General features: G+C 67.1%; 42 protein-coding genes and 3 pseudogenes (1 of these 45 only partly in view). 29 read left to right on the top strand and 16 right to left on the bottom strand.

Annotated features, from left to right (window positions below; all coding sequences use genetic code 11):
* The 10 genes from O2L52_RS00665 to O2L52_RS00620 all read left to right on the top strand — a co-directional run.
* Positions 1-2,060: the 3' portion of an Hsp70 family protein gene (locus O2L52_RS00665; protein ID WP_270113353.1), read on the top strand. The gene continues 226 nt to the left of window position 1, outside the view; the window shows 2,060 of its 2,286 coding nt (coding positions 227-2,286); its start codon lies off the left edge, out of view; it ends in the stop codon at positions 2,058-2,060.
* A gap of 261 nt (positions 2,061-2,321) precedes the next feature.
* Positions 2,322-4,016 (top strand): type 2 periplasmic-binding domain-containing protein, encoded by a 1,695-nt coding sequence (locus O2L52_RS00660; RefSeq protein WP_270113352.1) that lies wholly within the window; start codon positions 2,322-2,324, stop codon positions 4,014-4,016.
* Between the two features lie 101 nt (positions 4,017-4,117).
* Positions 4,118-5,101, top strand: coding sequence for an ABC transporter permease (locus O2L52_RS00655; protein ID WP_270113351.1), 984 nt, complete (start codon positions 4,118-4,120; stop codon positions 5,099-5,101).
* Positions 5,098-6,039: a carbohydrate ABC transporter permease gene (locus O2L52_RS00650; RefSeq protein ID WP_270113350.1), complete on the top strand. Its 942-nt coding sequence runs from the start codon at positions 5,098-5,100 to the stop codon at positions 6,037-6,039. The genes O2L52_RS00655 and O2L52_RS00650 overlap by 4 nt, the downstream gene beginning before the upstream one ends.
* A 200-nt stretch (positions 6,040-6,239) precedes the next feature.
* Positions 6,240-8,615: a sialidase family protein gene (locus O2L52_RS00645; RefSeq protein WP_270113349.1), complete on the top strand. Its 2,376-nt coding sequence runs from the start codon at positions 6,240-6,242 to the stop codon at positions 8,613-8,615.
* Between the two features lie 118 nt (positions 8,616-8,733).
* Positions 8,734-8,871 (top strand): hypothetical protein, encoded by a 138-nt coding sequence (locus tag O2L52_RS00640; protein WP_270113348.1) that lies wholly within the window; start codon positions 8,734-8,736, stop codon positions 8,869-8,871.
* 274 nt (positions 8,872-9,145) lie between these two features.
* A complete protein-coding gene (locus O2L52_RS00635; RefSeq protein WP_270113347.1) occupies positions 9,146-10,312 on the top strand; it encodes a serine hydrolase domain-containing protein in 1,167 nt (388 codons plus the stop codon).
* Positions 10,313-10,645: 333 nt separating this feature from the next.
* Positions 10,646-12,223: a ricin-type beta-trefoil lectin domain protein gene (locus tag O2L52_RS00630; protein ID WP_270113346.1), complete on the top strand. Its 1,578-nt coding sequence runs from the start codon at positions 10,646-10,648 to the stop codon at positions 12,221-12,223.
* Positions 12,224-12,384: 161 nt separating this feature from the next.
* Positions 12,385-13,827, top strand: a complete 1,443-nt coding sequence (locus O2L52_RS00625) for a ricin-type beta-trefoil lectin domain protein (RefSeq protein ID WP_270113345.1) — start codon at positions 12,385-12,387, stop codon at positions 13,825-13,827.
* Positions 13,828-14,054: 227 nt separating this feature from the next.
* Positions 14,055-15,380, top strand: a complete 1,326-nt coding sequence (locus O2L52_RS00620) for an extracellular catalytic domain type 1 short-chain-length polyhydroxyalkanoate depolymerase (RefSeq protein WP_270113344.1) — start codon at positions 14,055-14,057, stop codon at positions 15,378-15,380.
* A gap of 248 nt (positions 15,381-15,628) precedes the next feature.
* Here the strand turns inward: O2L52_RS00620 and O2L52_RS00615 are convergent, their stop codons facing one another.
* Positions 15,629-16,849 carry a cytochrome P450 gene (locus O2L52_RS00615; RefSeq protein ID WP_270113343.1) on the bottom strand — a complete coding sequence of 407 codons (1,221 nt, stop codon included), beginning with the start codon at positions 16,847-16,849 and terminating at the stop codon, positions 15,629-15,631.
* Between the two features lie 708 nt (positions 16,850-17,557).
* Between O2L52_RS00615 and O2L52_RS00610 the strand changes: the two genes are divergently transcribed.
* The 5 genes from O2L52_RS00610 (at position 17,558) to O2L52_RS00590 (ending at position 20,451) form a co-directional block, all read left to right on the top strand.
* Positions 17,558-17,884, top strand: a complete 327-nt coding sequence (locus tag O2L52_RS00610; RefSeq protein ID WP_270113342.1) for a YbaB/EbfC family nucleoid-associated protein — start codon at positions 17,558-17,560, stop codon at positions 17,882-17,884.
* A 3-nt stretch (positions 17,885-17,887) separates the two neighbouring features.
* Positions 17,888-18,214, top strand: coding sequence for a hypothetical protein (locus O2L52_RS00605; RefSeq protein WP_270113340.1), 327 nt, complete (start codon positions 17,888-17,890; stop codon positions 18,212-18,214).
* A complete protein-coding gene (locus O2L52_RS00600) occupies positions 18,214-19,299 on the top strand; it encodes a hypothetical protein (protein ID WP_270113339.1) in 1,086 nt (361 codons plus the stop codon). Before O2L52_RS00605 ends, O2L52_RS00600 begins: the two co-directional genes overlap by 1 nt.
* Positions 19,296-19,862 (top strand): hypothetical protein, encoded by a 567-nt coding sequence (locus O2L52_RS00595; protein ID WP_270113338.1) that lies wholly within the window; start codon positions 19,296-19,298, stop codon positions 19,860-19,862. Before O2L52_RS00600 ends, O2L52_RS00595 begins: the two co-directional genes overlap by 4 nt.
* Before the next feature lie 157 nt (positions 19,863-20,019).
* Positions 20,020-20,451, top strand: coding sequence for a YbaB/EbfC family nucleoid-associated protein (locus tag O2L52_RS00590; RefSeq protein WP_270113337.1), 432 nt, complete (start codon positions 20,020-20,022; stop codon positions 20,449-20,451).
* A gap of 241 nt (positions 20,452-20,692) precedes the next feature.
* Here O2L52_RS00590 and nhaA read toward each other — a convergent pair whose 3' ends face one another.
* Positions 20,693-22,072, bottom strand: coding sequence for a Na+/H+ antiporter NhaA (nhaA, locus tag O2L52_RS00585; RefSeq protein WP_270113336.1), 1,380 nt, complete (start codon positions 22,070-22,072; stop codon positions 20,693-20,695).
* Between the two features lie 372 nt (positions 22,073-22,444).
* Here nhaA and O2L52_RS00580 point away from each other — a divergent pair, with 372 nt between their 5' ends.
* Together O2L52_RS00580 and O2L52_RS00575 are read left to right on the top strand one after the other, a co-directional pair.
* Complete coding sequence (locus tag O2L52_RS00580; protein WP_270113335.1) at positions 22,445-22,822, top strand: hypothetical protein; 378 nt, start codon at positions 22,445-22,447, stop codon at positions 22,820-22,822.
* Positions 22,819-25,620 (top strand): CHAT domain-containing protein, encoded by a 2,802-nt coding sequence (locus O2L52_RS00575; RefSeq protein ID WP_270113334.1) that lies wholly within the window; start codon positions 22,819-22,821, stop codon positions 25,618-25,620. Before O2L52_RS00580 ends, O2L52_RS00575 begins: the two co-directional genes overlap by 4 nt.
* Before the next feature lie 405 nt (positions 25,621-26,025).
* On the opposite strand, the gene O2L52_RS00570 is transcribed toward O2L52_RS00575, so the two are convergent.
* Both O2L52_RS00570 and O2L52_RS00565 read right to left on the bottom strand, forming a co-directional pair.
* A complete protein-coding gene (locus O2L52_RS00570; RefSeq protein ID WP_270113333.1) occupies positions 26,026-26,289 on the bottom strand; it encodes an ATP-binding protein in 264 nt (87 codons plus the stop codon).
* 176 nt (positions 26,290-26,465) lie between these two features.
* A complete protein-coding gene (locus O2L52_RS00565; protein ID WP_270113332.1) occupies positions 26,466-28,070 on the bottom strand; it encodes an Hsp70 family protein in 1,605 nt (534 codons plus the stop codon).
* Between the two features lie 265 nt (positions 28,071-28,335).
* On the opposite strand from O2L52_RS00565, the gene O2L52_RS00560 reads away from it, so the two are divergent.
* On the top strand, positions 28,336-29,337 hold the full coding sequence (locus O2L52_RS00560; protein ID WP_270113331.1) for a hypothetical protein: 1,002 nt from the start codon (positions 28,336-28,338) through the stop codon (positions 29,335-29,337).
* A 442-nt stretch (positions 29,338-29,779) separates the two neighbouring features.
* On the opposite strand, the gene O2L52_RS00555 is transcribed toward O2L52_RS00560, so the two are convergent.
* Positions 29,780-30,721: an SDR family NAD(P)-dependent oxidoreductase gene (locus tag O2L52_RS00555; RefSeq protein WP_270113330.1), complete on the bottom strand. Its 942-nt coding sequence runs from the start codon at positions 30,719-30,721 to the stop codon at positions 29,780-29,782.
* Between the two features lie 52 nt (positions 30,722-30,773).
* On the opposite strand from O2L52_RS00555, the gene O2L52_RS25365 reads away from it, so the two are divergent.
* Positions 30,774-31,184, top strand: coding sequence for a MerR family transcriptional regulator (locus O2L52_RS25365; protein ID WP_344474331.1), 411 nt, complete (start codon positions 30,774-30,776; stop codon positions 31,182-31,184).
* Between the two features lie 286 nt (positions 31,185-31,470).
* Here the strand turns inward: O2L52_RS25365 and O2L52_RS00545 are convergent, their stop codons facing one another.
* The 5 genes from O2L52_RS00545 to O2L52_RS00525 all read right to left on the bottom strand — a co-directional run bounded on the left by O2L52_RS00545 (position 31,471) and on the right by O2L52_RS00525 (position 38,518).
* Positions 31,471-32,736 (bottom strand): RNA polymerase sigma factor, encoded by a 1,266-nt coding sequence (locus O2L52_RS00545; protein ID WP_270113328.1) that lies wholly within the window; start codon positions 32,734-32,736, stop codon positions 31,471-31,473.
* 5 nt (positions 32,737-32,741) lie between these two features.
* Positions 32,742-33,167 carry a YciI family protein gene (locus O2L52_RS00540; protein ID WP_373897062.1) on the bottom strand — a complete coding sequence of 142 codons (426 nt, stop codon included), beginning with the start codon at positions 33,165-33,167 and terminating at the stop codon, positions 32,742-32,744.
* 16 nt (positions 33,168-33,183) lie between these two features.
* A complete protein-coding gene (locus O2L52_RS00535) occupies positions 33,184-33,531 on the bottom strand; it encodes a DUF1801 domain-containing protein (RefSeq protein ID WP_270113326.1) in 348 nt (115 codons plus the stop codon).
* A 16-nt stretch (positions 33,532-33,547) separates the two neighbouring features.
* Entirely contained in the window at positions 33,548-34,093 is a 546-nt protein-coding gene (locus O2L52_RS00530) for a dihydrofolate reductase family protein (RefSeq protein ID WP_270113325.1), read from the bottom strand.
* A 201-nt stretch (positions 34,094-34,294) separates the two neighbouring features.
* Positions 34,295-38,518 (bottom strand): nSTAND1 domain-containing NTPase, encoded by a 4,224-nt coding sequence (locus O2L52_RS00525; protein WP_270113324.1) that lies wholly within the window; start codon positions 38,516-38,518, stop codon positions 34,295-34,297.
* A 723-nt stretch (positions 38,519-39,241) separates the two neighbouring features.
* Here O2L52_RS00525 and O2L52_RS00520 point away from each other — a divergent pair.
* The gene (locus O2L52_RS00520) at positions 39,242-41,116 is read left to right on the top strand and encodes a caspase family protein (RefSeq protein ID WP_270113323.1); all 1,875 of its coding nucleotides are present in this window, start codon (positions 39,242-39,244) and stop codon (positions 41,114-41,116) included.
* 701 nt (positions 41,117-41,817) lie between these two features.
* Here O2L52_RS00520 and O2L52_RS00515 read toward each other — a convergent pair.
* Positions 41,818-42,450, bottom strand: coding sequence for a DUF7019 family protein (locus tag O2L52_RS00515; protein WP_270113322.1), 633 nt, complete (start codon positions 42,448-42,450; stop codon positions 41,818-41,820).
* Between the two features lie 183 nt (positions 42,451-42,633).
* Between O2L52_RS00515 and O2L52_RS00510 the strand changes: the two genes are divergently transcribed.
* The 7 genes and pseudogenes from O2L52_RS00510 to O2L52_RS00480 all read left to right on the top strand — a co-directional run bounded on the left by O2L52_RS00510 (position 42,634) and on the right by O2L52_RS00480 (position 51,589).
* Positions 42,634-43,830 carry a protein kinase domain-containing protein gene (locus tag O2L52_RS00510; protein WP_270113321.1) on the top strand — a complete coding sequence of 399 codons (1,197 nt, stop codon included), beginning with the start codon at positions 42,634-42,636 and terminating at the stop codon, positions 43,828-43,830.
* Positions 43,827-44,465 (top strand): hypothetical protein, encoded by a 639-nt coding sequence (locus tag O2L52_RS00505; protein ID WP_270113320.1) that lies wholly within the window; start codon positions 43,827-43,829, stop codon positions 44,463-44,465. The genes O2L52_RS00510 and O2L52_RS00505 overlap by 4 nt, the downstream gene beginning before the upstream one ends.
* A 4-nt stretch (positions 44,466-44,469) precedes the next feature.
* Positions 44,470-47,829 carry a protein kinase domain-containing protein gene (locus O2L52_RS00500; protein WP_270113319.1) on the top strand — a complete coding sequence of 1,120 codons (3,360 nt, stop codon included), beginning with the start codon at positions 44,470-44,472 and terminating at the stop codon, positions 47,827-47,829.
* A gap of 478 nt (positions 47,830-48,307) precedes the next feature.
* Positions 48,308-48,847 (top strand): hypothetical protein, encoded by a 540-nt coding sequence (locus O2L52_RS00495; RefSeq protein WP_270113318.1) that lies wholly within the window; start codon positions 48,308-48,310, stop codon positions 48,845-48,847.
* 69 nt (positions 48,848-48,916) lie between these two features.
* Positions 48,917-49,060, top strand: a pseudogene (locus O2L52_RS00490) (transposase); the annotation flags it as partial.
* A 301-nt stretch (positions 49,061-49,361) separates the two neighbouring features.
* Complete coding sequence (locus O2L52_RS00485; RefSeq protein ID WP_270113317.1) at positions 49,362-50,012, top strand: hypothetical protein; 651 nt, start codon at positions 49,362-49,364, stop codon at positions 50,010-50,012.
* A gap of 446 nt (positions 50,013-50,458) precedes the next feature.
* Positions 50,459-51,589, top strand: a complete 1,131-nt coding sequence (locus O2L52_RS00480; protein WP_270113316.1) for an AAA family ATPase — start codon at positions 50,459-50,461, stop codon at positions 51,587-51,589.
* A 102-nt stretch (positions 51,590-51,691) separates the two neighbouring features.
* Here the strand turns inward: O2L52_RS00480 and O2L52_RS00475 are convergent, their stop codons facing one another.
* The 5 genes and pseudogenes from O2L52_RS00475 to O2L52_RS00465 form a co-directional block, all read right to left on the bottom strand.
* A complete protein-coding gene (locus O2L52_RS00475) occupies positions 51,692-51,859 on the bottom strand; it encodes a hypothetical protein (RefSeq protein ID WP_270113315.1) in 168 nt (55 codons plus the stop codon).
* A gap of 3 nt (positions 51,860-51,862) precedes the next feature.
* A pseudogene (locus tag O2L52_RS25360) lies at positions 51,863-52,157 on the bottom strand (IS630 family transposase); the annotation flags it as partial.
* Entirely contained in the window at positions 52,075-52,380 is a 306-nt protein-coding gene (locus O2L52_RS00470) for a helix-turn-helix domain-containing protein (RefSeq protein ID WP_373897061.1), read from the bottom strand. The pseudogene O2L52_RS25360 and the gene O2L52_RS00470, both read right to left, overlap by 83 nt.
* A 197-nt stretch (positions 52,381-52,577) precedes the next feature.
* A pseudogene (locus O2L52_RS25355) lies at positions 52,578-52,634 on the bottom strand (hypothetical protein); the annotation flags it as partial.
* A gap of 730 nt (positions 52,635-53,364) precedes the next feature.
* On the bottom strand, positions 53,365-54,108 hold the full coding sequence (locus O2L52_RS00465) for a beta-galactosidase (RefSeq protein WP_270113313.1): 744 nt from the start codon (positions 54,106-54,108) through the stop codon (positions 53,365-53,367).
* 915 nt (positions 54,109-55,023) lie between these two features.
* On the opposite strand from O2L52_RS00465, the gene O2L52_RS00460 reads away from it, so the two are divergent.
* Both O2L52_RS00460 and O2L52_RS25350 read left to right on the top strand, forming a co-directional pair.
* Positions 55,024-57,198, top strand: coding sequence for a family 43 glycosylhydrolase (locus O2L52_RS00460; RefSeq protein ID WP_270113312.1), 2,175 nt, complete (start codon positions 55,024-55,026; stop codon positions 57,196-57,198).
* 199 nt (positions 57,199-57,397) lie between these two features.
* On the top strand, positions 57,398-57,565 hold the full coding sequence (locus O2L52_RS25350) for an RICIN domain-containing protein (RefSeq protein ID WP_373897060.1): 168 nt from the start codon (positions 57,398-57,400) through the stop codon (positions 57,563-57,565).
* Positions 57,566-57,671 lie beyond the last annotated feature (106 nt).

Below are 57,671 nucleotides of genomic sequence, written 5' to 3'. Positions count from 1 at the left end.
CCGACCGCTACGAGCCCAACCCCAAACGCCGCATCGATGACGATTCGCTCCTGTTGGGCGGCATCGAGATCCCCACAGTGAGCGTCATCGCCGCCGTCCTCTCCCGCGTCGCGCGCGAATGCGAGCAGACCCTCGGATCGCTCGGCCCCGTCACTGTCACCGTCCCGGCCTCCTGGGGGCCCGTCCGCCGCCATGTGGTCGCGGACGCCGCCACCGCCGCCGGACTCGGCGCGGTGGACCTCGTGGCCGAGCCCGTCGCCGCCGCCTCCTATTTCGCCGAGGCGTTGGGCGCCGACATCCCGCCCGGGTCCGGCGTGGTCGTCTACGACCTCGGCGGCGGCACGTTCGACGCCACCGTCCTGCAGCGCACGCCCGCCGGCTTCGAGCTGCTCGCCGTCGACGGCGCCACGGACCTCGGCGGCCTCGACTTCGACCATGCCCTCGCCGAACACCTCGCCGCCACCGTCCACCCCGGCGACGACCGCTGGAACCGGCTCCTGCACCCCGCCGAGGCCGCCGACCGGCGCGCCCGCACCGCGTTCATGGAGGAGGTGCGTCTGGCCAAGGAACGCCTCTCCCGCACCGCTGCAACCGATCTGACGCTCCCCCTCTTCGACGTCGACGCCCACCTCACCCGCGACGAGGTCGAACAGGTCTGCGCGCCCCTGGTCGCCCGCACCATCCGCGTCGTCCAAGGCGTCATCCGCGAATCCGGCCTCAACGGCGACCAGATCAGCGGCCTCTTCCTGGTCGGCGCGGCCAGCCGCATGCCCCTGGTCGCCACCCGCCTCCACCGCGAACTCGGCATCGCCCCCGCCGCCATCGAGCAGCCCGAACTCGCCGTCTCCGAAGGCGGCCTCATCACCCGGCACACCATCAACTCCCCCGCTCCCGTCCCCAGTCCCGCCCTGCCACCCCGGACCGCCCCGGTCGAACGAGCGGCGCCGGCCGCTCCCCGTCGCAAGCGCCACCGCCGACTCGCCCTCGTCGCCGTGGCCGCCGCCCTCATCCTGGCCGTGGGAGGGCTGCTGGCGTTCAAGTACCTGCCTCTGGACCGCGGGGAATTCGGGGGCGAGGACCCCGAATCGACCGAGAGCTCCACCGTCGAGGCCGTCTCGGACGACACCGAAGACCCGTTCACCGCCGCCGCTGCGGGCGACCTGGTCACCGAAATGAGCGGATCCCATCTCGGTCCGGTCCTTCATGTCCGGACCGGTCAGATCGACGGCGAACCCGTCGCAGTCACCGCCGGTGAGGACAAGGCGATCCGGATCTGGGACCCCGCCACCGGCGTGGAGCGGGCCCGGTTCAGCGGCCATGAGGGCCCGATCGAGCACCTGTCGGTGATCGAGTTCGACGGACGGTCCGTCGCGTTCTCACGCGACGCCGCCACCGAGATCGTCTGGTACCTCGACGACCCCGAGCATCCGATCGCCTCCCGCGCCCCGGACTACGGCTGGGTGTTCTGGGTCGGGGTGCTCGACGAGGTTCCCGTGTACTTCACCGAAAGCGAACTCCGGGACCTGTACACCGGCGCGCCGATCCGCGACATGAACTTCGCCTTCAGCGAGACCAGCGTCCTGACCCACATCGACGGCGAACTGCGCCAGGCGGGCACCTACGAGCAATCCGTGTTCGTGGCGGACTTCGCGACCGGAGCGCTCCTCGGCGACCCGTTCGAGCAGTACGCCGGAGACCTCGCCGCGTTCACCGCCGGCGGCGCCGGTGAACGCAGCCTCGCGGTCACCGTGGGCACGGACGGCGGCGTCCAGGCCTGGGACCTCGCCACCGCCGAACGGTACGGCACGGCAGGAATCGAGCCCGACCAGGCGGTGACCTCGGCGCAGGTGTTCAACCTCTACGGCAAGAACGTGGCACTCCTGCAAGGAGACCAGGGCCTGAGCGTGTTCGACCTCGAAGCGGGCGCCCGCGTCGGCGAGATCATCGCGCCGCATACCGGCGACGGCGCCATCCGCTCCACGGCAGTCGCCTGGATCGACGACAAGGCCCTCGCCGTCGTCGGCACCGGCGAGGGCCGGGTCGAAGTCTGGCGGCTCTAAGCCCGGAGCCTGGACATTCATCGGTCCTATGTCCGACCGTCGAGCTGCGATCAGCAGGATACTACGGCTCGAAACCGCCAAAAATCTCCGATAATCCAGCGTTAGACGCTGGGCTGGTCGCATATTCATCTGATCTTTTTCAGGGACAAGTCTTGTGCGAGGAGGGGCCCTCGGCCTACTGTTCGTTTGTAGGCATATCCAAATTTAAAGATCCCTCGCTGCCCCAACCCTTCCGGCAGCATCCTGGAAAGGACCCCTCCGATGCCCGTTCACTCCTCGAACACGCCCTTCAAACGCCGTTCCCTGTTCAAGGTCGCCGGCCTCGGCGCCGCCGGAGCCGCGGGGCTTCCGGTCATCGCGGCCTGCAGTGACATCGAGTCCGGTGAGGGCGCCGTCCAGTCGACCGAGGGGTTCGACTTCGTGCCCACGTACAAGGAATGGCCGCTGCCGGTCCAGCCCGACCTGGTGGGCGAGCTCCCGAACCACCCCTCCGGGTTCACCTCCTACCCCGAACCGGTCCAGGCCGTCACCGAACCGCCTTCGGGCAGCGGCACTTACGAACTGACCGTGCCCGTCTGGGGCGACACCGTGTCCGGAGACGACCCGTACTTCGCAGCGGTCACCGAAGCCTGGGGCGGGACCACCGTCAACCTCCGCCAGGCCGACGGCGTGACCTACGCCGACACCTCGGTGCAGTGGCTCAAGGCCAACGAGTACGGCGACGCCATCCTGATGTTCGGCTGGATGCTCGGCTCCCACTCCAACTTCCAGGAGACGGTGGTCAACAACTTCTACGACCTGACCGACATCGTGCAGGGCGACATCGCCGAGCGCTGGCCGCTCCTGGCCGGAATGCCGACCTCGTCGTGGAGCCAGTCGGTGTGGTCGAAGGACCCCGCCGACCCCGACAGCGCCCGCATCTTCGGCATTCCCGGCAACTTCTCCGGAGGCGTCGGCAACTGCGTGTTCGTTCGCACCGATTACCTCGAGGCCGCGAACCTCGCCATGCCGACCACGGTCGAGGAGCTCCTGGAGGTCTGCCGCGCCTGGTCGGACGACGCGAACGGCAAGTGGGCCTTCGCCGGCCTCGACTGGTTCATCGGCCAGTGGTTCCCCGCCGGCGACAGCGAAGGCTGGAAGTGGGTCGAGGACGAGCAGAAGATGTACCACGTCAGCGAGCTGCCCGAGTTCACCGAGCGGTTGACGTTCCGCCGCACCCTGTGGGACGAGAAGCTCATCCACCCCGACGCCCCGAGCGGGACCCTGGACGCCCACGCGATGCAGGCGGCCGGGTCCGTCCTGTTCACCCAGGACAGCCTGGGCTGGTGGAACGAGTTCGCGCGCCTGGTCGGGACCGGTGAGATCGAGGGTGCGATCGCCCCGCTCCCGGCGCTGGCCCCGGCGGGACGGACTCCTTCCGTCACCATGAACTCCTCCGTCGACGGCTGGACCTTCCTCAACAAGGACCTCTCCAGGGAGCAGGTCGAGGAGTTCCTCGACGTCGCGAACTGGTGCGCGTCCCCGTACGGCACCACCGAGTACGAGCTGCTGCAGTACGGCATCGAAGGCGAGCACTTCACCCTCGGCGAGGACGGCACCCCGGTCATGACCGAGCTCGGCAGCACGATCGTCGGGGGCCCGATGAACTACAAGGCGCTGTGCGGCCAGGTCCAGACGTTCCTCACCGGCGACCCCGACGTGGTCCAGGCCCGCTTCGACTACGACGCCTCGATTCAGCAGTACGCGAAGAAGAACCTGTTCGAGGGCATGCGGATCGAGGGCCCGGCCGACTACAAGGCCGCCGCTTCGACGCTGAACGACCAGGAGAACGACATCGCCTACGGGCGGGCCGAGCTGTCCTCCATCCCGGACATGGTGCAGACCTTCCTGGACAACGGCGGCGAGGCCGCCCGCGAGTACTACACCAAGGCGTACAAGGCCGTCAACGGCGAGTAACGCCCCGGCCGGGCGGTCCCGTTCCGGATCGAGACCTCGGAGCAGGGCCGCCCGGCCTCCCCGTCCCCAGGCAAATTCCTCGACGACTGGATCTTGAAGCGATGGCAACTCTCCAGAGCACGGCACCACCCGAAGCGGACCCGTCGCCGCCCCGCCGCATCGTCAGACGCAAGCGCACGGTCGCGCAGCGACTGCGGCACGACTGGCCGCTCCTGGTGCTGGCCCTCCCGGTACTCGCCCACCTCGCGGTGTTCCACTACTGGCCCACCGCGTGGAACATCATCGCGTTCATGGACTACAGCCCCTACCGGCCGTTCTGGGAGAACCCGTTCGTCGGCTTCGCGTGGTTCGAGCGGCTCTTCAACGACCCGTACTTCGTTCCGGCCCTGCTGAACACGCTGAAGTTCGCGGCGCTCAACCTGCTGTGCATGTTCCCGCTGTCGGTCGCCCTGGCACTGGCCATGAACAGCATCATCTCGATCAAAGTCCGGTCCACGTTCCAGTCCATCGTGTACCTCCCCCACTTCTTCTCCTGGGTCCTGGTCGTCACCGTCTTCGTCCAGGTCCTGGGCGCCGACGGCCTCATCTCGAACTGGCTCATGGGATTCGGCGGCGAACGGCTCGACTTCACCGCCAACCCCGACACCTTCACCCTCCTGGTGTGGATGCAATGGGCGTGGAAGGACGCCGGCTGGGGCATGATCATCTTCCTGGCCGCCCTCGCCTCGATCAATCCGAGCCTCTACGAGGCCGCGGCCTCCGACGGCGCGAACCGCTGGCGCCGCATGTGGCACATCACCCTGCCGGGCATCCGGCCGGTCATCATCCTGCTCCTGATCCTGCAGATCGGCGGGATCCTCTCGGTCGGCTTCGAGCAGTACCAGCTGCAGCGCCAGGCCGTCGGGTACCAGTCCACCGAAGTGCTCGACACCTACGTCTACTACCAGTCGATCATCGGCACCCAGGGCGAATCGTTCGGCACCGCCGCGGGCCTGTTCAAAGGCGTCATCGGCCTGATCCTCATCCTCGTCGCCAACAAGATCGCGCACCGCCTCGGAGAGCAAGGGATCTACCAGAAGTCATGACCGCCATCGACACCAAGCCCAAGCGCCGCAACCGCAACCGCCCCGTCTGGGACGAAGAGCCCTCGCTCGGCGGCAAGGCCGTCAAGGCCCTGTTCATGATCTGCTACGCGGCCGCCATCGCCCTGCCGCTGTGGGCCGTCCTCGCCACCAGCCTGGCCAGCGAGGAGGCGCTCTCCCGCGCCGGCGGCAACCTCCTGATCCTGCCCACCGAAGTGAGCTTCCAGGCCTACACCGAGATCTTCTCCGGCGGCGCGCTCACCGACTCGCTGGTCCTGACCACCGTCCTCACCATCGGCGGCACCGCCATCTCGATGGTCTTGACCATCTGCGGCGCCTACGCGCTCTCGCGGACCGGCTCGCTCTGGCACCGCCCGATTCTGTGGGCCATCCTGCTCACGTTCCTGTTCGGACCCGGCATGTACCCCAGCTTCCTGGTCGTGCAGAAGCTCGGCCTGTTCAACAGCTACTGGTCGCTCATCCTGCCCGGGGCCGTGGGCACCTTCAACATCATCATCCTGCGCGCGTTCTTCATGAACTCGATCCCCGGCGAGCTCATCGACGCCGCCAAGATCGACGGCGCCGGCGAGTTCCGGACCCTGCTCACGATCGTGCTGCCGATGTCGAAGGCGATCCTCGCCGTCATCGCCCTGTTCTACGCCGTCGGCTACTGGAACATCTACTTCTCGGCCGTGCTCTACACGCCCGGCCTCGACACGCAGCCGATCCAGGTGGTGCTCCAGCGGATGCTCATGTCCACACAGGGCCTGCCCGAGGGCGCGTCGGCCGCCGCCCAGTACCAGGACCAGGGTGCCGCCGCACCGACCGCCGCCCTGAAGATGGCCGTCGTGGTCTGCACGATCGTCCCGATCGTGCTCATGTACCCGTTCATCCAGAAGCACTTCACCAAAGCCGTCATCACCGGCGCCATCAAGGGATGAGCCCGCGGTCTGTGAGGGTCCGCAAGGGGAGGGCGTCCGGATCTCAGTCGGGCCCGGACGCCCGTATCCCACTCCGCCGCGACACTCCTGGACCTCCGCGATGCCCAGCGCCGGAACGGCATCCGAACCCGCGCTGGACCGCACCCGCGGTCCGGCTCGAAATGCCACAGCCTCAAGTAATCAACGCAAAGGAGCACATCATGCGACGACGCACGTTCACCGCAACCGCCTCCGTGGGCGCCGCCGCGGCGGCTGCCGCGATAGCGGGCGGGACCCTCTCCGCCTCGGCCGGAGAGCACTCCGAATCGAAAAAGCCCGACGCCTACACCTGGAAGAACGTCGTCGTCAACTGCGGCGGCTTCGTGCCCGGCATCATCTTCAACGAGACCGAGCCGAACCTGATCTACGCACGCACCGATGTCGGCGGCGGCTACCGCTGGCAGGAGGACACGCGCACCTGGAAGCCACTGCTCGACTGGGTGCCGCGCGCGAAGTGGGGCTGGCAGTACGTGCTCTCGATGGCCACCGACCCGGTCGAGCCCGACCGCGCCTACGCCGCCGTCGGCGGTTACACGAACGACTGGGACCCCAACAACGGCGCGGTCCTGTACTCCGACGACCGGGGCGAGACCTGGGGCGCCTTCGAGCTCCCGTTCAAGGTGGGCGGCAACATGCCCGGCCGCGGCATGGGCGAGCGCCTCGTCGTCAACCCCGCCGACAACGCCGAGCTCTACCTCGGGACCTCGGGCGGGAACGGGCTATGGCGCTCCAAGGACTACGGCCGCACCTGGGCCGCGGTCGAGAACTTCCCCAACCCCGGCAACTTCGTCATCGAGCCCGGCAACGTCATCCTCGGCGACAACCAGGGCGTGACCTGGATCGACTTCGACCAGATCGGCGGCAAGATCTATGTGGGCGTGGCCGACCCGGCCGACCCGCTCTACGTCTCCGAAGACGGTGGAGCGACCTGGCAGGCCGTCCCCGGCGCCGCCGAAGCGCTCGGCGAGGTCGACGGGAACCGCGCCTTCCCCAACCAGTCCGCAGTGGACGACACCAACGGATACCTGTACATCGCCACCTGCCACGACCCGGGACCCGGCAACGCTCCGCCCGCTTCGGGCAACGGCGGCAAGATCGTCCGGCTCGCCACCCAGACCGGCGAATGGACCGATGTCAGCCCGACCTACAACCCGCGCGGCGTGATCCCCGGCTTCGGCGGCATCACCGTCGACCGCCAGAACCCCGGCACGATCATGACGGTCACGCGCAACAACTGGTACCCCGACGAGATCATCTACCGCTCCACCGACTCCGGCGCCACCTGGTCGCTCAGCTGGGACTACGCCGAAGGCGAGGACCGCACCGACCGGTTCGACATGGACATCACGGGCAGCCCGTGGCTGACGTTCAACGGCACCGACCAGGGCCCGGCGTACGCGGTCAAGCACGGGTGGATGATGGACGCCCTCGCGATCGACCCGCACGACTCCGACCGCATCATGTGGGGCACCGGCGCGACCATCTGGGGCACCGAGGAACTGACCAAGTGGGACTCGCAGGGCGAGCTGATCGGCGAGAACGAGGCCGGCGAACGCGTCGCTCTGCCGGTGGAGAAGTTCACCGTGGGCGTCCGCGCCGAAGGCGTGGAGGAGACGGCGATCATCGACCTCGCGGCGCTCGGCGGGACACTCGTCTCCGCCGTCGGCGACGTCTGCGGCTTCGTCCACACCGACCTCGACCGGGCCGAGCCGTCGATCCCCACCAGCTGGTCCATGGCCACCAGTGTGGACTTCGCCCAGGCGAAGCCGGACGTCATCGTCGCCACCGGCCAGGGGTACTACGGCAACGAGAAGGGCCACGTCGCCATCTCCACCGACCGGGGCAAGACCTGGCGCAAGACCGGCATCGAAGGCCTCGCCGGCGACCGCCACCCCGGCATCGCCGTGCTCACCGCGGACGGGTCCAGGATCGTCTGGTCGCCGAGCGACACCGAGGTCACTCCGGTGTACAGCACCGACCTGGGCGAGACGTGGACCCCGGTCGAGGGGCTCCCGGCAGGACCGGAGATCCATTCCGACCGCGTCGACGCGTCGGTGCTGTACGCGTTCTCGGGCGGCACGTTCTACCGGAGCACCGACGGGGGCGCGACGTTCACCGACACCGGCGCGACCGGCCTGCCCGCCGCAGGCGTCGAAGACTTCCGCGTCACGCCTGGCAAGAAGGGCCACATCTGGCTCTGCGGCCGCAGCGACAAAGCCGAGGTCGCGACCGGCCTGTGGCACTCCAAGGACGGCGGCACCACCTGGAAGAAGATGCCGGGCGTCGACCTGGCGATCGCCGTCGGCTTCGGCAAGGCCGCCAAGCGGAAGGGCTACCCGGCGATCTACACGACGGCGACCCTCGGCGGTCAGGACGGCTTCTTCCGCTCGATCGACGGCGGCGCCACCTGGCAGCGCATCAACGACGACGCCCACCAATGGGGCTTCGCCGGGGCTGTGATCACCGGCGACCCCGAGATCTACGGCCGCGTCTACCTCTCCGCCCGCGGCCTCATGTACGGCGACATCGTCGACTGACGGAAGAAGGCCGCGGGGCGAGGTGTTGCCTCGGCCCGTGGGACGTGAAGATCCGCATCGGACGCGCCTGACGCGTCGAAGGCCCTCCCGGCGCAATCCTGCACCGGGAGGGCCTTCGTTGCGCGATCCCCTCGCGTTCTGGGCGCTGGTCGGCTTCGCCGGGGTGCTGCTGCAGAACCTGAACGTGACCACCGTCAGCGCGGTTCGCCTCGCCTTGGCGCACACCGAGACTGCAGACACAGCCCACGTGCTCTAGGCCCTTCGGCGGCCAGCCCGCCGGTTTCGGCTCCCGACCGACTTGCCTTGGTCCTGTCGCCATAGCTCCCGGCGGCCGGCGCTCGATCTTCCCGCTTGATGGCGCGGATCACTGCAGGCTGCAGGTCGTCAGTGGTCACCTCCGCGACGTCGGATCCGTCATGCGGGTGAATCAGAACGACCACCCCGGAGAAGGACCGACATGAGCAGCACACCGCGTTTTCTCTGACGCCCTGTACGCGGAAGTTGCCGAGCATTACGACGAAAGGAAACCCATGAACACCACCCGCATCGAAGGAACCGTCGCCCCCGGCTTCGAGTTCGTCCGCGACGAGTTCGCCGCGTTCGCCCAGGAGACCGACGGCCAGACCGGTTCGCAGCTCGCCGCCTACGACCGCGGCCGCCTGGTCGTCGACCTGTGGACCGGCGACGGCACCGAGGGCGACACTCTCACCGGCGTCCACTCGGTCACCAAGGGCGCCACCAGCCTCGTCATGGCCCTGCTCGTCCAAGACGGACTGATCGACCTCGACCTGCCCGTCGCCCGCTACTGGCCGGAGTTCGGCCAGGCCGGCAAGGCCGCCATCACCGTCCGCGAGGTCATGACCCACCACAGCGGTGTCATCGGCATTCCGGGCGGCTTCACGGTCGAAGAACTCGTCGACGAGCGCCTGGTCGCCGACCGCCTCGCCGCCGAAGCGCCGCTGTGGCGGCCGGGCACCGCCCACGGCTATGCCGCCTTCACCGTCGGCGCCCTGCTGAACGCGGTCGTCAGCCGCGCCACTGGACAGACCGTTCAGGAGGTCTACAGCGAGCGCGTCCGGGAGCCGTACGGCCTCGACTTCCACCTCGGCCTGCCCGAAGCGCTCGAACCCCGCTACCGGCCGATCCGGCCGTGGACGGCGACACCGGAGCAGGAGGCCGCGTTCGCCGCCCACTCGCCCAACCCTGACGGCATCGCCGGCATGGGCTACAACCTCGGGCGGCGCGGCTTCACCCCGCAGACGGTGATGACCTTCCCCAACGCGCGCAACGTCAGAGCGGCCGGACCGGCCTCCGCCGGCGGCGTCGCCTCGGCCCGCGGCATCGCCAAGCTGTACGCCGCGATGATCGGCGAGATCGACGGCCGCGCCCCGCTGCTCACGAGCGAGACGCTCGCCGAGTTCACCTCGGTCCACGCCACCGGCACCAACCTCGTCACCGGCGACGGGTCCCCGTTCGCACTCGGCTTCGAGGCCAAGGGCCTCATCCACCCGTTCCTGAGCGCCCGGGCCTTCGGGCACACCGGCTCGGCCGGATCGGACGGCATCGCCGACCCCTTGCACGGCATCGCGATCGGCTACACCCGCAGTCTCGCCGCGTTCGCCTTCGACGCCCCCGAACGCGCCCGCTTCGCCGCCGCCATCGCCAGTGCCGCCGGGCCCGAGGGAAAGGAGTCCTGACATGACTGCCCTAGACCGACCACTGTCAACTGAGCAGACCCGGCACCGGCCGGCGACGAGCGGCTAGGGAATGCCGGGGCCGCGGGTCGGATCGAGTCCGCCCCCGCGGCCCACTGGATCAATTCCGAACACCCTGCCGCTCCGTCCCCTCCCGCATGGACGCCGCTCCGTCGGTCGACGCGGAAAACTTGCGCAGGTTAAGAAAGTCATGCCGAAGTACTTGACGCGGGTAATTAAATAGAAGAATATCGATATAATCTGGGAGTGCTCCGCGGACGGCGATCCGATGCCGGGCCCGCGTGCTCCTTCGCATCGAAATCAGGAGTGCGTGTCATGCGCAGAACCCTCGCCCTGTTGCTTTCAGGACTGATCACGGCGGTCACCCTCCCCTTTCTGCTCGTCAGCGCGTCCCCGGCACAAGCGCTCGACAACGGCCTGGCCCTCACACCGCAGATGGGCTGGAACAACTGGAACACCTTCGGCTGCGACATCAACGAGACACTGGTCCGCCAGACCGCAGACCTCCTCGTCTCCAGCGGCATGGCCGCCGCCGGGTACGAGTACGTCAACATCGACGACTGCTGGTCGGAACGGCAGCGCGACGCGGGCGGCAACCTCGTGGCCGACCGCGGCAAGTTCCCCAGCGGCATGAAGGCGCTCGCGGACTACGTGCACGGCAAGGGACTCAAACTCGGCATCTACTCGTCCGCAGGGACGACCACGTGCGCCGGATACCCCGCCAGCCTCGGCTACGAGCGACGCGACGCGGCCCTCTGGGCCTCCTGGGGCATCGACTACCTGAAGTACGACAACTGCGGTGACCATCAAGGACAGTCCGCGCAGGCCCGGTACACCGCGATGCGGGAAGCGCTCGCCGCCACCGGGCGGCCGATCCTCTACAGCCTGTGCAACTGGGGGCAGGAGAACGTCTGGGCCTGGGGCGAGGACGTCGGCAACTCCTGGCGCACCACCGGCGACATCACCGACAGCTGGGGTTCGGTGATGAGCATCCTCGACCAGCAGGTCGGCAAGGACGCGTACGCCGGGCCCGGCGGCTGGAACGACCCCGACATGCTGGAAGTCGGCAACCCCGGGCTGTCCGACACCGAGGCCCGCGCCCACTTCAGTCTGTGGTCGCTGCTCAATGCGCCGCTGCTGGCGGGCAACGACCTTCGGTCGATGTCCGCGGCCACCCGCACCATCCTGACGAACGCCGAGGTCATCGGCGTCAACCAGGACTGGGGCGGTCGGCAGGGACACAAGATCAGCGACAACGGCAACCTCGAAGTCTGGCGCAAGCCCATGTCCGACGGTTCGGTCGCCACCGTGCTCCTCAACCGCGGCGGCAGTACCGCGACCGTGTCCACTACGGCCGACGCGCTCGGCCTCGGCAGCGCCGCCTCGTATCGAGTGCGGGATCTCTGGGCCCACACCACCGGCACCTCGACCGGCGCCATCAGCGCTTCGATTCCAGCCCATGGAGCCGCGATGTACATCGTGAGCGGCGGCGGCATCGTCGAGCCCCCGGACGGCACCCTCCGCGGCGGGGCTTCGGGCCGGTGCCTCGACGTGGAAGGCGCGTCCCAGGCCAGCGGTACGGCGGTGGTCATCTGGGACTGCAACGGCGGGGCGAACCAGAACTGGACCGGCACTGCGGTCCAGGAGCTGCGCGTCTACGGGAACAAGTGCCTGGACGTCTCCGGAGGCGCGACAGCCGACGGCAGTCCCGTGATCGTCTGGGATTGCAACGGCCGGTCCAATCAGCAATGGCGGTTCAACGCCGACGGCACCATCACGGCCGTCGGCTCGGGCAAATGCCTCGCCACCGCCGGCGGGGCCACTGCCAACGGCACCCGCGCGGTCATCGCGAACTGCAACGGCCAACCCGGCCAACGCTGGAGCCGCGCCTGACCCCAGGCGCTCGGCTGCCGCCGGTCCTCCGTTGCAGATCCGGACCAGAGGACCGGCGGCAGCCATATCTCCTGAGGCTTTTCCAGAGCTCGCCATGCAACCGATGCGGTCCTGCTGTCTCGGCGACGGCGACCTGACTGAATCCTGATGAAAGGTTTGGCATGTCCGTATACGACGCCGCGATCCGCGGCTCCTCACCGCGCCGACACCGGCGGTACTTGATCGCCGCCGCAACCGCGGCATTGACGCTGCTCGCCTCCATGTTCATGTTCCTGACGCCGGCGGACGCCCAGCAGAACGGCTTCCACGTCGTGGGCCGCAACCTGGTGGACGGCAACGGCAACACGTTCGTGATGCGCGGCAGCACCCATCCGCACACGTGGTTCCAGAACCAGAACAACGCCATCCGCGATATGGCGGCCCTGGGCGCCAACACGGTTCGAGTCGTCCTCAGCAGCGGGCACCGCGGCGGAAGCGTCACCACTGCGCAGCAGATCACCGGCATCATCAACCAGTGCAAGCAGAACAAGGTCGTGTGCGTACTCGAGGTGCACGACACCACCGGTTACGGTGAAGAAGCCGGAGCCGCGACCCTCGCCCAGGCCGTGGCCTATTGGAACAGCGTCAAGAGCGCCCTCGTCGGCCAGGAGCGCTACGTGCTGATCAACATCGGCAACGAGCCGGTCGGCAACAGCAACCCGGGCCAGTGGACCCAGGCGACCATCAACGCCGTCCAGGGCATGCGCAGCAACGGCTTCAAGCACACCCTGGTGGTCGACGCCCCGAACTGGGGTCAGGACTGGACGAACACCATGCGCAGCAACGCGCCGCAGATCTTCAACGCCGACTCGCAGCGCAACACGGTGTTCTCGATCCACATGTACGAGGTCTACTCCTCCAGCTCGGCCGTCACGAGCTACTTCAATGCGTTCCAGCAGATGAACCTCCCCCTCATCGTCGGCGAGTACGGCAACTTCCACAATGGCCAGTCGGTCGCGTGGCAGACCATCCAGTCCGAGGCGCAGTCCCGCGGGATCGGCTGGATCGCGTGGTCCTGGAGCGGCGACGGCGTCGGCCTGAGCCAGGTCACCGACTTCAACCCGAGCCAGATGACCACCTGGGGGCAGCAGGTCTTCAACAGCCAGTACGGCATCCGCAACACCTCTAGGCCCGCCTCGATCTTCAGCGGCGGCGGCGACCCCACCACCACGCCCCCGCCGCAGGGCTCCGGGCAGATCGTGGGCGCGGCGTCGAACCGGTGCCTCGACCTGCCGAACTCGACGAGCGGGACGCAGGCGCAGCTGTGGGACTGCTCCGCCCAGCGGACCGGTCAAGCGTGGACCCGCACCGCGGCCGGTGAGCTTCGTGTCAACGGCAAGTGCCTGGACGCCGAGGGGGCCGGCAGCGCCGACGGCACCCGAGCCGTCCTCTGGGACTGCCACGGCGGCAGCAACCAGAAATGGACCGTCAATGCGAACGGCACCATCGCCAGCAACGCGACCGGCAAGTGCCTCGACGCCGACAGCCGCGGCACCGCCAACGGCACCCGCATCATCCTCTGGAGCTGCAATGGAGGCACGAACCAACGCTGGACCCTCAACTAGGGGGTGTTTGCGAAACCCCGCCGGCAGCTATCCGGCCCATTCGCCCGCTCGCTGCGTTGTCAGGACCCCTGCATACAACACCGGTATGCAGTGGCCCCTCCGCGGTCTCGGCGAAGCTTGCGAGCCGTCAATCGGCATTGCGAGCGAACGAATGGACTCGGATACCGACTCGCCGGGACTTCTCAAACACCCCCTAGACCCGCCCCCTCAAACCGCAAGGAGACCCGATGGCAACGACCATCCGATTGCGCCGCAGCGCGATCACGGCCCTGGCATTGATCGCCGCCCTCACCGCAGCGCTGCTCGTGCTGACCAGCCCGAAACCCGCCTACGCGGCCCAGCTGACGCAGATCGGCAACTTCGGCCCCAACCCCGGCAACCTCCAGATGTACGTCTACGTGCCTGACAACGTGGGCGCGAACCCGGCGGTCGTCGTCGCCAACCACTGGTGCACCGGATCGGCTGCCGACTTCTACAACGGCACCCAGTTCGACGAGCTCGCGAACCAGTACAAGTACATCGTCATCTACCCCTCGGTCACCCGCGCCAGCAAATGCTTCGACGTGGCCTCGCAGGCCTCGCTCAGCGGGACCGGCGGCGACTCCGTCAGCATCAAGTCGATGGTCGACCACGTCCTCAACCGCTATGGGGCCGACCGGAACCGGGTGTTCGCCACCGGCGTCTCCTCGGGCGCGATGATGACGAACGTCCTCCTCGGGGTCTATCCCGAGGTCTTCAAGGCGGGATCGGCCTACGCGGGCGTGCCCTTCACCTGCTTCGCGACCGGCAACGGCACGGAGTGGAACTCCGAGTGCGCCGAGGGCAGGGTCAACCGGACGCCGCAGCAGTGGGGCGCCGCGGTCCGCAACGCCAATCCCGGCTACACCGGACCCTGGCCCCGGATGCAGCTGTGGCACGGCGTCAACGACGACGTGCTCCGCTACCCGAACTTCACCGAGATGATCGAGCAGTGGACCAACGTCAACGGCACCGACCAGGCCGCCGACTTCACCGATGCGCCGCAGTCGAACTGGACCCGCACCCGGTACGGCGGCACCGGCGGCCAAGCACCCGTCGAGGCGATCAGCATGCGGAACACCGGGCACAACCTGCCGCACCAGGCCGCCGAGACGCTCCGCTTCTTCGGCCTCACCGCATCGCAGCCGAGCACCGTCGCGATCGTCGGCGCAGCCTCCACCCGATGCGTCGACGTCCCGAACTCCTCGACCGCGAACGGAACGCAGGCGCAACTGTGGGACTGCTCGACGTGGTCGAACCAGGCGTGGACTCGAACGAGCACCGGCGAGCTGCGGGTCTACGGCGACAAGTGCCTCGACGCCGAGGGCTGGGGTTCGACCAACGGCACACGGGTGGTGATCTGGGACTGCTCGGGCGGGGCGAACCAGCGCTGGAACGTGAACGCGAACGGCACGATCACCAATGTCCACAACGGCCTGTGCCTCGACGCCGAGAGCCGCGGCACCGCCAACGGCACTCGACTCGTCCTCTGGACCTGCAGTGGCAACACCAACCAGGCCTGGACGCTGCGATGACCTTCGGCGACAACTGAATCAAGGCGCAGGGCCCCACGGGCCCTGCGCCTCAACAGAGCCGGCGCCGGAAGCCGGCCCGTTCGGCGCCCGAACGGGGAACCCGTGGCCGCCGCCGGATTAGGCAACGCAATGCTGAGCCTGGTCAAGGCGATCTCCCCCCGCCCTGGTCATCGAGACAAGCGAACGACAAGCGAGTCCGTGTGTTCGCCGGCCGCGAGGTGACCGCCGTGCCGGGCATCGGTCCCCCGTCAGCTGGACCCGGTGCCGCGGCCTATGCGGACGCGGAGCCTCTTTGGCTGCGTGATCGATCCCCACCGACGCTTGGGGAGACCCGAGTACCCCGTCACCGCTCGGTCCGCGAGCAGGTCGGCGGCGGCCTCCAGCACGGCGTTCGAGATGTGGACACCGGTGCAGATCCGCGGGCCCGCGCCGTAGGGCAGGTACGCGTGCGGGTCGTGGACCTCCTCGGCGAGCCATCGCGCCGGGTCGAATCGGCTCGGATCCTCGCGCCACCAGCGCGGGTCGGTGTGGAGCAGCAGCGGACTGAGGAAGACCGAGTCGCCCGCCGGGACCGTGACGTCCCCGAACTCGGCGTCCTCCGACAAGGTTCGGCTGGTGAGCGAGACCGATGGATACAGCCGCAGGGTCTCCTTCACGACTACGCGTGCCCAGTCTTCGGCGCCGACCGCCTCGGGTCGGACGATGTCGTGTTCACCATAGGCCGTCAGCAGCCATGCCAGGCCGGTCCCGCCGACGGTGTAGAGGTTGCCGAGATTGATCGACAGCGCCTGCGCTACTGCGAGATCGGAGAACGCGGGACGGTCGCCGTCGCGGGCGTCGAGGAGCAGGTCGAGCAGGTCGGAGGGCGGTTCGGCCGCATCCCGCGAGGTTCGGCGCGCCCCGACGTGCGCGACGAGGGCTTCAATCCAGACGGTGTTGCAGCGCAGGCGGCGGCGCGTCCGAGGGGAGAGCCAGTACGGCAACGTGAACGATGCCATGGCCCCCTTCTGGAGCGCGTCGGCGGCGGCGATGAGGGCGCTTCGCAGCGAGCCCTCCAGATCCCGGACGAACACGCTTCCGGCGGCGTCGAGCACGGCGAGCTGGCAATCAGCCAGACTGGCCGGGGAATCCCCCGAGGCGTCCATGAAGTCCCGGAGGCGCAGGCGGATGACCGGGGCCGTCCGCTCTGCGACGTCGCGGCCGAGCCGATGCCATTGCGCGGTGCGGCGGGCGGCCATCCAGGTCTCGACGTGGTCACGGATGAGGTCCGGGCGCTGGAACTGCCGCGGCTCCTCGATCTGCTGGGCAACGGTCGCGCCGTTGCTGCGGGCAAGCGCCCAGTGCGTCCATTCGGGACGGGAGAGCAGAACCTTGCCGGTGGCGAAGGCGCACACGTCGCCGTATTCGTCCCGCAGTCGCGCCAGGCACGCCACAGGGTCGCGGTCGAAGTCTTTGGGGGGCAGTCCCAACGGTCGCGGCGCCGGTCCTGGGGGGCGGGTCGTCGACGCCCGCGAGCCGCCTTCGGCTGCGGGGGACGTCCGAATGTCGGCGCCGCGACCGTTGGGATCCATGGTTACTTGGGGTAGGGCAGCCGGTAGTCGGCGGGCCGGACCGACCCGCCGAGGGCGCTGAGCAGGTATGCCTTGATCAGACTTGCCATGTTCGCTCCAGTCGTTCGGGCGGCGCGAGGCCGCCTCGGTGTTCGAGATTCCAGTACAACAGCGAACGGCAGCGATATCGAGGCGGTGAACCGGCGGGAAATCGGCAGGAATTCCGCACACGGGTATGCCGATGAACGCGTCTGCGCAGGTCAAATCCGGATGGGCAGCGGCCCGCACAGCCGCAATGATCCCGCTCGTACCACCCGGACCTGAGCGACCGGCGCGGCCACCATCCACCCAGCGCAATCGCGCCAGAATTCCCGATCTCCAGGACTCGGCGAACCAGTTCACGGGGAGGTGGAGGGTGCGAGGCCGCCCCCCGAACGCCTTTGGGCGGCCATTTCGGATTCCAGTGCCGTCGGTGTTTCACGGGGCGTGAACCTCTGGAGCGGGCGATGCCCAGATCCCAAGCGGTCCATAGTGTTTGAGTTCCCCTGCTAGCCTTGCGGAGTTCACCCCTTAGACATGGAAGGCGGCTGCGTCTTGCCCTCAGTTTTCGAAGACCCCGAAGGCTACATGCGAGAGTTCCAGGGCCGGATGGCCTCGATGGTGGAGAAGGCCTCGTCCTTGGGCGAGGCGATGGAAGCGGCGCAGGCGTCCGCGTCCTCCCCGGAGGGGGAGGTGACGGTGACCGTCGGTATCGGCGGGTCGCTGCAGGATCTCCAGTTGAGCCCTGCCAGTCGGCAGATGTCGGCCCAAGCGCTCGCTGCGTTGATCAAGGAGACCTACCGCGAGGCGGCGGAGCAGGCAGGCCGCAGCGCCACCGGCGCGTTGGCGTCGGTGTTCGGTGAGGACAACGACCTGGTGCGCCAAGCCCGCGCACGGTCGCAGGGCGAGGAGTAGGCCATGGGAGAAGGATTCAACGTTCCCGACCCCGCGGCGTTCCAGACCCACGTGGACGGCCTGGACGCCAAGGTGATCGGGCCGGTCACGCAGGCGCACGCGGCCGCCGAGGCCAAAGGCGCCGGGAGCGCGCTCGACTACGGGATCGTCAACCAGCCGTTCGCACTGGGCGCCATGGCGATCGCTGCCATCGCCACGAGCCTCATCGAATCCGCCAGGGAGGCCGCGAAAGAGGCGTCGGTCCGTGTCAAGGCGACCTGCGATGCCTATGAGGAGTGCGATTCCTCGGTGGCCGAAAGCTTCAACCAGTATCTGCGAGCAGGGAACTGATGAGCGACATCATCGTCAACGACAGCGCCGACAATCCGCCTCTGACCGAGCTCGACGGCGCCCGCGCGGCCGCGAGTGCGCAGGACCTCCTCAACTCCGACACGGGCCTGGAGTACGCCCTCAACGGGACCGTGGCCGCGCTCGACCTGCTCGCCTTCGTCGCCAACCCGTTCAAAGAGTTCCTCATGGCCGGGGTCGGGTTCCTCATCGAGCACGTCGACTTCTTGAAAGAGCCGCTGGAATGGGTGGCCGGGGACCCTGGCGCGATCAACGCGACCAAGGACACCTGGGGCAACATCGCCGACGTGCTCGACCAGGCCGGCGAGGACCTCAAGTCCGAACTGGACTCGCTGTCCGAATGGGAAGGCGACGCCGCCGACGCCTACCGGGCGCTGCTGAACGACTTCGGCGACGCCATCAAGGGCGCGGGCACCGCGGCCGATGTCATGGGCGGCTACATGATGGTCATGGGCATCTGGACGGCCGTCACCCGCGGCCTGATCCTGGAGCTGATCTGCGACTTCGTCTCCCGCGCGATCATGTACGCCCTCGCGGCCCTGGCCTCATCGTGGATCACCCTCGGGGGTTCGTTCGCTGCGATGATCGGCGGCATCATCGTGGACGCGATGAGCGTGGGCGCGAAGATCATGAAGCACCTCACCAAGCTCGGCGACGCCATGCAGATGCTCGGCACCCGCTTCACGAAGCTGAACGAGATCGTCGGGGACCTCGGCCGGGTCCTGTCCAAGTTCAGCTCGGCCAAGCAGATCGACCTCTCGTTCGGCTCGCTCGCCAAGGGCACGGACATGAAGTTCGCGGATCTGATCAACCGGATCCGCAACGACATTCCCAGCCCGGGCACGCAGGGCTTCAAGTCCGGCTACCAGGCCGACAACGCGAAATCGATCTTCGACACCATCTCGAACCCCTGGGGCTCGGGGAACCTACCGACGAAGGGGGCGACCGACCTCTTCAACTGGGACGGGCTCGGCAAGGGCCTCGGCGACATCATCACCGGCTACCCGATGACCGGGTTCAAGAGCCTACTGGGCGGCACACCAGGTGCGGTGCAGGACGGCGGATGAGCGCCGCCACTACGGGTCTGGTCGAAGTCGCGGTCATCGCGGGAGGGATCGTGCTATGGCTGGCAGGGGTCCTGACCGTGCTGTACCGCGGCTTCGTCCTGCCCGGCGTGAAACTGGACGACATCAAGTTCGAAGTGGCCGAGCGGCGCGGGCTCTTCTTCAACCAGGAAGAGCACTACGACGATCCCCGGACGGAATCGGCACTGCGGCAGCAGGTCATCGACAATGAGCTGCGTGCGCTCGCCTCGTCCCAGGGTGAGGGCCGCCGCCGCATCGTCTGGCAGGCCTGGCACAGCGATCCCGGCTTCAAGGCCGAGGTGCGACGGCGCTACCACGAGCACTACCCCGCACGGCATGCGTACCTCGCGCTGCTGTGCGGGGGCGCCTGGTCGCTGATCTTTGCAATAACGAGACCTCTGCAGGAAGCCTTGATACCTGAGGGCGTCGAGATCTTGTTCCCTGTCTACGTTCTCGTAGCGCCGTTGTGGATCGCCGTCGCTGCGATGACATTGCTCGAAGGCGCAAAAGCCGCACACCGCAAAACGCAGCGCAAAAACCGCTGACCAGTAGGCGCGATTGATGGTTGCCTGTCATGTCGCGAATCACTCGCCTTGCGACACAAGGTGAACCGGAACTACTGTGGTGTTGATAAGGGACTGACATCCGGCAGTCAAGCATGCCGCTACTCCTGTAGCACGGCGCGTTCCCGAAGGAGCACCAGTGAGCGAGACCCCTCAAGGCGACATCGGCGGTGCCGGCGCCGACCAGGCAGCGGCGTTCGACCTCGCCGGGTTCATGACCGACTTCGAAAAGCAGATGGCGGTGCTGCGCCGACAGGCACAGCCGGCGCGGGCCCTCATCGACGCCATGAGCGTCCGCGTCGTATCCGACGGCGGCGAGGTCGCCGTGACCGCGACGATCTCCGGTGAACTCGTCGACGTCGAGTTCCTGCCGGCCGCAGCGTCGGTCGCTCCCATCGACCTCGCCGCACTGGTCGTCGACACCTACGACCGAGCCGCGGCCGCAGCCCGCGAACGCACCCGTGACCTTGTGGAGGGCGCCGTCGACCACAACGCGCGGACCCGCAACCTCGCACACCGCCTCATGGAGCAGGCTGCCGCGGAGCGCGCGCAACAGCGGGTCGAGGAATAGGATGACTCCACCACGCTCCAACTGCTGCGATGCATTGATGTTGCGGCGGGTTTGGAGCCAGTGGAGCATGGTCTCGCCGGGATGAATACGGCGCTGGCGAACTCGAGCGCGGCAGCGAGCATATAGACCGCAGCCGCGACCTAGCGGACAAGCAGGCCTACGGCCACCATCAATGATGGATGAAGATGGCTGGCTTGCGAACGGCTCAGTGAGGCCCGGCATGACGCGGATTGGAAGTCGATCAGGAGAGCTGCTTCGACTCGTCCTGTCGAGACGGGCGTTTGGGCGCGGTGAGGGCGACGAGGCCGGCGCCCAGGAGTGCGGCGATGAGCGATCCGGCGAGGACCCCGATCTTCGCCTCGTCGGTAAGCAGCTCGGTGCCCTCGCCGCGGAAGGCGAGCTCGGTGATGAACAGCGCCACCGTAAACCCGATCCCGGCGACCGCCGCGATGCCTACCAGCAGCGGCCAGCTCGTGCCGGTCGGCAGGCGGCCCGCGCCGAGTTTCACCGCGATCCAGGTCGCGAGCGTGATGCCGACCGTCTTGCCCAGCACGAGCCCCAGGACGATGCCGAGAGTCACCGCGGAGGTCGCGGCGGTGGCGAGCAGGTCGCCGGAGAGGACGACGCCGGCGTTGGCGAGTGCGAACAGCGGGAGCACCACGAACGAGGAGAACGGGTGGTTGGCTGCCTGGAGTCGGTCGGTCGGTGCGAGGGCGTCGCGGCGCAACCGGACCAACTGTTCGGTCTCTTCGGCCGTGAGCCCTTCCTTGGCCAGCTCCTGGGCCCGCGCGTGCGCGGCGGCCGGGTCGAACAAGGGCTTGGCGGCGATGATCAAGCCCATGACGACGCCCGCGATGGTGGCGTGGACGCCGGATTCGAGCATGGCCAGCCACAGGGCGAGGCCGACGATGAGGTAGACCGGCGCGGACCAGACGTTGAGCAGGCGCAGCCCGATCGCAATCACCAGAATGACCCCGGCGGCGGCGAGCCAGCCCAGGGACACCTCCTCGGTGTAGAAGACGGCGATGACCGCGATCGCGCCGAGGTCGTCGACGATGGCGAGGGTCAGCAAGAATACCCGCGCCGCTGAAGGGATGCGGGAGCCGAACAGCGCCAGCACGCCGACGGCGAATGCGATGTCGGTGGCCATCGGGACGCCCCAGCCGCCCGCGCCCGGACCGCCGGCGTTGAACGCTGCGTAGACGAGTGCGGGGACGGCCATGCCGCCGATCGCGCCCGCGATCGGGGCGACGGCGTTGCGGATGCTCCGCAGTTCTCCGGAGACGATCTCGCTCTTGATCTCCATGCCCACCACGAAGAAGAAGATCGCCATGAGACCGTCGTTGATCCAGTCGCGCAGCGAGTGGTGCAGCTCGAAGCCGCCGATGTGCAGGCTGATGTCCAGGCCCCACAGCCACTCGTACGAAGCGGCCCACGGCGAGTTCGCCCAGACCATCGCGATGACCGCGCACGCCAGCAGCACGATCCCCGAAGCGGGCTCGATATGGAGGAACGCGGCGGCCGGTCGCCCGACAAAGCGGGCGAGCGGCTTGCTGGAGTACAGGAACGCAGGGCGCGAACGCCACAACGGAGAGGTCCAGGGCTCTTTCGAGGACTGCACGGGCGGGAGCTCCGATCAGAGGGCAGGGTCAAAATTCCGCCGACCAGACTTCCCGGCACACCAGGCCACACCCTACCGCAGACGCATTGCCACCCCGAGATGGTCGGTTACGAGTGGGACTTTTGCGGCGCTCGCGGGAGGTGGGACCACCAATGCGATGCAGCGGTGGCGGGCGATCCGCATCGGCGAACCCGAAGCACCAGCCTGCAGACCGTGGATTCCCGCGCCAGGCAATGCTCGCTGGCGGATCGCGGGGGGTGAGTTTCCAGGGTTGTCAGACATGCCAGCACTGCAGGATTAGGAATGCTCTGGCGTTGGCGCTCAGGCCTTCTCGTGATTGCCAGGATCGTCTGATTCGTGCATAGTGTTTCTGTGAGTCTTTCGGTCGTATTCCTCCTCGGCATGGTCGGCGCGCTGGCTCCGGAGATCGTGCGCCTCTACGCGATTCGCAGCGCGCCCGAGCGCTTCCGGTGGTCGTGGTTCTATCTCGCGGTCTCGCTGGCTTTCGCGGGGGTCGGGGGCGTACTGGCAATGGCACTGCCGGCGACCACGTACTGGGGCGCGCTGTATGTCGGCGTGTCGACGCCGGTCCTGGTCAACACCATGGTGCGGAAGGGAAGAGAGCGCACGAGCCCGCCGACGGCCACGCGCTCGGCCGCGCAGTACTCGCTGATCGACTCCTATCTGTACGCACTGTTAGCGACCGCGGGCCCGACCTCGCTCGAAGCGGTAAGGGGACTGACACGATGAGCCCACGACGAGGTTCCGGCGACGACGCCATATTCCTGGAAGCGGCCAGAGCGATCGTGTCCGGCACCGGCAGGATGGGCACGCAGAGCGTGCCGGTCCACCAAGCGCATTTGGTCGGACCGAACGCGGACACGGATCTCCAGGTGCTGTCCGCACGGCAGTTCCTGGGCATGGCCATGTCGGGCGGGGACGCGGTACTCCTGCACGCCGCGGTCCTACTCCTGGAAGCGGCGTGCGCCGCGACACCGGCGCGTCACCCCGAACGGGATACGCGGCTCTGGTACCTCGCTCTCGCCCGGATGGAGTTCTGCGAGACCGAACCGAATCCGGCCGAACTGGCGAAATCCGAGCGGCTGATCAATCAGATCTCGCCCGATTCGCCGAAGCGTTCGGACGCCCTCAAGTCGCTGGCGGACCTGTATGTGCGACAGTATGAGGCGCTCAAGGACCCTGCCGACCTGGACCGCGCCGTGGGCCACCTCGACCAGCTGCTAGCGACGCTGCCCAAAAGGGACCCGGACTACGCCGGTGTGCTTGTCGACCTGGGCTACGCCCACCGGCTGCAATACGTCCGAACCGGAGCCGCCGAGTCGATGGACCACGTCGTCGATTATTGGGAGCGGGCACTGGTCCTGATCACCCGGTGGGACGCGAACTGGGCGGACCTCGCCACCAAGATAGGAATCGCGCACCTGACCCGGTACACCCTGACCGGCATCATGGCCGATCTCGATCGCGCGCTGGAACTGCTCGACCGGGCAAAGACGATCCTTCCCAAGCGCGATCCGATTCGGGCACAATGCTTCTCGGTCCTCGGTGAAGTTCACCGGCTGCGCTATGAGCGGCTGAGTCTGAAACAGGACCTCGATCGAGCCGTCGAATACGGCGAACGGGCAGTGCGTGGTCAGGAGCCCGGAGCCGACCACCTGAACAATCTCGCCATCGCGTATCTGACGCGTTATGCGGCAACGGGATCGCGAACCGACGGGGATCGGGCGATCGCGTTCGGCGAACGGTCGCTGAACGGACTCGAAGGCGACTACAAGCTCACCGCTTTGTCGAATCTCGGCCTCGCCTACCGGCGCCGGTACCGCAGGAACGGGGCGGAAGCCGACCTCGACCGCGCGGTCGACCGGGGAGCGGCAGCGCTTGCCCTTGCCGAGGAGGGCCACCCGGCCGCCGCGGGCGCGCTCACCAACCTCGCAGTCGCCCACCTGTTGCGTTTGGGGCAGCCGGGGCGCACCGTCGACCGGCAGGTCTTGGACCGGCTGGCGACGCTGGCGCACGGCTGCTCGTCCTCGACGCCGTACGAGCGGGCGCGAGCGCACTACGTGGTCGGAGGCCTGGCCCTCGACATGGGCGTGTTCGACATTGCGATCGAGCATCTCGACACGGCGGTCGAGTTGCTACCGCTCGTATCCGCTCGCGAGATCGCCCCCCTCGATCAGGAATACCTGATCAGCGGTCAGTTCGGGGTGGTAAGTGAAGCGGTCGCCGCCCACTGCGTCGCGGGCGACCCCGCCGCGGCGGTGGCGATCGCCGAGGCGGGCCGCGGACTGCAGGCCGGCAGGCAACTCGACGCCCGAACCGACCTGACCGATCTCGAGGAAGCGCACCCGGATTTGGCCCGGCGCTTTCGCGAGAGCGGAAAGCGACTCGAGGGCCCCGACGGCGGTCGGCGCCGCCGATGGGCGGAGTACGACGAGCTCCTGAAGCAGATCCGCCGCCGGCGCGACTTCCAGTACTTCCTGCGTCCCGCGCCGATCGAGCAGCTCCGGAGCGCGGCACAGGGCGGGCATGTCGTCCTCGTCAACGCCGGGGAACGGCGAGGACACGCGATCATCGTGAACGCCGAAGGGGAACCGCGGACCGTGCCCCTGCCAGGCCTCAACGGCGAGGACGCAAGGAACCGCGCGGCCGACGTACTCGCCTGTACCCAGGGCGCACGCAGCGGTGCTGGCCGGAACCAGGCGCGTGAGCTGACGGAAGTCCTGGACTGGTTGTGGGACACGGCCGCCGGCCCGGTCGTGGACGCCCTACCCGAGACCGGCACGGCCCCGAAAGTCTGGTGGCTGCCTATTGGCGCCCTCGGCCTGCTGCCTCTGCACGCCGCGGGCCGGCCCGGCGAGCCCGGTGCGCTGAGTGCGATGGTCTCCTCCTACACGACAAGTCTGCGGATGCTCAAGTTCGCACGCCGGCCCTCGACTGCGGCGCAGCGGCGGCAACTGGTTGTCGCCCTTGCGCGCACGCCCGGCATGATCGACCTGCCCGGGGCCGCCGCCGAGGCCGCATCGCTGCTCGAACAGCTCCCGGAGGCCCTGGCGTTCAAGGACGGCCAGGCGAGTGCCGAACGAGTGCTGAAGGCACTGCCCGCCTCGACCTGGGCGCACTTCGCCTGCCACGCCACGGCCGACCTGCAGTCGCCTTCCAAGAGCGGCCTTCGACTCCACGACGGGGCGCTCCCCAGCGCCGCGATCGGTGGCCTGTGGCTCCGGGATGCCGAACTCGCCTACCTGTCGGCCTGCTCCACCGCTCAGGGCGGCGCGCTGAACGTCGATGAGGCCATCCATGTGGCGTCCGCGTTTCAACTGGCCGGATTCCGGCATGTGGTTGCGAGCCTGTGGCCCCTTGAGGACCAAATCGCCAGGCGCGCGGCAAAGGCCTTCTACGACCGGGTCCAACGGTCGCCGAGTCCGGATTCGGCGGCAGAGACGCTGCGGCAGGTCAGCCTCGACATCAGAGCGGAGCACCCCGGCCGGCCCGACCTTTGGGCGACTCTGATCCACTACGGCGCGTGATTGCCACGTCTGGTTCAGCCAAATGGGCCGGCCTCATTTCCGCTCCTGCCGAGCCCGGCGGCGGCAGCGTCCTACCGGAGGTCCGGGCGATCCCGCCCGCGGGCGGGAGCGTCTGTGCGGCGACGATACGGCCTTCCTTGTTGCGGGCGAACAGGCGCAGGATGAGCCGGTCCAATCCGTGGTCCGGCGCGCCTGAGGACACCGCGAAGTGAGCACCCTACTGGGTGGTCGTGGTCGCCAATGTCCCCGAGTTGAGCGCTTGGGAGACCGGCCCTCCTGACCGGGAGTATCAGGATCCGGCATCGCGTCGCAGATGGATCCTAATGGCGGTGCCCAGACTGGTGGTGTGCATGCGGACGAGGTCTACTGCGTGGTTGACCAGGGCAGACCGGCGCCGCGGATGGTCTAGTCAACCGGGCGGCGTCCGAGGAGCGGGTCGGAGATGTGCCCGGCATCGCTGACCTCGCACACCAGCTGGTCGTGTTCAGTCCAGATCCGCAAGAGCCCGGATCCGCCGCCGTGGAGGACGCTGTTGGTGACCAGTTCGGTTACGGCGATCTCCAGGTCGATGAGCCGGTTTCCGCTGAGTCCGTTGGTGACGTCCGTGAGCGGTGGCGAATTACCGCGCGTTCTCGATGGAGCGGCGGTCGACCGCGCGTTCGAGGGCATACCGCGGTGCCGGCGGCAGCGAACGCCACCTCACTGGCGCTGGAGACGGTACCCGCGCCCGACCTGGTAAAACCTTTGCACCGGAGGTCGGGCCGATCCGTGATTTGAATGGGGAGTCGGGTCTCGTTGTAGCGCCGGCGATTCGACCGGTCGCTTGCTCGATTCTCGAACTCGACTCAGCGGCGTTTGAACCAGCGCTGGGGGGCGTGGTTGGACAGGAGCAGTAGGCCCGTGGCAGTGAACGCGGTGAGCAGCAGCAACACCGCCACCGCCGCGGGCGGTTCGAGAATCGGCGCCGTGGTGACCCTTTCCAGACCGAACCAGCCGAGTGCCTGTAGCACCGGTACGAGCACAAGCAGCGGTATCACGACCGACTGCGCCGCGATGAGTACCTGCCACGCCCAAGGCCGGCGCACCCACAGCAGCGGGATGCAGGCCAGGACGAGAAACCTTCCGGTATTGAGGAAGTAGGCCAAGTGCTCGTCGCCGGCGTAGTACTCGGCGTACAGCCCTGCCGTCAGCGGCATCGCTTGGAGGGACAAGAACGCCCCGAACATCCATAGCACCCATGGCAGGCGCTCCCGCTTCGGCGCGAGCAGCGGCGCACTCGCCGCCGGCGGGCTTGTCAACTGCCGCCGCTGCATCGGCTGATCAGGCGGCAGAGCGGGCCGGTAATCCCCCCGTGGGCGAGCGGACCAGGTATCGGCCGCCCTCGCGTCCGGCGGAGTCAGGAGGGCACCGTGTGCGACTACTTGTTCCATCCGGTCGATCATCGTCGGCGGCCGTCCGGTCTCCTGGTGGAGCATGGTGGCCACCAGCGGCATCCGGCTTGCACCGCCCACAAGGAAGATGCCGACCACCGATGACTCCGGAAGGCGCGCGCTGCGGATCACCGCCGCGACAGTTCTCGTCGCCCGGGCGAGTAGGGGCCGGGTGAGCGCGTCCAGTTCGTCGCGCGTGAGGTGGAGTTCCCGGTCGATCCCCGGGACGAACAGGTCCGCGCTGGAGTGGCGGGACAGCCGCTCCTTCGCCTGTCGCACTTCGTCGTAGAGGTGCTGCCACTGTCGCCACTGCACGGGAGTGGTCGGAGCGAGGAGGTCCCGCCAGACCGCTTCAGCGCTGAAGTGCGCTTCGAAGTGGCCGATGATCGCGGCGTCGATGTCGATGCCGCCGAGGTCGTCCAGACCGTCGACGACGAGCAACTCGAATCCGGTCTCACTGCGTCGCACCACGCTCGCGTCGAAGGTGCCGCCGCCGAAGTCATGCACCACGACGGCGGCGCCGACCGGGACCAGGTGGCCGAGTGCGGCGACGTAGTAGGTCGCCGCGGCGACGGGCTCGGGCAGCATGCTCACGGTCGCGAACCCCGCGGCCTTCGCCGCGTCCTCCAAGACCAGTCGCCGGGTCGGGCCCCAGGCGGCTGGGTGAGTCAATGTCACGGTGGCCGGGGCGTTGCCGAGGATTCGCGCACACTCGGTGCGCACCTTGGTGAGCACGGCTGCGAACAGGTCGCACACGGGGAACTCCAGGTCGCCCAGGAGCACGGTCCCGTCGTCGACGCGTCGTTTCGGGTGCGGCTCGAACCGGGCCGGGTCGCGGCGTGCCGCATCACGGGCGTCACGCCCCACGGTGAGCTGCCCGTCGGCCTCGGCGAATACGGCCGAGGGCAGCAGGGGCGAGCCGTCGAACAGGACCGACTCCGGGTTCCCGCTCGCGTGGCGGAGCGCGGCGACGGTGTGGGAGGTGCCGAAGTCGATGCTCAGGAGAGAGGCCATGGACATACCGAAAACCCTACTTTCCCCACGCCAGTCATGCGCTCACCATGCAACAGCTGCAGGAAGGCAGCATGCACGGACGTCGAACGGTCTCCTCAAGGGTGGCTGTGATCCTCCCTGGGTTTGCTCGCTCGGGTCGGCTTCTGCTGTTGCGGAGGCGATGATCCGAGCGGCGGCTGCTTCGCTTCGGTGATCGCCTCCCCCGTGGGAGTGAGCGGGGCCCCTCGCCGGGGTGAGGTCCGAACGCGGCCCAGCAGCAAGACTCATCGTCATGAGCGACAAGCGCATCGACACTGCAGCGGCCCGTACGGCATCACAGGGGCGGCAGGTCAGGGTCCGCCGCACCGCGGGCTTCGCTGCGGCCGCGACCATGTCCCTGTACCTGGCCGTCAAGGTGACATGGGTCCTCGGCACCCTTGCTGGAGCCGCGCCGCAGGAACTGGAGTCGCACCTGCCCGAGTGGATCACTCTCAACACCGTCACCATCGCCATGGCAGCTCTCGGCGTGACGCTCGGACTGGCGCTGGCGCAACCATGGGGCATGCGGGTCCCCGCGTCACTGGTCATCCTTTTCGCATGGACCGCAAGCGGGTTCCTCGTCTCCATGCTGCCGTATACGACGCTCTCCGCGCTCCTCGACGCGGCCGGGATCAGAGCGGAGGTTCCGAGCGGGACCGATGCGGGCGAGCCGGTGCTTCCCCAATGGGAGACGTCGCTGATCAGCGTCGGCTTCGCCGGGATGGCGCTCGGACTGCTCGTCGCCGTGCCGCTCTACATGCGCGAACGCTGGCCTCACGCGTTCACCGGCACCACCGGCGACCTCCGCAGGGCAATGCGGCCCCCGCGGGTGCTTCCTGTTGCCGCTCTGGCGGCGGCGGCCGGTGTCTCGGCGGTCCTGTGGACGTACTGGGCGGCAGGCGGAACCGCCGGCCTCAACCCCGATGCACGAGAGCTGTGGAACCTCGACGTGCGACTCCTGATGGCCACGAGCGCCATGTGGGCGGTACTCGGAGGCTGGAGCGCGTGGGCACTGTCAGGCCCGGGCCTCGCACGGCTCCCTCGCTGGATGCCCGTCACCGTCGGCTTCATAGCCTCGGGGTCCCTCTTTTCCTGGAACGCCTGGCGAATCCTGTGGGTGATCTTCCCGGTCACCGGCCAAGCGCCGTTGAAGACACCGGCCATCGCCGTCGCGGAGCACCTCGTCGCGATGGCTGCGGGTGTGTCGATACTGGCACTCCTATTGCGCGCCTGCACCAGACGGAGCGAAGGCTGAAGCGGCACCACCGACCGGGGAGCCCCCGCCGCCCGAACTGGGCCACGATTCCATAGTGGTCTTCGTTCGGACGCCTGGCGGCGGGCGCTCACCGTGGCGGCGTCACCATGCTTCGACCACGGCTTCGCCGTGGTCGGCCGTGCGCCAGCGCGCATCGAGTCGGCGCAGCCGGGAGGTGGCGGCGAGGCTGTGCACGTGGGCGACCTTGCAGCCGTCGAGCTCGAAGACCGCTGCGGCGACGACGCGGTCCTGGAGTGCCGCGATGATCGCGGGTGAGCCGTTGACGACCGCCGTGTGCAGCGCGGGTGCACCGCCAAGATTCGCCGCTTGGCGTCCGTGGGGCGGACCGTGATCGGTCCTTCATCGACGGCCGGTCGCCAGGTTGATTTCGATGATCAGGCGCGCCGCTTTGCTGCTAGAACCTTGTCGCCGCGCAACCTGTCTATCCGTTCACGCCGGTGAGCTCTGCCGAGAGCTCCCACAGACGGGCAGCCGATTCGGGATCGATGGCCCACGGCTTGACACCGCCGTCCGCCGCCTCGTCAGCGGGATCGGCGATATCGCAGTCCTCGCAATAGACGCCGCCATGGCCTTCCAGCAGCGGCGAGGTCGCCGCCCAGACCGCCGTCGCCGCCCCCTGCTCCGGAGTCTTGAACCCTGCGGCCGCAGTCCCGTCCGACGTGATCCAACCGAGCGATTCCTTCTCCTCCCGGGAGAAGTGGCGCTGCAGTGGTGTGAGGATGCTGCCGGGATGGGCGGCGAAGGCCCTCAGTCCCGTTTCGCGCCCAAGGCGGTCGAGGTGCAGTGCGAAGAGGACGTTCGCAGTCTTCGATTGCCCGTAGGCCAGCCATCGGTCGTAGCCAGCGTTGAAGTGCGGGTCGTCCCACCGGATATCAGTTAGACCGTGCGCTCCCGAGGTGACGGCGACGACTCGGGCGGCACTCGCGAGTACCGGTCGCAGCCGCCCGATGAGGGCGAAGTGACCGAGGTGGTTGATTGCGAACTGGGACTCCCAACCCGGGCCGACTCTGGATTCGGGGCAGGCCATCACACCGGCACTGTTGATGACGATGTCGAGACGGCGTCCGTCGTCGATGCGGCGATCGGCGAAACCCCGCACACTGTCCAGGTCGGCCAGGTCGAGCGCGTCGACTTCGGTGCGGGGCACGTGCTTTAGGGCAGCCGTGGCCTCGGCGGGCCGTCGCGCCGGGACGATGACGTGCGCCCCGGCCCGGGTCAGCGCCTTCGTAGCCGCGAGGCCGAGACCTGAATAGCCTCCGGTGACGAGCGCGGTCCTGCCGGTGAGGTCGATGCCGGCAAGTACCTCGTCAGCGGTGGAGTCGGCGTTGAATCCCGAGTTGAGCTTGTGTTGCTTCGTGGTCATGCGAGCGACCCTAGATCCTAGAGTGAGCTCTAGGTCAAGTTATGATTTCCGGGTGGCAGAGGGTGTAGAACAACTCACTATCGGCACGGTCGCCCAAACGTCCGGACTGAGCGTGCACGCGATCCGGTTCTTCGAACGGGAAGGCCTGTTCCTGCGCGATATTCCTCGAAACGCGGGCGGCAGGCGTGTCTTCGAGCGGCAGGACGTCGAATGGCTCGGGTTGTGCAACCGGCTCCGCGAATCCGGTATGCCGCTCGCCCGGATCAGGAGGTTCGTCGAACTCGTCCGAGCGGGCACTGGCAACGAGTCCGAACGGCTCCAGCTGCTTCGAGAGCACGAAGCGGAGGTGCGGGCCAAGATCGACGACCTCCACGCCTGTCTCGCGGTTATCCACGGCAAGGTCGCCACGTACGAGCGTCATGTCGCCGAAGGAACCGCGGCCGGAGTCTGGTCTCCCACATAGGAATCAACGAACCCAGGCGCAGTCCCTGGTCGCCGCGGCCGAGCGGCTCAGCGCCGTCCCCCCGACCTGCGGCCAGGCAGCTGGTGTTCTGGGACTGTGAATCGTGCAGTTTGCCGAAATCATTCCTGCGGGGATGCCCGAGGCATGGCCAATGCGTCGGCGACGCTGTCCTTCGGAGGGGCTGAGCGCTGTTCGGCCATCTTGGCGGTGAGTTTCGCGCCGACGCTGCCGAGGGCCTGGCGCAACGGCGGCGGCCTTCGTTCTTACGCCTGCGGCCGGGCTGCCGTCAGGTGTTCGTCTCGGATGCGGTTTCGTCGAGGCAGGCCGCCATGCGCGTGAGGAGGAGCTGCCGCTCCTGCCTGGTCGGAGCGAGCGCAGCGGCATGCTCGAGTTCCGCTGCGGCTTCGATGTGGCGGTCGAGTCGGACGAGGAGATCGCCGCGGACGGCGCCGAGGAGGTGGTAGCGGGCCAGCCTCGGGTCGCCGCGGAGAGGTTCGACGGCGTCGAGAGCGGCTTGCGGTCCGTCGAGGTAGAGGACGGCGACAGCTCGGTTCAGTTCGACGACAGGGGATCCGGTGATCTGGAGCAGTGCGTCGTAGAGGGCGAGGATGGTCGCCCAGTCGGTGTCGGCGAACGTGGCCGCGCGGGCATGGCAGGCCGCGATCGCGGCCTGGATCGCGTAGGGGCCCAGAGGCCGGCTCAGTTCGAGGGCGCGATCGAGCATCCTCAGGGCGTGGTCGATGAGGGTGCGGTCCCAGCGGCGGCGGTCCTGGTCCTGGAGCTGGACCGGGAGGCCCTGGGAGTCAGTGCGGGTGCGAAACCGGGAGGCCTGGAGCTCCATGAGCGCGACCAGGCCTAGGACTTCCGGTTCGGTCGGGACGAGCCCGGCCAGGATGCGTCCCATTCGCATGGCCTCGATGGCGAGGTCGGTGCGTACGAGCCGGTCTCCGGAAGAGGCCGAGTACCCCTCGTTGAAGATCGCATACAGGACCTCCAGGACCGTCTCGAAGCGGTGGGGAAGATCTTCGGCGGAGGGCCGCTCAATCGGCACACGGGCCTTGGCGAGCGTGCGTTTGGCGCGGGTGATCCGCTGCCCGATGATCGGCGAGGGGACCAGGTAGGCCCGGGCGATCGCGTCGGTGGTCAGACCTCCGAACAGGCGCAGGGTGAGTGCGACCCGGGCGTCGGGGGAGAGCATCGGGTGGCAGGTGGTGAAGAGCATCGTGAGCAGGTCGTCGGGGATCGGGTTGAGCGCCTGGTCGGCGATGTCGGGAAGTTCCTCAGGACGCCCGGCGGCGAGGAGGGGCGCCTTGGTGCGGGCGGTCTCCTCTCGCCGGGCTCGGTCGATGGCCTTGTGCCGTGCGGTCGACATCAGCCACGCTCCGGGCCGGGGCGGGATGCCGTCGACCGACCACTGCTCGATGGCGGCCGCGAACGCCTCTGCGGTGAGGTCTTCGGCGACGTCGAGGTCGCCGATACGTCGGGCGAGCGTCGCGATCAGTTGCGGCGCCTCTATGCGCCACAGGGCTTCGACCGATTCCTGAAGATCCATGGCGGCTACTCCGGAGGGCGTTCCTGCAGCTCGGCGCTGCGGGCGAGGGTTTCCTCGTCGACGCTTCGGGCGAGATCGGCCATGTCGAACAGAGGCCGGATCTCCAGAACCTGGGACTGGCCGTACGCGGGGTCGAACGGGCACCGTTTCGCCCATTCGACCGCTTCGGCCAGAGAGCTGACCTCCCAGATCCAATAGCCTGCGATCACCTCTTTGGCCTCGGTGAACGGTCCGTCGACGATCGAGGTCCCGGCGGCGGAGAAGGCGACCTTCGCGCCGACGCTTGACGGCTGAAGACCTTCTCCTCCGAGCATGATGCCGGCGTTGACGAGCTGCTCGTTGAAGATCCGCATCTGCTCGAACATCTCGGTGGTGGGCTCGCCCTTGCCTTCGTCGGCGCCGTCGCCCTTCGTCATCACCATCACGCGCATATCACGTTCCTCCTGGTCAGTTTTGGCCGGTGGTGCGGCGCAGCAGGTCTGCGATGAACGCCGCGTCAACAGTGTCACCCTCCTTCAGGTCGACCGCTTTGCGGTCACCGGACCCGAGGGATTGGAGCACGCCCTTGATCGGTTCGATGGCGCCGGCGTCGAACACCATGAACGAGATCTTCGCCGCGGCCACGTGCAGGACTGCGATGTTCCGCCCGTCCAGGACGAAATGCGGCTTGCCGTAGAGGAACGCCTCCTCCACACCGGGGAGCGTGTCGTGGACGATCTCGCGCAATGCGTTCGAGGTCTGCTGCTGCCAGGGGGCTTTCGCAATGTAGTTGGTGACTTCGCCGTTGTGAGTCATAATCGGTTCCCCGTCCTCAAGTGGTGACGCGGTAGGTCGAGACGACCACCCCGGAGTCGAACACGGTCGTGTCGGCGTGGGCGAGGCCGGTGCGGCTCTGGGGCCGGAACATGGGTACCCCGCCGCCCTTGAGCACCGGGTACGTCCACACCTTGTACTCGTCGAGAAGCCCGGCGGTCGCGAGCGCGTCGGTGAGGCGACCGGCGCCCCACACCAGGACGTCGCCGCCGGCTTCGGCCTTGAGCTTTTGGACCGCACCGGTCAGTTGGTCGCCGGGTATGACGGTGGTCGGGTTCCACTCGCCGGTGTCGACCGGCTCGGTGGCGACGACGTACTTGCGCATGCCGTTGACGTGGTCGGAGTAAGGGTTGCCGCCCATGTGGGGCCAGGCCTGGGCCATGCCTTCGTAGGTCACTCGCCCCAGGAGCAGCGAGTCCGCGCCGAGGGTGAGATCCAAGGCGTACTGCTGCGCCGCGGCGTCGTTGTAGGCCAGGGACCACTCGTGCGGGTCGTCGATGTAGCCGTCGAGGGTGGTGTAGGTGGAGGCGATGATGCGTCGCATGTCCGTGTCCTTCTCGAGGTTCGGGGCCGGTCATTCCGGCCTGTCATCTCACCTTCGTTCGATAAGCCGTGATTTCGACACGGGATGCAAGATTCTTTTCGCGAATTCAGCGATCGTGTCGGTACAGCGATCCGGGGCGCGGTTGAACGCGGCCCCGAGGCGCTTCGGTTGCGCCGTGTCCGGTCGGCGTGGACGAGAGGTTCAGGTGCACACCTCGATCGAGCCATAGTCGATCTTGCGCAGGTAGGTCTTCCATTCCTCACGAGTCAGGTGCCGCCCGGCCTGCTCGCAGACAGCGGCGTACGGGTCCTCCAGAAACCCGACGTCGAAGATGTTCGCCCCCTCGTCGGTCACCACGGCGACCTTCCATTCGTCGGCGACGAACGTTACATCTTTCGAGTACCACGGAAGATCGACTGACTCCGAGGCTATCTGTCGCCCAAGGGTGCGGTCCCAGAACACGAGTTCCTCGGCAATCATGAACGCGACGAACCGGTCGTCTGGGGAGAAGCTCAGATCCCCAGCCAAGTCGTGGCCCTGCAAATGGACCACAGCGGGGCCGACCGCCGCTCCCGAATCGATATCCCACTGTGCGAGACCGTTCGTTGTTGCCGCGGCGAGTACGCTGCCGTCGTTATTGAACTTTAGGTCGTAGGGGAGCCCCATTCCCCCTTCGAGCGTGTCAGACCGCTTTCCGGAATCCACATTCCACAGATGAATCCTCCCATCAGAATCCACTGTGATCAAAGACTTGCCATCCGGGCTGAAGCCAACCTCGCCAGCGCCCGTGGGGATTCGCAAGAGCGTCTGGCCGGTCGCGACGGACCAGACAACGACCTCGTCCGTGTCATGGCTCGTGGTGTCGGTGTCGAGTCGACCGACGGCGAGCATCGAGCCGTCCGCGGAGAATTCCAGGTCGATCGCCGGGCCTCCCCCGTCGTCCAGCTCGTCGATGACCTGACCAGTGCGGACGTCCAGCAGCTCGATCCGCCCCGTCTCCTCAGCCTCGGGATTGCCTGCGACCATCGAGCCGCTCGGATGCATGGCGATCGCGTAGCCGAAAATTTCGGGAAAAATGGCACTCGGTGGCACTTCCAGGTCCTCTTCTGTTGGCACCTCCCAAACCATGGTCGCGCCTGAGTTCACTCCCATCACCGCTGCGGAGTCTCGCGCCGACTCTAGGGTCGTCGGCGATGCTGTCCCTTCAGGAAGGGTAAACGCCCACGGGACGGAAGCGACCTTTGCGGTGTCCCAGAGCCGGATTCCTTCTCCTACTACGCCGGCGAGGATCGTGTCACCAGGCTGGAAACTCAAGTTTCTGACGTGGTCCATAGGCAGCTGCACGAGGAGTCGGCCCGATTCGCCGTCCCACAGCGCCAGCGCGCCGTAAGTGCCGTGGATCGCGGCGACGGTTGTCGCGTCGGAGCTTGCCGCAGGTTTCACCGCCTGCCCTTGCAGCCAAGGCTCCCAATGTCCTTCGCTGTCCAGAATCGAGCAACCGAGGTCGCTGCAGGCGGCCGTGTATGCCGGGTCGTCGTGGCTGGTCCAGACCTCCGCTTGGCCGATATCGCCGAGCGTATCCGTCGCGGCCAGGTCCCCGGAGTCGATCGCCCACTGTGACACGACACCGTCGCCGGTCCCGGTGATGAGTGTCGAACCGTCCGTGGAAAATGCCGCCGAGGTCATGTAGTAGCCCTCGAACCTCGCAATTTCCTTCGCATCTTGCAGGTCCCAGACGCCCAAGGAATCGCCGTCGGCGACCGCGAGCATCGAACCGTCAGCGCTGAACGTGACGTCATGGGAGAATGCCGGCCCGAACTGCTGCACGACCTCGCTTGAGTCAAGGTCCCAGATCTTGACGCCCTCCTTGGAATTGGCCGCCAGCCGCGTGCCATCCGGACTGAACTCGACGTCGGCGTACCCGCCGCCCTGCGCCAGATCGTCGAGCACCTCGACCTCCCATGTCGCGGTGGACCAGATCGCGACGACGCCGTTCTCTCCCAGTCCAGCCAACCGGGAGCCGTCCGGACTGAAGGCTACTGCGGCGGGTGTGCCCATCCTGTCGTTCGACAGCAAGCCGACCGATGGGTCGTTCACCGCGTCCGTCATCGCGGCGAACGCCTCGTCTGTCTCATGCAGTCGCCAGGCAGCCGCAGCTAGGAGCATCGCGAGTTCGCCTTCATTGCCGCGCAGCGCTTCGCTCTCGGCAGCCAGTTCCTTTGACAGCGCTTGATTGCGCTCTGCCGTCAAATCCTGATTGGAGTTGAATACCAGTGCCGCTAGCGTCACCGAGACCGCGGTGAGACTGGCGAGACCCGATACGAGGGCCTGGCGCATCCGAGACCGGCGCCGACGGAATCGCTCGGAAGCTTCCAGAAAATCCAGTTCTTCCTGGTTCAGGGGATACTTCAGTGGGTCCCGGTCCCAGACGGTTCGCTTCTCGTCCACGATGTCCTTCAGCCGCGAGCCTTGGAACAGGAGCGAGGTGTCGCCGCCGCGGAGTCTCCATTCGGCGGTCGCGTCCCGCAGCAGGGATCGACGAGCCAGCGATTCCCGGTCGGCTTCGATCCAACCGTGCAGACGCTTCCATCTCGTGTACATGCACTCGTGCGCGATCTCCACGGACGCTTCGGTTTCAATCCCGCGCCCTCCGATGACCAACAGTCGCTTCCTGGTGAACGCCTCGATCACTGCGTCGACCTCCGGGCCGAGCAGTTCCAGCAGCCTGCCGCGCCCCTCGGCCCTGCGGGTGGCCTTCCCCGAGTCGAAGGTGGTCAGGTGTCGGAAGAGTCCTTGCGCGACGGCCTGTTGACGGTCGCTCAACCGTTCGTGGGCTTGTTCCGCATTGTTGCGCACGGCCCCTGAGATGAATCCGACCGCCTCATACCTGGCCCGAGTGAGCCATTGCCCATCACCCTGTTCCAGCATCTGGCGCAGGGCTTCCGAGAGCAGTGGCAATGCTCCAGCGCTGCGGCTATCATCGCCGGAGGAATCCCGGGCGTCGTCGAGGATGTCGTCGACCAAGCCCACTTCGATCGCGATGCCCGCTTCCTTCGCCGGGCCAGTGACAGCCTGCCGCATCTCCTCCCTGCTCATCGACCCCAGGACGAACAGCTGGCGGAGCGCCGGGCCGAGCAGCTCGAACTCGGCGCAGCGGTCGACGAAGTCGCCCCGCATTCCGAGCATCACCAGCGCCGGCGGGCGAGTGTCACCGGACCCCGTCCCGGTGCATGCCATGGATCCCAACGCGTCGATAAAAGCCTGCTGGACCCCGGAGGCTGCACCAGCAGTGAACAGCTCCTCAAACTGGTCGACGACGAGCACGAGCCGGGTCGAGTCGTCCCCTCCAGCCTTCCGCACTGCCACCTCAACCTCCGAGCCGAAGCGATCAGGTGCCGCCCGCAGCGCAGACTCCAGTTCCGCCGCACCGAACCCGACCATCCCGGCGACCGCTATCGCCAGGCTGCGCAGGGGGTCGCCCTCCGGCCGCATGACCAGGAAGGGCCACCGCTTCGAACCTGGCACGCTCGCGAAGCCTGACTGTTTGAAGGCATGCGCGAACCCGGCGCGCAGCAGCGAGGACTTGCCCGAGCCCGACGCACCGGTCACCATCAGCATCTGGCCGGACCGATGATGCTCGTCAGCACGTCTCAGCAGATCAGCCGTTACAACACGTCGTCCGAAAAAGACCTGCGCGTGTGATTCCTCGAAGGGGTACAGCCCGAGGTAGGGGTTGCCCTGCCACGGACTCGATGCCGCAGGGCGGCTGCCGGCATCGCCAGTTTCTCTGCGCCAGATCGCCTCGACGAGTACGCCTTGGTTGCGCACTTCCTCCAGGAGGACTCGCTGGCCAGCCTCTTGCCGAACTTGGCTTTCACGCATCCCCTCCAACAACTCGATTCCACGCAGCTGCAACTCCAAGTTTTCGGCGAGAGCCCGATTCCCGGTCCCGAGCGCGGCACCCATCGCATGGGCGGTCCCGTCGATATTCCGCATCATCGCGGCGAAACCCTGCTCCAGCTGGACCGCTTCCGCCGCTTGGGATTCCAACACCGCGGTGAGATCATCCGCCAACCTGGCCTCGATGTCGCTCACAACGGGATCCTTCCCAGGTCGCTCCAGTTTGAGCCGGTCCAAGCACTCGCTGACGAACTGCGTGATCAGTCCGCCGCCCACACCGCCGATCACACCAATCGCGGAGGAGACGGGAACGCCCGCACCGATCGCCGCGGCCGCGACCGGAGCGAAGGCACTGGCGCACAGCAGGCCCAGCACCACGGGCCTGGCGCCGGAGACCAATTTCCGTGGCGCACGATGAACGGCACTGCGCAGTCCCTGCTGCGCCTGTCCGAACGCTTCAGGGAGGGGGTGTCCCCCAGCGTTGGGGGTGGTGTCGGAGTTCTCATGCCGCGCTTCAGGGCTCATTGAGTCCAGCCTTCGCAAGGGGTGGTGTTCAGGGCATATCGGAATCATATTCGATTCTGCGGTCTGCGACAGTTCAACAAATTGCCGGGCGCGCGGTTCGGCTCCTGCGCCTCTACCACCAAAGCAGCGCACACGAAGGCAGGTCACAGATCCTCGACATCATCGACGGCCGAGGCAATTCCAATGCCTACGATTTAGCCGATGCACTGAGACGAACTCTGAGCGACCGTTTACGAGCAGGAGCACTCCAAGGCGGCGCAAGGATCCCTACTCAGCGCCGGTCTCCCAGACCTGGTGAGGACCGGGCCTGTTTCAGTTCCAGTGTGGTATCGCCATCCGCCGCACCCACTTCATGTAACCGCTAGGCCAGTCAGGGACGCATCAACGTCGACCCCTACACCCTGAACAATCTCTCCCCACCTCACCGAATGGCTGACTCGACTAACTCCTCGAAGCGACCACCGGGTTTGCCGCGGACCGGGGTCACCTGACCCCCTTGCCGTAGCCGAGCCCTCAATGCCCGTGAGACCGTTTCATTTAATGCGCTCATTCGAGTGAATCGAGAGCTATAGGAATACGCTTCCATATGGCATTGAAGTGAGAATGTACCATTCTGGACGTGGCAGCTCGCCCACGCGATCCTTCATGTAATGGTATATATAGATTGGAATGGCGATACGACTCCAAGATCATTTCCATCAATCGAGGCGCGAAGGCCAAATAATGCAAGAATCAACCCCCTCCAAGATCCATGTGCAAATCAGTCTTGTTGGCACCGGTGTCTCCTCTGCACCTCCAGTCGACTTCGCGCACACTGTCAAAACCGAGCTCACCGGTGGCGGCATGTCTCAGATAGAGGAGGCTCCAGCTCAGCCTGAGCCGCAGGGGGCCAAGGTGATCGGTGAAATCATCGCCGTCGCGTCAGTACTCCTTCTGGCAGGAGACGTGTACGGGAAATCCGAATCACTGGTGCGAGCGCTGCGTCAGTTGCAGGCGCTCGCCGCCAATACGGGGCGCCTGCTGAGAGTCCGAATGGCCGGAGAGGAGATCGACCTTTCTCGTCAGACCGCGGAACAGATCGCGGCCCGCGTGCGCTCCAAACTCGCGGGCACGTCGTCAGGAGCGCGGAAAGCGCTGATCATCGCCAATTCCAAGTTCCATGACACTCGGCTGGCACGATTGCGGGCGCCCAGCAGGGACGCGGAGGCGCTGAGCAAGGTTCTTGGAACCCCAGCAGTCGGCGGGTTCGACGTCGAACTCCTCAAGGACGCGGACGAGACCACGATCCGCCGCCGCATCGACGACTTCTTCTCGGAACGGCGGTACGACGATCTCTTGCTATTGCATTTCTCGGGCCATGGGATCAAGGACCAGAATGGACACCTGCACCTCGCCGCCCGAGACACTGACATGAGACGGCTAAGCTCGACAGCGGTGCCATCGAACTTCATCCGCGATCGCATCGACCACTCGGCGTCACAACGCATCGTATTGATCCTCGACTGCTGCTACAGCGGCGCGTTCCCCGCCGGCGCCCAGCATCGCGGCGGCACGGATGTATCGGTGGCCGACACGTTCGGAGCCGGCCGGGGCCATGTAGTGCTCACCGCTTCGAGTGCGACTGAGTACGCATTCGAAGGCGACACGATCGCGCAGGACGAAGGCAAGCCGTCGTTCTTCACCGGAGCGCTGGTCGAAGGCATCGAGTCAGGCGATGCCGATCTCGACTCGGACGGGGTGATCGGCGTGGACGAGCTCTACGAATACGTCCATCAAGCCGTCCGCTTGCGAACGCCGGCACAAATTCCGATGAAGTCTGGCCGAGTCGAGGGCGAGTTGGTGATTGCGAAGAGCAATAGAGCGCCCCGACTTCCCGAGCACATCGTCGCGGATTCCCAGAGCGCCCACGCGATGGTTCGGGCGCAGGCCGTGGAGGAACTGCGACGGTTGAGCGAGTCGACCCAGACCGGACTGAAGGCGGCAGTGATCGCAGAACTGGCTCGGATGAGGGACACCGACGACAGCCTCAACGTGCGCCGCGCCGCGGCCAACGCGATCGGGGAGCGAGAACCTCGTGCGGTGCCGATGAATCCGATCCCTCAACCGCCGCCCTACCCGCCCATGCACGCCCCGGTCTCGCCGCCGCTCGTCTCGATGTCTCCAACCATGCCCACGATGGCCGCCGCCACGCACGAATCGAATCCCATCGCGCAGAGGTCCCTTCGGACGGCAGGTTGGATGCTGGTGGGCACGAGCATGTTCAGCCTGATCTTTTCATTCGTCGCGTTCGGTCTCAACAACGTGCGAGAACCGCATTCGTACACCACGAATCTCGGAGTGGCGCTGATTCTGTTGTTTCTGCCGATGCTGGTGCCTGGCATCATGCTCGTCAGTGCCCCGCGCACGCGAGGTCCACGCATCTTCGGGCTCGTCTGTGTCTGCGCTCAAGGGGCGGTCGGCCTCTTGTGGATCGGCTCCGGTCCGGTCTACTTCCTCGTCGGCGGGGTGCCGTGTATCGCAGCGTGCACCTATGGGGCCCTACTCATCCTGCGGATCCCGGCGATTCGGAAGGGACCCGAATTCATCGCCGTCAACTGAATCGTCGGCGTGTACTGAGGTCGCACGGGGCCCGGCCGCATTCGAGATAAGACCCCGTGCGCACCCTCAGCTAGATTTTCAAGCTGCTGAGCGCTCGGGCCTCACGGTCGCGTATCACTCGTCCTGTTGTCATGTCCTCTCGAGCAGCGGACCGCCCGCAGTAGCGCCATCCCCCCGACCTGGCGGAGATCCTCAAACTCGGCGGCTCCCCAAAACTTCCGCGCCGACCCAGATGCCAACTCGCGATACGCCCGCACCAGACTCGTCTCGATGTGGCTCTCCTCCGATGAGCCGACTTGGGTGTCGACAAGGCCCCAGACCAGCGCCCAGCGCTCACCGGCTTCAACATGGGCCAACTCATCTGAACCCCGGTAGAACCGTCGGAGTACCGACCGCAACCAGTCCCGGTCTCGCCCCAATGCATCCCTGATCCGCAGGCTCGGCATGCTCGGACGGGTGGCCCCACGTTCCCAGCTCGACAGTTTCCCGCGAACGCGGGGATCGTGCCCAATGCGTAGGCCGCCGACGCCACGGTCACGTTCCACTGCCAGTCACCGGTAGTGAACCACAGGATCGGGCCTGCCAGGAGGACGGCGAGCAAGATCCAGCGGTATACACGGATCGACCCGGGGACCTGCTCCTCGTGCATGGTTCCATTGTCGCCCTATCGGTTCGGGACCGGAACCCGGGCGAGATGCCAGTCAGTCGACGAGCGCCACATAGAGCGGGCTCGCCAGAATCGTGTGCGAATCTCGGATCAGGGTCTTGGCGACGAACTCGAGCTGCTGTTCAGGGCCTGTCATCCGCGAAACCGCACGCTGAACGGTAGTGAACGCGTCGAGCTCGGGGTGGAGCTCGTCCGAGACCGCCTCGAGAATCTGCTCTTCTTCCAGAGGAGCGGCTGTCTTGATCCCTTGCAGGAGTGCGGGAGTGTTCGAACCCGAAGCAGCCCCATCGGTTTCCTGCCACCCGATCAGATGGCGGCTCGACCCGCCCAGCGCAATCGTCATTTCGTCAAGGAAGCCTCCGAACATGGCAATGCGTCCGCCGATTTCCGTCTGGACGATATCCCACCGCATCGGCATCAGGGCCCAGAAGAACGCGGAGTGCTCCTCGACGGTGCCGAGCATGTCGTTGTCCTGCAGATGACGCAGTACGCGTTCGAGCCGCGCGACGTTGCCGCCGCCATTGGTCGTCGTCGAACGCTTGGCACTGAGCACTTTGAGACTGAACGCGAGCTCGGTATGCCGCTCCCCCGCCGGTCGCGGATCGAACTGCGGCAGCATCATGTCAACTTTCGCACCCGAGATATAGAGGTAGTACTTGAAGGACACGGCGGTACCTTTCCTGCTGAGCGGCGATGCGGGCTTTCGCGGTGCCAGGCTCTGAGGCTACCGAAATCGTGCACTGAGCGGTGTCCCGCGCAGCAGACGGAACCGATCTGTCCCCCGTGGGTAGCATTGCCGGACGGCCGCAGCGTGAGCCCGGTCGACCGACTTCCTGGACAGAGCATATCCATGGCTGAGACCGAGCCCTCAGGATTGCAGTTGGCGGTGAGCGGCACCGCGGCGCAAGCGACGATCTACCCCCTCGTGGCACCGACGACACTCCTGGTAGGTCGCGCCGAGGACTGCGATATCCGGCCAGCAGCCCACGACAGGAAGGTGTCACGGCACCATTGCAGGATCGAGATCGATCCGCCGGCGGTGCGCGTCATCGATCTGGGCAGTACCAACGGCACGCGGGTCAACGGCGTCAGCATCGGCGAGCATCTCCTCTCGGGCGGCGACGAGGTCACCGCGGGCGGGATCCGGATACGCGTGCGCGGTCAGCCGGAAGCACTCCCCACCTGCCCTGGTTACCGGCTGGTCCGCGAGCTGGGGCGAGGAGGCGAGGGCATCGCCTACCTGGCAATCGTGGAACCCGATGGCGCGGAGGCGGTCGTGAAGGTCCTCTTCTCCGGGACTGTACGCTCCGATATGGAGCGTGGCTTTCTGCGGGAAATGGACACTGTCAGCGGGATCCGGCACCCGAACATCGTCAGATACCTGGGTGGAGGCGAGACCGCAGGAACACTGTTCCTCTCGACTGAGTACTGCCGGGGAGGCAGCCTCCAGGACCTGGCTGCCCGGCGAGGCGGCAGGCTGCCGGTCGACGAGGCGGTCGCCATCACCGGTCAGGTTCTCGACGCGCTGGACCACCTGCACCGGGCCGAAGTGGCGAAGGTTCGGCTGGCCGGAGGCGAGACCGGGACGGCGACGGGGCTGGTGCACCGAGATATCAAGCCGCAGAACGTCCTCTTGGACCGCGTCTCAGGCACCCCGGTGGTGAAGCTCGCGGACTTCGGCCTCGCGAAGGCGTTCGAACTCGCGGGTCGGACCGGCCACACTCCGACCGGAGCGGGAGGCGGGACGCTCGGGTTCATGTCGCGCGCACAGGTCGTGAACTACAAGTACGCCCGCCCGGAAGTCGATGTCTGGGCCGCGGCGGCCTGCCTGTACTGGATGGTCTCTGGCGTGACTCCGCGGGACTTTCCGCCAGGCATCGACCCGTATATAGTCGTACTACGCGAATCGGTTGTACCCCTTCGGGACCGAGGTGTGCCGGTGCCATCGGGTCTGGCAGCGCTGATCGACCACGCGTTGTCGGACGATTCGGGAGCGGTGTTCCGCACCGCGGATGAGTTCAAGCGCGCCCTGCTCTTGGCGAGGTGACGTCCATCGACAACCCACTGCGCGCGGAGATGACCGCACTCAGTAACCGACACAGCATGCTCGAGCTCGGCGGCGCCTTCGTCCCGGCCATGGTGGAAGAAAGCTGGGGCAGCTACGCCCGCGTGGTGGCGGCGCAGCTCGCCTCACTCGCATCCCGCGGCCATCTCTGGTTCTTCTATGGCGGCGAGTACGGCGGCCCGAGGGGACTCCAAGCAGGACTGCTTCCCGACCCGGCCGACGACCTCCGGTCAGATGAGCGCCAGCTCGTCGACTTGCTGTTCGGTGACGCCCGCACCATCCGAATCGCCCAGCGCAACCGGGGGTACGGCTGGGACGACCTGGCCGCAGGCGTCCGCGGAGCACTCCGCGAGCAAGGCCTGGGCTGGTTGCGCCGAGACCGATACCGGCTGATTCGCCGGCTCATGTCGCTGCGCAAGAGCATGTGCGACCGCACGCGCAGCGGTCTGCGGCAATGGGGCGATGACCCTGAGCTGTGCCGGGCCGGCGTGCCCTTCGCAGTGCTGTTCAACATCGACACCGGCGCGTACCACTGGCCCCAGGCACCGGAAGAGGAACTATGGGTCCCCTCCATGCTCTCCTGGGCCTGCGACATGGCGATGGTCGACCCACGGTGACCCCGTGACCGATGCCCCCGAGACCAACGGCCAGACCACGGCCGCCTCGGATCCCCTGGACGCCGCCGAATGGCGTGCGGGCGACCGCATTCTGGACCAGTACGAGATCATCGGCTCGCGCCGGGGCGGCATGGGAATCGTCTATCGTGCCAGGCACCTGGGCTGGGGCATCGACGTCGCGGTGAAACGCCCGCAGCCGCACCGGGGCGACATCGACACCCGCCAGTTCGTCCACGAGGCGAGGACCTGGGTCGGCCTCGGTCTGCACCCGAACGTGTGCCACTGCCACTATGTGCGCACCATCGACGGCCTCCCGAGCATCGTCGCCGAGTACGTCGACATGGGATGCCTCGCGGACTGGATCAGGGACGGCCGCCTGTATCAGGGCGATCGACGGCAGGTACTCGCACGCGTCCTTGACATCGCGATTCAGACCGCCCGAGGACTGGAGCACGCTCATGCGAACGGCGTCCTGCACCGGGACGTCAAGCCCGCCAATATCCTCATCGAGGCCGACCATACGGTCAAGCTCTGCGACTTTGGAATAGCCGGTGCGTACCGGTCGGCCAGCGGCACCAACCGGGCATACCGTGGCACCCGCCATTACGCCTCACCGGAACAGGCGGCCGGCGAACCGCTCGGGCCGGCCAGTGACCTCTGGAGCTTCGCGGTCAGCGTCCTGGAGATGGTCGTCGGCGGGGTCACGTGGCTCGCCGGTCCGGCGGCGGGACTGGCGCTCACAGAGCGGCGATCGGAAGGTCCCCTGGGCGCGGTCCCTGAGGCGCTCACCGACTTGCTGTCGCGATGCCTGGCGTGGAAGCCGGACCGGCGGCCTGGGGACATGAGCGAAGTGCTGCCCGCGCTGCTCGCCCTGTTCGCCGCCGAGGCGGGCAGACCATACCCCAGGACTCCGCCCGCGCCGGCCCGGCCGCGCGCCGATGAGCTCAACAACCGGGCCCTGTCGCTGCTCGACCTGGGACGGCCCGATGAGGCTCGCGACGCCTTCGACGAAGCGCTCGCCGCCGACCCCAGGCACTTGGAGGCATCGTTCAACCGGGGGCTCCTGCGCTGGCGCGCAGGCGAGGCCACCGATGACGTGTTGGTAGCGGACCTGCGCGCCGCACAGGCGAACGGGGCCGAGCCCACCCGCGTGCGCCATTTCATCGACCTCGTGGAGCGCGAACGCGGACCGTCCTCGCCCTGGTTCTCCACTTCGGTCACCCGCGAGTTGCTGCAGCCAGAGGCGGCGCTGTCCCCCGACAGCGCGCTCCTCGTGATCGGCGAGAGCACTGGGAAATTCAGGTCCATCGACACGGAGGCCGGCACCGCGGTACGAACATGGTTCGGTCCCGATGATCCGGTGCGAGTGATACGCGTGGACTCGACCGGGCGGCACGTGTTCGCCGCCTCCATCAGAGGGGCTGTGAACTGCTGGGAGCTCGCCACTGGTCTCCGCCAGGGCGGGAAGGGCGGCACAGGCGCGATCGACAGCCGAATCTGCGTCGCGGCGGACGCACGGCTCGCGATCGAGACGTTCTCCATGACCCGCCGTCGAGCCCGCGTCTGGCGCATTGACCGCTCCAGACCCGCGCACCGCCTCGCGGTCACCGGTCCCACCACGGCTGCGGCCGTCACCCCCGACGCGCGCTGGGCGCTCTTCGCCGACGAATCCGGCGGCGTCGCCGCCTGGGATCTGATCGAGCGCCGCAGACGCTTCGCGCTGCGGGTGCACGACCACCCGATCGACGACATCGCCATCGACCCGCACGGCAGGTACGCGGTGACCACCGCCGAGGGCTTCGAGGACTACACCGCCCGGGTATTGGACCTGCGTGAAGGCCGCCTCGCAGCGGTGCTCGCAGGCCACCGCGCCCCGGTCAGCGCACTCGCCGTCAGCCCCGACGGGACGATCGCGTTGACCGGCTGCGGAGACGGGACCGTCCGCATTTGGGACCTCGCCGAAGGCGTCTGCCTCCGCTTGCTCACCGGCCACACCGATACGGTCGTCTCGGCCGACCTCGCCGATGCCGCTCGCGGCATCGCCGTCACCGCCGACACCGCCGGCGCGACCCGGATCTGGGAACTGGCGAGCGGCCGATGCCTGCGCACCGTCTCGGGTGAGGCGGCGACCATCTCCAAGGTCCTGGTCAGCGCCACTGGACGGCTTGTCGTGCGCGCCGGCCGGGGCGCCGTCGACGCCTGGAAGCTCACCGCCTCAGGCACGGCCCCGTTCCAGCCGTGCCGAAGCCGCACCGCCATCGAGTTGTCCGATACGGACGCTCTGGTGGGCGGTCTGATCAGGGAAGCACTGCAGTCTAATGAGAAGGGCGACGTCGAACGGGCCCTGACGATATTGCAGACCGCCAGAAGCCAGCCCGGACACGAGCGCACCGCCGAGATCATGGCCGCCTGGCACCGCGTCGTCCCGGCCACGGGCCCGGGCGCGTTCAGGACGGCATGGGTGAGCCGGTTGATTCCGGGCAGCGACGGCGACCGTGTGAACGACATCTGCGTGACGCCCGATGGCGCGCACGTCCTGACGGCCGGCCCCGGCAACGCCGTGCGGGTGCACGCCTTCGACTCAGGTGAGTTGGAGGCGGAGCTCACCGGCCACACCGACACCGTCCTCGCCGTCCGCGCAGACCCAACGGGCCGATTCGCGATCACCGGCGGACTGGACGGGACGGTGCGGGTGTGGGATCTCCGCAGCGGCGAGCAGGTACGACTGCTCACGGAGCCGCACGGATCGGTGCTGACGGTGTGCGTGACCCCGGATGGGCTCGTGGCGGCCGCCGGATCGGAGGCGACCGTCCGGCTGTGGGATTTGGCGACCGGGTCCCTGGTCCACTCCCTCGCAGACCATTTCGGCAGAGTTGTGGCGCTCAGCACCACCCCGGACGGGCGCGACCTGCTCGTCGCCGATACGGCCTCGGTATCCAGATGGGACCTGTCCACCGGCCGCTGCACGTCCGTTCCGGAGCGGTTGACGGGCATAGGGTTGGCGGCTGCCGCCGTCACCGCAGACGGCATGCTGCTCACGTTCGAGTTCCCCGACCGAGCCAAGGTTCGCGTGCGGGACCTGTCGACCGCACGCTTCGTCGGACTCCTCGAACACAGCCGGAGCGCCGGGCACCTGTCCATGGCCGCGATCCCCGGCACGGCCTACGCCCTCACCGCCGAATCAGATGCCGTCCGCGTCTGGCACCCCGCCCACGGCCGGCTGCTCGGGCAGATCGACAGCCCTCCCGGCGGCGCTCGAGCAATCGCCGCGAGCCCTGACGGCCAGCACTTCCTCACCGCAGGCGACGACGGCGCGATCCGAATCTGGACGATCGACTGGGGCAGCGCCGATCCCCAGGGTTGAGCCTTCTCCACGAGGGGCCCGGGGTAGCCGGTCCGATCCAGATCAGGTTGCCCTCGCTGTCGGTGAGTCCATCAGGCAGACCGCGTGGTGGCGGTGCTTGGCGCACCAGTACCGGTCGACCTGCTCCTTCCAGGGCCGATCGGGGTAGCGTCGGTCGCGGACGCGGTCGGTCTCGGCGCAGGTGGCCTCGAGCAGGACCCTGCGCAGTCCGCACGAGACCGCGGCCCACAGGGCGAGGAGCGCTTGCTGGCCCGGATCGAGCTTCCGTCAGTAGCTGCCGATCGCGTCCCGGTGCCGGGTGATCAGACGGGAGGTGGGCTGGAGGTTTGCCTGGAAGCGGGTGACCGTGCCAGGACAGCTCAACGAGACTCCTTGGAGCAACGCCTCGGGCCTCGCTGTCTGTGATGGCTTGAAGCACGACATTGCTAACCTGGGCTTCCGTGAGCCCCGACGAGTGAACAGGTTCGCCAGCACCCCCATGACTTCCGCAACCAACACCGATCTTGTCGCGTTGACGGTGTCCATCGTGAGCGTCCTTGTGGCCGTGCTGGGGATCATGGCCTCGACACGGCCTCCGAAGCGGCATATGCGGTTCATCGCATCGCGCCCGCGCCGGCTGATCCCGTTCCAGTCGCCTGATCTCGGCATCACCATTGCAGGGCAGGATCTCAAAGACCCCTACATCACCGAGGTGCGGTGCCGCAGCACGGGCCGTTTCGACTTCACCGAAGCGAACATCCCCGATGGCCTGCCCATCCGCGTGTGCTTCAGCGAGAGAATCCGGGTCAGCTCAGCAGTGGGCCTGTTGCCCATTAGCAGCAGCGACGAAATGAACATCGGCCACATAATGGTCGGTCCTCACACCGTGACCAGGAAGCAAGAGCATGTCTTCTGGGTGGTGACCGAGGGCCTCCCGAAAGTCACGCTCGAGGCCGAGATGCTCAAGGACGCGACGGCCCGGCTCCACCATGTCCCTCCCAGGATTTCCCTCACCCGGTTCCGCACGCGCGTTCCTTAGAACCACTAACACATTGCGGTGCATGGGTACTGGTGACTCGGGTTGGGCTCTTGCTTGTTTCCTGGGAGGGTGAGCAGACCTTGGATTGTCGACGATGAGCTGTGGGCGTTGATCGAGCCGCTGTTGCCGGTCTGGCCTTCGAGGCGTCCTGGGCGGAAGCCGATTCCAGACCGGTTGTGCCTGCAGGGAGTCCTGTTTGTGCTGCATACGGGATCGGGTGGGATCACCTGCCGTGGTTGGCCTACCGGACTGGTAGCGCCCGCTGTTTAAGGAGTCGGTATTCCAGGAGGCTGGCTGAGCTCTGGTCACTATGAGTGAACGGGACCCGTAGGTTTTGAACGAGTTTTTGACCGCTCTCCGGCCCCGAGCGCGGGCCAGTCGGCGCGTCTCGGCCGGACGGGTCAGAAATCGATCGTTTCCTGACGAGTTGATGTCGCTGAATCAACAGGATTTCGCCATATAATCAGATTTCACGTTCTATGCAAAATTCGCTAAGCCTGCTAGGCTCGCTTCTATGGTTAAAGATCCACTGATTCGCGATCTTGTCGCGATCCTGATGCCGCTGCCGGGCAAGCTGGCTGTATTTGCCGATGCCACGTACTTTGAGGAGCACCAGAACACGCTCGACGCGACCTACGACGCCCGCGAGGAACTGGCCAGGCAGATGGAGGAGGCCCTCGAGGCTTCCGGCACCGACCCGCTGCTGGAGGCCATCGCTGAGGCCAGCCACATCATCAATGCCCAAGAGGAGCAGCGTCAGCTGCTGTTCGCCTACGCCCGCGAGCATGTCCGCGGCCGCCCGTACTCGTTTGACGTGCTCGGCCGTGCCGCGGGCAAGCCCGCATCGACCGTGCGCAGCTCCATCAAGCAGGCCGATATCGACGCCGTCGCCGAGCTCATCGGCCCGGCCCCGCGGGAGAAGACCCAGGAAAGCCCAGAGGAAGCCGCCATGGCGAACCTGCGCAGCCTGCTCGACGGTGTCGACCTCGAGACCCGGAAGAACCTGCTCGCCAACGACGGTGCGCACTTGCGGCCGCTCCTGGCCGGACTGCACGAAGAGGCCGTCGAGCGGGTCATCGCCCAGCTCCGACAGGGCTACACCGAGATGCGCCCGCGCCTCGGATCGGCCCTGGCGCGCAAGCTGGAAGCGAAGGAGCAGGCGTGAACAGGACCAGTTCAATCTCGCCGAGCCCGACGTCGAGGAAGCTGGTCAAGCTCGGCCTCGGAGAAAACATGTCGTGCGCTCACGGCTCGGGAACCTACCCGCCCGCGCACCCACTGATCGGTGCCCTTGTCCGACAGGGCCTTTGCGTTGTTTTTTGCTGATTACTACCGGCAGGCCTGGTTGGTCTGGGTAACGATCTGAGGGCGGACATGCGCAGGTTCTCATCGTCTTAGCTGGAGACCTTGCGGAGGCGGGTGATGGCCCCGGTCAGGACGTCTTGAGCGCCGCTGAGGCGGTGAGGGTGTTCAGGGTCTCGCGCGGATCGTGCTTTGCGAACGGGCCCGATCCGAGGGCGCGGCGGTCTTGTTCGGCCACATGGTTCCGCCACAGCCGGACCGGTGCGAAATGCGTTTGCCGGGGTGATCGTCTGGTCCTACGCTCGCCCGATGGCAGACACTCCTCTCCTGTGGCTCATCGGCACGGCCGGTTCGGGCAAGACCACGACCGCGTGGGCGCTCTTCTCGCAGCTCGCCGATGAAGGCGTCAAGGTCGCGTTCGTCGACTGCGACCAGGTGGGGATGGCGTATCCGGCCCGGCCCGGGGACCCTGACGAGGACCAGGTCAAGGCGCGGGGGCTCGGCGCGGTATGGCCGGGATTCCATGCAGCCGGGGCGCAGTGCCTCATCGTGTCCGGCACGGTGGAGGGCGCGGCGACGGTCGCGGACTACGCCGCGCAGGTTCCCGACACGGCGATGACCTTGGTCGAGCTCAGGGTCGGGTCCGAGGAGTTGCGGGACCGGTTGATCGGGCGCGGCGCGGCGTACCTGATCGAGCCGGCGCTCGCGCTTGCCGCTCAGCTTGAACGCGAGCCGCTCACCGAACACCGCGTCGACACCGGCGGCAGGAGCGTCGAGGACGTGGTGAAGCTGGTTCGAGGACGTCTCGGCGACTGGCCCGGCCCCACCGCGGGCAGTTTGCGGGCGTTCGACGCTCCGTCCCCGGTCGAGAGCGACCGGATGCCGATGGCGTGGATCTGCGGCGCCACCGGCGTGGGGAAGTCCACGGTGGCGTTCGGGGTCTTCATGCGGCTCTTGGGATCCGGTGTCAAGGCGTCGTACGTCGACCTTGCGCAGGTCGGCTGGGTCCGGCCGCCCGCCGAGGACGACCCGGACGGCCACCGCCTCAAGGCCCGCAACCTCGCGGCGCTGTGGCGGGCGCACCGCGAGGCCGGTTCGGAGTACCTGGTGGTGTCCGGCACCGGCGGGGGAGCGGCGACGGCCCGGCACTACCTGGACGCGGTACCCGACTGCGAGCCCGCGGTCGTACGCCTCGACGCCCGACCCGAGATCCTCGCCGAACGGATCCGCCTGCGGGGCAAGGGTATCGGCGTGGAGCTTCCGGGCGACGACTTGCGCGGTCTGCCCGAGGCGGACCTCGAACGCCGCATCGAGGCGGCGCAGGTGGAAGCGGCCCAGCTGGAAAGGGACCGCATTGGCGAATTCCGGTTGGACACGAGCGACCGAACCCCGGACGAGCTCGCCGACGCCGTCATGGACTTGATCAAGCGACGACCCTGACCACAGACTCCGAAATGCGCCCTCGAACTCGGCACTGCGCCGCCGAGCGGCGGTTGCGATCTGCAGCGAAGCTCGGAGCCAGGGCTGGATATTGCTCCGAGGTTAGATGGTTGAGCTGGCGTACTTCGTATGCGGCGCTTGGAAGTAGCCGAGCACATGGCCGGGGAGCTGCTGGACGCGGTGAAAGAAGGCGCGGACCGATCGCTCCATCTGGGCGCGGTCGGTGATGACCTGATCAGCGAGGGTGCGCTTCAAGTCGGCGTTGACCAACTCATCGGGATTGAGATGCGGGGCGTAGGCAGGCAGGAAATGCAGCTCGATCCGGTCGGGCCGCTTCGCGATCCTCCCGGACTTTCTTGGCCCGGTGGGCCGAATGCCCGTCGACCACGAGGTGGATCTTCCCCTCGAACTGGCCCAGCAGCCGGTCGAGAAACGCGATGAAGACCTCGGCGTTGAACGACTCGCGCAGGACCGTGAAGTGCGGCTCACCCCTGGTCGAGATAGTCGACATCGCGCTGAGCCCGAACCGGTTCCCGATCCGCGCCATGGTCGGAGTCTGGCCTTTGCGGCCCCAGGTCCGACCGGACAGCTGGTCGGAGCGGACCCCGACCTGGTCGCCGAACAGGATGACCGCGCCCTCGGAACGAGCCCGCTCGCGCAACGCCGGAGGTGACTTCCACCCACTCGCGCATCGCCTCCGGATCGGCCTCGATCGCCCGCTTGTCCGGAAGCCGGAAACTGAATCCCATGCACCGCAGCAGCTTCCCCATGCCCTGCTCGGTGAACGACACGCCGAACAGCCGCTCGGCCAGAACGCAGACCTTGCGGCGAGTCCACAGCTTCCCGCCCAGGTCGAGGGTGTTGGGCTCGTAGTCCACGATCGACCCTCGGCCTCCGAAGTCGAGAGCTTCGTCTGCTCACCGACCCGCCGCCCCGGCGTCCCCGAATCCAGACCGACCGCCCCACCGGTATTGAATCGCGCCTTCCAGTTCCGGACCGACCCGCGCGAGACCCCGAACACTCGCACCGCGTCGGCGGAGCTCATGCCGTCCCTGACCGCGGCCATCACGCGCTTCCGCAGCACTTCCTGTTGCTGCGGCGAGAGCCTGCGCACGTCCACCCTCAGATCATCGCCCACACCAACTACACGCGATGATCAACCAATAAGTTTCGGATCAATAACCTTCGTCGATGAACTTGAAACCAGTTCTAATACTCCAGCTGTAGATTCGACCTGTACGCGTTGAGTTACTGAGGGATGTGACCGGTGAACAGGATCGAGTTCGTAGTCGAAGTTGTTGTCGATGCCCTTGATCCTGAGGAGCCGGGGGAGCCGCGGTTGGCGATCTTGATCGATGGGGTGCGTCTGCAGGAGTTGGTGTATCCCATCGAGCGTTCGTTCGCATTGGCGGAGGTCGACGGCGACGAAGATGAGGCCCCTCCGGCCGGGGCTTACGCTGGTCTGGACTCGTTGGACGGGGTCTTCTGGCCGAGCCTGCATTTTCTTGGGGAGCCGGAGCTGTCGTACTCCGACGACGGTGACACGGTGCTGCTCGGCTGCATGTGCGGGGTGTGGGGCTGCTGGCCGCTGTCTGCGCGCGTGGACGTGACCGATGTGAGCGTGACCTGGTCGGGGTTCTTTAACGGAACGCGGAAGTCCTGGGATCTTGGGAAGTTGGGTCCGTTCGTTTTCGACCGGCGGCAGTATGAGGCGTCACTGCGAAGCACTGGTTCGCCTTCGACAACACCATTACCCGATCCGCGGAAAACCAGGCTTAGGTTCGGGTTTTTATTCGGCAAAGGCGAGTTGCCGCCGGTAGTGCAGTCCCGCGCGGGGGTAGGATCTCGTCCCATTCGCCGAATCGGTGTCCCCATTGGGCGGTACCCCAGGCGTCGTTCACCTTGTCGAGGGTGCCGTGGCGCCCGCGCAGCCAGTCTCGAAAGGCCTCGGCGGAGAGGTTGCAGTAGCAGCGGGCGTTGCCGCCGCCGAACTCGTTCCCGATGTGCCACAGCCGCACCGCCGGGTGGCGGCCGTAGCGTTCGGCCAGCGCCTCGACGTGGCGCAGGGCGTGGCGGCGGAAGACCGGGTTGGCCGGGCACCAGGCGAGACGTCCGCCCGGGGGTTCGCGGAAGCCGTCAGCGAGGACGGGGGCGATCTCGGGGTGGGCGGCGAGGAGCCAGCTGGGCGGAGCGGCGGTGGGGGTGGCGAGGTCGATGCCGATGCCGCCCTTGTGGAGCAGTTCGATGACGTCGTCGAGCCAGGTCCAGTCGCGGACGCCGTGGGCGGTCTCGATGGTGCCCCAGGCGAAGATGCCGAGCGAGACGAGGTTGACGCCCGCTTCCTTCATGAGGCGGACGTCCTCCTTCCAGACGTCGGGAGCCCACTGCTCGGGGTTGTAGTCGCCGCCGAAGGTCAGGCCTTCGGTGAGGCGCACGGGCGGTCGCGGCGCGGCGGCCGGGACGTTCGCGCGGACGGCGCTCCCGGGTTCGCCGCTGTGCCACGAATTGGAATAGTTCACTGTGGATTGACTCCTCATCAGGGGCGGGCGCCTCAGTCTCGCGGGACATGCCGACTGCCGACCCCGGGCTCCTGCTCCCGCGGCACGGAGGCGTATCCGCAAACGTCGATTTATGCTGTCAAGCATTAATCCTGATGAGACTCCGAAGCCGTGACGGGTCACGCGCGCCTCAGAATCGCAAGCACACGAGGGTTCAACCGATCAGTACAGTGACCCCAGCCACACACCGGCTGCCGAGCATCCACCCAGCAGGAGGCCGCCTTGCGCTCGTTCGGGGCAAACACGCGCATGCCGACGCTGGCCGTGGTCCTGGACCTCATCCGCGCGCACGCGGCCGGGTCGTCCTCGCCGGGCGGGCGTTCAGCGGTATCGGGCCGGTCTACCGAGACGCCCTCCAGACCGTGCTCGATGATGCGATCTTCATGCGACACGTCCACACCGTCCAGGTCGAACTCGCGCCCGACGTCACGCAGGCGGCCGCCGTGGGAGCCGCAACCGTGATCCTCCGAAACCTCCTCGAGTCCCCCGATACGGCCTGATCTCAAGGTTCTCTGGACCGGATCGAGGAGTGCAGGAACGCCGAACCGGACCCGCGCTCAGGCCGTCCATGACCGTGGATTCGTCCATGCATCCCAGCGAATCGACCATCGACACTCGCTTCGAAAAGTTGTACGGTCCATTGCAAGTCAATCGAACCGTTCGGGGCCGCGTTGTCCCCTATGGCGGTGATTGGCGACGCCACCGCCTCACGATCCCACCCGGCACTGTGATCGTGAACGACTGGCGCGTGCCCGGTCTCCGGGGCTCCGTTCGAGCTTCCCGGCCATCGGGTGAACGTCCGTGTTCATGTCCGGCGGCGGCGACAGCGCTGTCTCCGCTGTCCTGCTGCCGGTGAATTCAGTGAGAGGCAAGACCATGACATTCACCGTCCGCAGATCGCCGCGCCGGTGGGGACCCCTCGTCGCCGCGACGCTGTTCGCCCTGGCGTCGGCCGGGCACGCAAGTCCCGGATCCGCCGCCGTCGATGAAACCCAGGCACAGCCGGAGCTCCAGACCGCCGCCGACGTGACCAACGCCGATGGCCTCGAGACACTCGTCTCGGATTACGAGACGCGCATCCCGACCGAGTACACCATCGATTCCTGGGAGCCCTTCGCCGAAGCCCTGACCGCCGCGGCTGATGTCGTCGAAGACGACTCGGCCTCCGAATCCGAGGTTGCGGACGCGAAGACGGAGCTCCAGACCGCCGCCGAAGAGCTGGAAGTCCTCCAGTCGACGTTCGCGACGATCACCAACAACACCTTCTGGAAGGACACCGCGGGCAACCCCATCTACTCGCAAGGCGGCGGCGTCTTCAAGTTCGGCGACACCTACTACTGGTACGGCGTGCACTACCGCGGCGCCGAGTCCTACCTGGCCAACCCGACGAAGAAGTACGACGACCAGGTCAGCTTCGTGTCGATCCCGGTCTACTCCTCGCAGGACCTGGTGAACTGGAAGTTCGAGAACGACATAGCCACAACCTCGACCAGCCTCGGTCGGCTGGGCGGCACCATGGGCGACGCCGGCTGGATCGGACGCCTGGGCGTCGCGTACAACGAGAACACCGGCAAGTACGTCCTCCCGGTGCAGATGTGGCACCCCGCGCACGAAGGCGGCGTCCTGTTCCTGCAGGGCAACTCCCCCACCGGCGCCTTCACCTTCGGCAACTTCCAACCGCAGATCGTGAACTCACCGACGCAGGCGACCGGCGACCAGACCGTGTTCACCGACGAAGACGGTCAGGACTACCTGATCTTCTCCAACAGCGAGGGTCGCGCCCGCGCCTTCGTCTCGAAGCTCCGCTCGTCCGACTCGCTCTACGCGGAGCCGGCGGTCGAGATCGGCCGCGACTCCAGCGGCCGCGAGGGCAACGCGATGTTCAAGCTCGACGGCAAGTACTACATGTGTGCCTCGGACCTGCACGGCTGGAACACCTCCGTGAACTACTGCCTCGACTCCACTCAGGACAGAATCCAAGGCGACTACACCGACTACTACACGATGCCGGGTACCCAGATGGACTACAGCCACGTGACCCAGACCGGGTTCTTCATCACCGTAGAAGGGACCGTGCAGGACACGGTGATCTACGCAGGCGACCGCTGGGCCGACTTCGCGTGGAACGGGATCGGCTACAACCAGTGGGTCCCGATCACGAAGGAGGGCACCGGGATCCGCTTCCACTCGATGAGCCAGTGGCAGTTCAACGCCACGACCGGTGAATTCCGCGTCGCGCCCGGCAACAACTACATCCTGAACCCCGACATCCAGGCCGACCGGATCATCGTCTCGAACGTGGTCGGGTGGACCAGGACCGGTTCGGGCGGCGTGACCAACGTCAACGGCGGGGCGAACGGCAGCCGCTTCGCACTGCAGGTGAGCAACGGATCGGGCGTCCGGCAGCAGATGCAAGTGCCCGCGGGGACCTACACGCTCGGCCTGCACACCAAGGGCTCCGGGCGGGTCACGGTCACTGGCGCCGACGGCACGGTGCACACCCTCAATGTCTCGTCCTCGAGCGGCTGGACCAAGCGCGAGCTCACCGGCATCGTACTGCCGGCCGGGACCGCCACGGTCACCGTCACCGGCGGGAGCGGCAACCTCATCGCCGACCAGTTCTCGCTCGTCAGGCAGGGCGGGACCGATCCCGGCAGCGCCACCCGCCATGAGGCCGAGGGATCCGGAGCTACCTGCACTGGCACCATCGACGCCAACCACACCGGTTACTCCGGGTCCGGGTTCTGCAACGGCGCCAATGCCGACAACGCCTACGCCGAGTTCACCGTGCAGGCCTCGGCCGCCGGGACCGCGTCCCTGAGCCTGCGGTACGCCAATGGCGGCACCACCGGGCGGCCGGGCGACCTGATCGTGAACGGGTCCATAGTGGCCACGACCGCGTTCGCGTCAACTGGTTCGTGGACGGGTTGGACCACGCAGTCCGTCACCGTTCAGCTGCGGGCGGGCGCCAACACCGTCCGGTGGGACCCGACGACCGCAGACGGTCTGCCCAATGTCGACTACCTCGACGTCGCGCAGGCGGCAGACTAACCGCTGACGGAGACCGCGGGTCGGACCTGCATCCGACCCGCGGTCTCCGGGTGCGATCAACTGCCCCGCTTCGACTCTCCCGCAGGCGACCCCGGACTCGTCGAAGTTCTCAAGCGACCATCGACGGACAGCCGGTTCTTGAGGAGGTTAAGAAAGTCTCCTCAGACCTCTTGACGACGCGCCACTCCCATAGAACGTTATCGATATAATCAGGGAGCGCTTTGCGGACGGCGACCCGAAGCTGGCGCCCGCGTGCGTCCACAACGGTCTGTGCCTCGATGCGGAGAGCCGCGGCACCGCCAACGGCACCCGGATCGTCCTCTGGACCTGCAACGGCGGCGGCAACCAGACCTGGACCCTGAGATGACCCTCGGCGACAACTGAATTGAGGTGCCGGGCCCGCGGGCCCGGCACCTCAATGGTTGCTGCGAAGGGTGGTTTCACGCCCATTTTTTTATTCAGCGGGGGGGTAG

The organism is Glycomyces algeriensis (assembly GCF_027622855.1).
In the GTDB taxonomy this organism is placed as follows: domain Bacteria; phylum Actinomycetota; class Actinomycetes; order Mycobacteriales; family Micromonosporaceae; genus Glycomyces; species Glycomyces algeriensis.
This window is presented reverse-complemented; position numbering and strand designations above follow the sequence as displayed.

What these genes read in the sequence shown, in the direction of transcription:
- O2L52_RS00660 (WP_270113352.1), top strand. Translation starts at nt 2,322, where the DNA reads ATGCCCGTTCACTCCTCGAACACGCCCTTCAAACGCCGTTCCCTGTTC.
- O2L52_RS00655 (WP_270113351.1), top strand. Translation starts at nt 4,118, where the DNA reads ATGGCAACTCTCCAGAGCACGGCACCACCCGAAGCGGACCCGTCGCCG.
- O2L52_RS00650 (WP_270113350.1), top strand. Translation starts at nt 5,098, where the DNA reads ATGACCGCCATCGACACCAAGCCCAAGCGCCGCAACCGCAACCGCCCC.
- O2L52_RS00645 (WP_270113349.1), top strand. Translation starts at nt 6,240, where the DNA reads ATGCGACGACGCACGTTCACCGCAACCGCCTCCGTGGGCGCCGCCGCG.
- O2L52_RS00635 (WP_270113347.1), top strand. Translation starts at nt 9,146, where the DNA reads ATGAACACCACCCGCATCGAAGGAACCGTCGCCCCCGGCTTCGAGTTC.
- O2L52_RS00630 (WP_270113346.1), top strand. Translation starts at nt 10,646, where the DNA reads ATGCGCAGAACCCTCGCCCTGTTGCTTTCAGGACTGATCACGGCGGTC.
- O2L52_RS00625 (WP_270113345.1), top strand. Translation starts at nt 12,385, where the DNA reads ATGTCCGTATACGACGCCGCGATCCGCGGCTCCTCACCGCGCCGACAC.
- O2L52_RS00620 (WP_270113344.1), top strand. Translation starts at nt 14,055, where the DNA reads ATGGCAACGACCATCCGATTGCGCCGCAGCGCGATCACGGCCCTGGCA.
- O2L52_RS00610 (WP_270113342.1), top strand. Translation starts at nt 17,558, where the DNA reads ATGCGAGAGTTCCAGGGCCGGATGGCCTCGATGGTGGAGAAGGCCTCG.
- O2L52_RS00605 (WP_270113340.1), top strand. Translation starts at nt 17,888, where the DNA reads ATGGGAGAAGGATTCAACGTTCCCGACCCCGCGGCGTTCCAGACCCAC.
- O2L52_RS00600 (WP_270113339.1), top strand. Translation starts at nt 18,214, where the DNA reads ATGAGCGACATCATCGTCAACGACAGCGCCGACAATCCGCCTCTGACC.
- O2L52_RS00595 (WP_270113338.1), top strand. Translation starts at nt 19,296, where the DNA reads ATGAGCGCCGCCACTACGGGTCTGGTCGAAGTCGCGGTCATCGCGGGA.
- O2L52_RS00575 (WP_270113334.1), top strand. Translation starts at nt 22,819, where the DNA reads ATGAGCCCACGACGAGGTTCCGGCGACGACGCCATATTCCTGGAAGCG.
- O2L52_RS00570 (WP_270113333.1), bottom strand. Translation starts at nt 26,289, where the DNA reads ATGCCCTCGAACGCGCGGTCGACCGCCGCTCCATCGAGAACGCGCGGT.
- O2L52_RS00565 (WP_270113332.1), bottom strand. Translation starts at nt 28,070, where the DNA reads ATGTCCATGGCCTCTCTCCTGAGCATCGACTTCGGCACCTCCCACACC.
- O2L52_RS00560 (WP_270113331.1), top strand. Translation starts at nt 28,336, where the DNA reads ATGAGCGACAAGCGCATCGACACTGCAGCGGCCCGTACGGCATCACAG.
- O2L52_RS00555 (WP_270113330.1), bottom strand. Translation starts at nt 30,721, where the DNA reads ATGACCACGAAGCAACACAAGCTCAACTCGGGATTCAACGCCGACTCC.
- O2L52_RS00545 (WP_270113328.1), bottom strand. Translation starts at nt 32,736, where the DNA reads ATGGATCTTCAGGAATCGGTCGAAGCCCTGTGGCGCATAGAGGCGCCG.
- O2L52_RS00540 (WP_373897062.1), bottom strand. Translation starts at nt 33,167, where the DNA reads ATGCGCGTGATGGTGATGACGAAGGGCGACGGCGCCGACGAAGGCAAG.
- O2L52_RS00535 (WP_270113326.1), bottom strand. Translation starts at nt 33,531, where the DNA reads ATGACTCACAACGGCGAAGTCACCAACTACATTGCGAAAGCCCCCTGG.
- O2L52_RS00530 (WP_270113325.1), bottom strand. Translation starts at nt 34,093, where the DNA reads ATGCGACGCATCATCGCCTCCACCTACACCACCCTCGACGGCTACATC.
- O2L52_RS00525 (WP_270113324.1), bottom strand. Translation starts at nt 38,518, where the DNA reads ATGAGCCCTGAAGCGCGGCATGAGAACTCCGACACCACCCCCAACGCT.
- O2L52_RS00520 (WP_270113323.1), top strand. Translation starts at nt 39,242, where the DNA reads ATGCAAGAATCAACCCCCTCCAAGATCCATGTGCAAATCAGTCTTGTT.
- O2L52_RS00510 (WP_270113321.1), top strand. Translation starts at nt 42,634, where the DNA reads ATGGCTGAGACCGAGCCCTCAGGATTGCAGTTGGCGGTGAGCGGCACC.
- O2L52_RS00495 (WP_270113318.1), top strand. Translation starts at nt 48,308, where the DNA reads ATGACTTCCGCAACCAACACCGATCTTGTCGCGTTGACGGTGTCCATC.
- O2L52_RS00485 (WP_270113317.1), top strand. Translation starts at nt 49,362, where the DNA reads ATGGTTAAAGATCCACTGATTCGCGATCTTGTCGCGATCCTGATGCCG.
- O2L52_RS00480 (WP_270113316.1), top strand. Translation starts at nt 50,459, where the DNA reads ATGGCAGACACTCCTCTCCTGTGGCTCATCGGCACGGCCGGTTCGGGC.
- O2L52_RS00460 (WP_270113312.1), top strand. Translation starts at nt 55,024, where the DNA reads ATGACATTCACCGTCCGCAGATCGCCGCGCCGGTGGGGACCCCTCGTC.